Source organism: Flavobacterium jejuense (genome assembly GCF_006491595.2).
GTDB classification, from domain to species: domain Bacteria; phylum Bacteroidota; class Bacteroidia; order Flavobacteriales; family Flavobacteriaceae; genus Flavobacterium; species Flavobacterium jejuense.
This window is the reverse complement of sequence record NZ_VEVQ02000001.1, coordinates 346,027-403,697: the sequence shown is the minus strand read 5'-3', so window position 1 is coordinate 403,697 and position 57,671 is coordinate 346,027. Positions and strand designations below refer to the sequence as shown.

Annotated in this window: 58 protein-coding genes (2 of these 58 only partly in view); 33 read left to right on the top strand and 25 right to left on the bottom strand. The window is 28.5% G+C overall.

The features are described from left to right. Window positions 1-290: the start of a malate:quinone oxidoreductase gene (locus FIA58_RS01890; RefSeq protein WP_140959448.1), read on the bottom strand. The gene continues 1,189 nt to the left of window position 1, outside the view; 290 of the gene's 1,479 nt are visible here — the first part of the coding sequence; its start codon is at window positions 288-290; the stop codon falls past the left edge of the window. 127 nt (window positions 291-417) lie between these two features. Next, complete coding sequence (locus tag FIA58_RS01885; RefSeq protein ID WP_140959446.1) at window positions 418-1,032, bottom strand: PAS domain-containing protein; 615 nt, start codon at window positions 1,030-1,032, stop codon at window positions 418-420. Between the two features lie 241 nt (window positions 1,033-1,273). Here FIA58_RS01885 and FIA58_RS01880 point away from each other — a divergent pair, with 241 nt between their 5' ends. Together FIA58_RS01880 and FIA58_RS01875 are read left to right on the top strand one after the other, a co-directional pair. After that, window positions 1,274-2,089: a 2,3,4,5-tetrahydropyridine-2,6-dicarboxylate N-succinyltransferase gene (locus tag FIA58_RS01880; RefSeq protein WP_140959444.1), complete on the top strand. Its 816-nt coding sequence runs from the start codon at window positions 1,274-1,276 to the stop codon at window positions 2,087-2,089. 218 nt (window positions 2,090-2,307) lie between these two features. After that, on the top strand, window positions 2,308-4,098 hold the full coding sequence (locus FIA58_RS01875; protein WP_243754624.1) for an LTA synthase family protein: 1,791 nt from the start codon (window positions 2,308-2,310) through the stop codon (window positions 4,096-4,098). On the opposite strand, the gene FIA58_RS01870 is transcribed toward FIA58_RS01875, so the two are convergent. Further along, window positions 4,095-4,847, bottom strand: coding sequence for a glycosyltransferase family 2 protein (locus FIA58_RS01870; protein WP_140959440.1), 753 nt, complete (start codon window positions 4,845-4,847; stop codon window positions 4,095-4,097). The two genes, FIA58_RS01875 and FIA58_RS01870, sit on opposite strands and share 4 nt — an antisense overlap. 94 nt (window positions 4,848-4,941) lie before the next feature. Here FIA58_RS01870 and FIA58_RS01865 point away from each other — a divergent pair, with 94 nt between their 5' ends. Next, window positions 4,942-6,006 (top strand): glycosyltransferase family 9 protein, encoded by a 1,065-nt coding sequence (locus FIA58_RS01865; protein ID WP_140959438.1) that lies wholly within the window; start codon window positions 4,942-4,944, stop codon window positions 6,004-6,006. On the opposite strand, the gene FIA58_RS01860 is transcribed toward FIA58_RS01865, so the two are convergent. Together FIA58_RS01860 and FIA58_RS01855 are read right to left on the bottom strand one after the other, a co-directional pair. After that, complete coding sequence (locus tag FIA58_RS01860) at window positions 6,003-6,818, bottom strand: glycosyltransferase family 2 protein (RefSeq protein ID WP_140959436.1); 816 nt, start codon at window positions 6,816-6,818, stop codon at window positions 6,003-6,005. The genes FIA58_RS01865 and FIA58_RS01860 overlap by 4 nt on opposite strands. A 25-nt stretch (window positions 6,819-6,843) precedes the next feature. Beyond that, window positions 6,844-7,602 carry a lipopolysaccharide kinase InaA family protein gene (locus FIA58_RS01855; protein ID WP_243754623.1) on the bottom strand — a complete coding sequence of 253 codons (759 nt, stop codon included), beginning with the start codon at window positions 7,600-7,602 and terminating at the stop codon, window positions 6,844-6,846. 74 nt (window positions 7,603-7,676) lie between these two features. Between FIA58_RS01855 and FIA58_RS01850 the strand changes: the two genes are divergently transcribed. The 10 genes from FIA58_RS01850 (at window position 7,677) to FIA58_RS01805 (ending at window position 19,486) form a co-directional block, all read left to right on the top strand. Beyond that, window positions 7,677-8,474, top strand: coding sequence for a glycosyltransferase family 2 protein (locus FIA58_RS01850; protein ID WP_140959434.1), 798 nt, complete (start codon window positions 7,677-7,679; stop codon window positions 8,472-8,474). Between the two features lie 2 nt (window positions 8,475-8,476). Next, window positions 8,477-9,388 (top strand): glycosyltransferase family 2 protein, encoded by a 912-nt coding sequence (locus tag FIA58_RS01845; RefSeq protein WP_140959432.1) that lies wholly within the window; start codon window positions 8,477-8,479, stop codon window positions 9,386-9,388. Next, window positions 9,389-10,561: a glycosyltransferase gene (locus FIA58_RS01840; RefSeq protein WP_140959430.1), complete on the top strand. Its 1,173-nt coding sequence runs from the start codon at window positions 9,389-9,391 to the stop codon at window positions 10,559-10,561. It abuts the gene before it with no gap. Between the two features lie 4 nt (window positions 10,562-10,565). Next, window positions 10,566-12,605 carry a glycosyltransferase gene (locus FIA58_RS01835; RefSeq protein WP_140959428.1) on the top strand — a complete coding sequence of 680 codons (2,040 nt, stop codon included), beginning with the start codon at window positions 10,566-10,568 and terminating at the stop codon, window positions 12,603-12,605. Between the two features lie 57 nt (window positions 12,606-12,662). Then, window positions 12,663-14,531: an acyltransferase family protein gene (locus tag FIA58_RS01830; RefSeq protein WP_140959425.1), complete on the top strand. Its 1,869-nt coding sequence runs from the start codon at window positions 12,663-12,665 to the stop codon at window positions 14,529-14,531. Window positions 14,532-14,575: 44 nt separating this feature from the next. After that, the gene (locus FIA58_RS01825; protein WP_140959423.1) at window positions 14,576-15,490 is read left to right on the top strand and encodes a hypothetical protein; all 915 of its coding nucleotides are present in this window, start codon (window positions 14,576-14,578) and stop codon (window positions 15,488-15,490) included. Between the two features lie 3 nt (window positions 15,491-15,493). Beyond that, a complete protein-coding gene (locus FIA58_RS01820) occupies window positions 15,494-16,054 on the top strand; it encodes an L-threonylcarbamoyladenylate synthase (protein WP_140959421.1) in 561 nt (186 codons plus the stop codon). A 116-nt stretch (window positions 16,055-16,170) separates the two neighbouring features. Next, on the top strand, window positions 16,171-17,586 hold the full coding sequence (locus FIA58_RS01815) for a CCA tRNA nucleotidyltransferase (protein WP_140959419.1): 1,416 nt from the start codon (window positions 16,171-16,173) through the stop codon (window positions 17,584-17,586). A 47-nt stretch (window positions 17,587-17,633) separates the two neighbouring features. Then, window positions 17,634-18,659 carry a COX15/CtaA family protein gene (locus FIA58_RS01810; RefSeq protein ID WP_140959417.1) on the top strand — a complete coding sequence of 342 codons (1,026 nt, stop codon included), beginning with the start codon at window positions 17,634-17,636 and terminating at the stop codon, window positions 18,657-18,659. 56 nt (window positions 18,660-18,715) lie between these two features. After that, complete coding sequence (locus FIA58_RS01805; RefSeq protein ID WP_140959415.1) at window positions 18,716-19,486, top strand: CDP-alcohol phosphatidyltransferase family protein; 771 nt, start codon at window positions 18,716-18,718, stop codon at window positions 19,484-19,486. On the opposite strand, the gene FIA58_RS01800 is transcribed toward FIA58_RS01805, so the two are convergent. From FIA58_RS01800 to FIA58_RS01760, 9 genes are all read right to left on the bottom strand, one after another. After that, on the bottom strand, window positions 19,483-20,238 hold the full coding sequence (locus tag FIA58_RS01800; RefSeq protein WP_140959412.1) for a LytR/AlgR family response regulator transcription factor: 756 nt from the start codon (window positions 20,236-20,238) through the stop codon (window positions 19,483-19,485). The two genes, FIA58_RS01805 and FIA58_RS01800, sit on opposite strands and share 4 nt — an antisense overlap. Before the next feature lie 15 nt (window positions 20,239-20,253). Further along, complete coding sequence (locus FIA58_RS01795) at window positions 20,254-21,744, bottom strand: ArnT family glycosyltransferase (RefSeq protein ID WP_140959410.1); 1,491 nt, start codon at window positions 21,742-21,744, stop codon at window positions 20,254-20,256. A 23-nt stretch (window positions 21,745-21,767) separates the two neighbouring features. Next, window positions 21,768-22,136, bottom strand: coding sequence for a 2TM domain-containing protein (locus FIA58_RS01790; protein ID WP_140959408.1), 369 nt, complete (start codon window positions 22,134-22,136; stop codon window positions 21,768-21,770). A gap of 1 nt (window position 22,137) precedes the next feature. Beyond that, window positions 22,138-22,443, bottom strand: coding sequence for a 2TM domain-containing protein (locus tag FIA58_RS01785; protein ID WP_140959406.1), 306 nt, complete (start codon window positions 22,441-22,443; stop codon window positions 22,138-22,140). 9 nt (window positions 22,444-22,452) lie between these two features. After that, window positions 22,453-22,758, bottom strand: a complete 306-nt coding sequence (locus FIA58_RS01780; protein WP_140959404.1) for a 2TM domain-containing protein — start codon at window positions 22,756-22,758, stop codon at window positions 22,453-22,455. Between the two features lies 1 nt (window position 22,759). Beyond that, window positions 22,760-23,083, bottom strand: coding sequence for a 2TM domain-containing protein (locus tag FIA58_RS01775; protein ID WP_243754622.1), 324 nt, complete (start codon window positions 23,081-23,083; stop codon window positions 22,760-22,762). 2 nt (window positions 23,084-23,085) lie between these two features. Next, entirely contained in the window at window positions 23,086-24,420 is a 1,335-nt protein-coding gene (locus FIA58_RS01770) for a 2TM domain-containing protein (protein WP_140959400.1), read from the bottom strand. A gap of 12 nt (window positions 24,421-24,432) precedes the next feature. Further along, window positions 24,433-25,059 carry a hypothetical protein gene (locus tag FIA58_RS01765; RefSeq protein ID WP_140959398.1) on the bottom strand — a complete coding sequence of 209 codons (627 nt, stop codon included), beginning with the start codon at window positions 25,057-25,059 and terminating at the stop codon, window positions 24,433-24,435. A 458-nt stretch (window positions 25,060-25,517) separates the two neighbouring features. Next, complete coding sequence (locus FIA58_RS01760; RefSeq protein WP_140959396.1) at window positions 25,518-27,671, bottom strand: TonB-dependent receptor; 2,154 nt, start codon at window positions 27,669-27,671, stop codon at window positions 25,518-25,520. Between the two features lie 139 nt (window positions 27,672-27,810). On the opposite strand from FIA58_RS01760, the gene FIA58_RS01755 reads away from it, so the two are divergent. From FIA58_RS01755 to FIA58_RS01740, 4 genes are all read left to right on the top strand, one after another. Next, window positions 27,811-28,725 (top strand): glutaminase, encoded by a 915-nt coding sequence (locus tag FIA58_RS01755; RefSeq protein WP_140959394.1) that lies wholly within the window; start codon window positions 27,811-27,813, stop codon window positions 28,723-28,725. An 84-nt stretch (window positions 28,726-28,809) separates the two neighbouring features. Then, window positions 28,810-29,340, top strand: coding sequence for a plasmid pRiA4b ORF-3 family protein (locus tag FIA58_RS01750; protein WP_140959392.1), 531 nt, complete (start codon window positions 28,810-28,812; stop codon window positions 29,338-29,340). A 94-nt stretch (window positions 29,341-29,434) separates the two neighbouring features. Further along, window positions 29,435-30,493 carry a nucleoid-associated protein gene (locus tag FIA58_RS01745; RefSeq protein WP_140959390.1) on the top strand — a complete coding sequence of 353 codons (1,059 nt, stop codon included), beginning with the start codon at window positions 29,435-29,437 and terminating at the stop codon, window positions 30,491-30,493. Window positions 30,494-30,635: 142 nt separating this feature from the next. Continuing rightward, window positions 30,636-31,064, top strand: coding sequence for a PH domain-containing protein (locus tag FIA58_RS01740; protein WP_140959388.1), 429 nt, complete (start codon window positions 30,636-30,638; stop codon window positions 31,062-31,064). Between the two features lie 56 nt (window positions 31,065-31,120). Here the strand turns inward: FIA58_RS01740 and glyA are convergent, their stop codons facing one another. Next, the gene (gene glyA, locus FIA58_RS01735) at window positions 31,121-32,395 is read right to left on the bottom strand and encodes a serine hydroxymethyltransferase (protein WP_140959386.1); all 1,275 of its coding nucleotides are present in this window, start codon (window positions 32,393-32,395) and stop codon (window positions 31,121-31,123) included. 110 nt (window positions 32,396-32,505) lie between these two features. Between glyA and fahA the strand changes: the two genes are divergently transcribed. Both fahA and FIA58_RS01725 read left to right on the top strand, forming a co-directional pair. Next, entirely contained in the window at window positions 32,506-33,789 is a 1,284-nt protein-coding gene (gene fahA / locus FIA58_RS01730) for a fumarylacetoacetase (RefSeq protein WP_140959384.1), read from the top strand. Between the two features lie 162 nt (window positions 33,790-33,951). Then, window positions 33,952-35,133, top strand: a complete 1,182-nt coding sequence (locus tag FIA58_RS01725; RefSeq protein ID WP_140959382.1) for a hypothetical protein — start codon at window positions 33,952-33,954, stop codon at window positions 35,131-35,133. 6 nt (window positions 35,134-35,139) lie between these two features. Here the strand turns inward: FIA58_RS01725 and FIA58_RS01720 are convergent, their stop codons facing one another. The 3 genes from FIA58_RS01720 to FIA58_RS01710 form a co-directional block, all read right to left on the bottom strand. Continuing rightward, window positions 35,140-36,294 carry a lactonase family protein gene (locus tag FIA58_RS01720; RefSeq protein WP_140959379.1) on the bottom strand — a complete coding sequence of 385 codons (1,155 nt, stop codon included), beginning with the start codon at window positions 36,292-36,294 and terminating at the stop codon, window positions 35,140-35,142. Then, window positions 36,294-36,692, bottom strand: a complete 399-nt coding sequence (gene ytxJ, locus FIA58_RS01715; protein WP_140959377.1) for a bacillithiol system redox-active protein YtxJ — start codon at window positions 36,690-36,692, stop codon at window positions 36,294-36,296. The genes FIA58_RS01720 and ytxJ overlap by 1 nt, the downstream gene beginning before the upstream one ends. 95 nt (window positions 36,693-36,787) lie before the next feature. Further along, entirely contained in the window at window positions 36,788-37,711 is a 924-nt protein-coding gene (locus tag FIA58_RS01710; protein WP_165928829.1) for an archaemetzincin, read from the bottom strand. Window positions 37,712-37,888: 177 nt separating this feature from the next. On the opposite strand from FIA58_RS01710, the gene clpB reads away from it, so the two are divergent. Beyond that, a complete protein-coding gene (gene clpB, locus FIA58_RS01705; protein WP_140959373.1) occupies window positions 37,889-40,477 on the top strand; it encodes an ATP-dependent chaperone ClpB in 2,589 nt (862 codons plus the stop codon). A gap of 329 nt (window positions 40,478-40,806) precedes the next feature. After that, window positions 40,807-41,265: a helix-turn-helix domain-containing protein gene (locus FIA58_RS01700; RefSeq protein WP_140959371.1), complete on the top strand. Its 459-nt coding sequence runs from the start codon at window positions 40,807-40,809 to the stop codon at window positions 41,263-41,265. A 150-nt stretch (window positions 41,266-41,415) separates the two neighbouring features. Here FIA58_RS01700 and FIA58_RS01695 read toward each other — a convergent pair whose 3' ends face one another. Further along, window positions 41,416-41,730, bottom strand: coding sequence for an HPF/RaiA family ribosome-associated protein (locus tag FIA58_RS01695; protein WP_140959369.1), 315 nt, complete (start codon window positions 41,728-41,730; stop codon window positions 41,416-41,418). Between the two features lie 203 nt (window positions 41,731-41,933). On the opposite strand from FIA58_RS01695, the gene FIA58_RS01690 reads away from it, so the two are divergent. The 4 genes from FIA58_RS01690 to FIA58_RS01675 all read left to right on the top strand — a co-directional run bounded on the left by FIA58_RS01690 (window position 41,934) and on the right by FIA58_RS01675 (window position 45,632). Then, the gene (locus FIA58_RS01690; protein ID WP_140959367.1) at window positions 41,934-42,521 is read left to right on the top strand and encodes an alpha-ketoglutarate-dependent dioxygenase AlkB; all 588 of its coding nucleotides are present in this window, start codon (window positions 41,934-41,936) and stop codon (window positions 42,519-42,521) included. Window positions 42,522-42,813: 292 nt separating this feature from the next. Then, complete coding sequence (locus FIA58_RS01685; RefSeq protein ID WP_140959365.1) at window positions 42,814-43,302, top strand: T9SS type A sorting domain-containing protein; 489 nt, start codon at window positions 42,814-42,816, stop codon at window positions 43,300-43,302. Between the two features lie 5 nt (window positions 43,303-43,307). Then, window positions 43,308-44,675: a hypothetical protein gene (locus FIA58_RS21280; protein ID WP_208022737.1), complete on the top strand. Its 1,368-nt coding sequence runs from the start codon at window positions 43,308-43,310 to the stop codon at window positions 44,673-44,675. Window positions 44,676-44,870: 195 nt separating this feature from the next. Continuing rightward, window positions 44,871-45,632 carry a hypothetical protein gene (locus FIA58_RS01675; RefSeq protein WP_140959363.1) on the top strand — a complete coding sequence of 254 codons (762 nt, stop codon included), beginning with the start codon at window positions 44,871-44,873 and terminating at the stop codon, window positions 45,630-45,632. Between the two features lie 65 nt (window positions 45,633-45,697). Here the strand turns inward: FIA58_RS01675 and rho are convergent, their stop codons facing one another. Further along, window positions 45,698-47,416, bottom strand: coding sequence for a transcription termination factor Rho (rho, locus tag FIA58_RS01670; RefSeq protein ID WP_140959361.1), 1,719 nt, complete (start codon window positions 47,414-47,416; stop codon window positions 45,698-45,700). A gap of 185 nt (window positions 47,417-47,601) precedes the next feature. Here rho and FIA58_RS01665 point away from each other — a divergent pair, with 185 nt between their 5' ends. Further along, a complete protein-coding gene (locus tag FIA58_RS01665) occupies window positions 47,602-48,015 on the top strand; it encodes a DUF4293 domain-containing protein (protein ID WP_140959359.1) in 414 nt (137 codons plus the stop codon). 81 nt (window positions 48,016-48,096) lie between these two features. On the opposite strand, the gene FIA58_RS01660 is transcribed toward FIA58_RS01665, so the two are convergent. Then, complete coding sequence (locus tag FIA58_RS01660) at window positions 48,097-48,561, bottom strand: hypothetical protein (RefSeq protein WP_140959357.1); 465 nt, start codon at window positions 48,559-48,561, stop codon at window positions 48,097-48,099. 119 nt (window positions 48,562-48,680) lie between these two features. Then, window positions 48,681-49,175, bottom strand: coding sequence for a metallophosphoesterase family protein (locus FIA58_RS01655; protein WP_140959355.1), 495 nt, complete (start codon window positions 49,173-49,175; stop codon window positions 48,681-48,683). Between the two features lie 131 nt (window positions 49,176-49,306). Here FIA58_RS01655 and truA point away from each other — a divergent pair, with 131 nt between their 5' ends. The 3 genes from truA to lpdA all read left to right on the top strand — a co-directional run bounded on the left by truA (window position 49,307) and on the right by lpdA (window position 53,308). Beyond that, entirely contained in the window at window positions 49,307-50,044 is a 738-nt protein-coding gene (truA, locus tag FIA58_RS01650) for a tRNA pseudouridine(38-40) synthase TruA (RefSeq protein WP_140959354.1), read from the top strand. Between the two features lie 54 nt (window positions 50,045-50,098). Then, entirely contained in the window at window positions 50,099-51,847 is a 1,749-nt protein-coding gene (locus FIA58_RS01645; protein WP_140959352.1) for an ABC transporter ATP-binding protein, read from the top strand. Window positions 51,848-51,919: 72 nt separating this feature from the next. Beyond that, the gene (gene lpdA, locus FIA58_RS01640; RefSeq protein WP_140959350.1) at window positions 51,920-53,308 is read left to right on the top strand and encodes a dihydrolipoyl dehydrogenase; all 1,389 of its coding nucleotides are present in this window, start codon (window positions 51,920-51,922) and stop codon (window positions 53,306-53,308) included. Between the two features lie 328 nt (window positions 53,309-53,636). Here lpdA and FIA58_RS01635 read toward each other — a convergent pair whose 3' ends face one another. After that, the gene (locus tag FIA58_RS01635) at window positions 53,637-55,076 is read right to left on the bottom strand and encodes an MFS transporter (RefSeq protein WP_140959348.1); all 1,440 of its coding nucleotides are present in this window, start codon (window positions 55,074-55,076) and stop codon (window positions 53,637-53,639) included. A 361-nt stretch (window positions 55,077-55,437) separates the two neighbouring features. Between FIA58_RS01635 and FIA58_RS01630 the strand changes: the two genes are divergently transcribed. Continuing rightward, a complete protein-coding gene (locus tag FIA58_RS01630) occupies window positions 55,438-55,953 on the top strand; it encodes a hypothetical protein (protein ID WP_140959346.1) in 516 nt (171 codons plus the stop codon). Here FIA58_RS01630 and FIA58_RS01625 read toward each other — a convergent pair. Both FIA58_RS01625 and FIA58_RS01620 read right to left on the bottom strand, forming a co-directional pair. After that, a complete protein-coding gene (locus tag FIA58_RS01625; RefSeq protein ID WP_140959344.1) occupies window positions 55,950-56,507 on the bottom strand; it encodes a Smr/MutS family protein in 558 nt (185 codons plus the stop codon). The two genes, FIA58_RS01630 and FIA58_RS01625, sit on opposite strands and share 4 nt — an antisense overlap. Next, window positions 56,497-56,685: a hypothetical protein gene (locus tag FIA58_RS01620; RefSeq protein WP_140959342.1), complete on the bottom strand. Its 189-nt coding sequence runs from the start codon at window positions 56,683-56,685 to the stop codon at window positions 56,497-56,499. Before FIA58_RS01620 ends, FIA58_RS01625 begins: the two co-directional genes overlap by 11 nt. 96 nt (window positions 56,686-56,781) lie before the next feature. On the opposite strand from FIA58_RS01620, the gene FIA58_RS01615 reads away from it, so the two are divergent. From FIA58_RS01615 to FIA58_RS01605, 3 genes are all read left to right on the top strand, one after another. Then, window positions 56,782-57,057: a DUF2752 domain-containing protein gene (locus tag FIA58_RS01615; RefSeq protein WP_140959340.1), complete on the top strand. Its 276-nt coding sequence runs from the start codon at window positions 56,782-56,784 to the stop codon at window positions 57,055-57,057. Between the two features lie 24 nt (window positions 57,058-57,081). Then, window positions 57,082-57,405 carry a CCC motif membrane protein gene (locus FIA58_RS01610; protein WP_140959338.1) on the top strand — a complete coding sequence of 108 codons (324 nt, stop codon included), beginning with the start codon at window positions 57,082-57,084 and terminating at the stop codon, window positions 57,403-57,405. A 196-nt stretch (window positions 57,406-57,601) separates the two neighbouring features. After that, window positions 57,602-57,671 carry the start of a hypothetical protein gene (locus FIA58_RS01605; RefSeq protein WP_140959336.1) on the top strand. 623 nt of this gene lie beyond the right edge of the window, so 70 of the gene's 693 nt are visible here — the first part of the coding sequence; its start codon is at window positions 57,602-57,604; its stop codon lies beyond the right edge, outside the window.

Here is a 57,671-nt window from a genome sequence, read left to right as displayed (position 1 = left end):
TTTTGAATCAAATAACTCCAAAACTGCCTTGAAACCTCATAAGCTTCAGAAATCTTTAATGCTTTTGATATATCAATTGAACCATCTTCCTTTTCAGGTGTATAATTCAATTCACAAAAGGCAGCATGACCTGTTCCTGCATTATTCCAAGCATCACTACTTTCCGAGGCTGCTTCTGATAAACGTTCAAAAATTTCAATTTTACAATCAGGATTTAATTCTTTTAATAAAATCCCTAAAGTTGCACTCATTATTCCAGCTCCTATTAGAACCACATCTGGATTTTCCATTCTTTTACTTCTTTATATACTCTAAACTTATACCTAAAATGTAGTACAAAGATAAACAAAGAACAAACAGAAAATTATAATAAATCCATAAAAATACGAGCTTAAAATATTAAATTAATAATAATTTTTATCTACTAAAAAATCTGCTAAAAAAACCTTTTTCTTCCTCAACTTTATTATTTTCATTGTCTAATTTTTCTTGGTTGTAAATTAGCTCCAAAATATATTGCACATAAGTTTTATTCTTTTCTTCTAAAAATCCATTTAAATACTTTTCACTATACTCAATTCCACTTGCTCCTTCTATTTGAAGTAATTTTTTATACAACGGTTCTATATGATTTGTAATTACTTCTTGAGGTACAGCTCTTCTTCTTGCAAAATAATTAACAATTTCCCCTTCTTTATTTTTTGAAATTTCAAAATCAGTTATTACCCAATAATATCTTCCTGATTTTGCTAAGTTTTTTACTATTGCATGAAAGTTTTCACTATTCTTTAATTTTTCCCATAACACTTTAAAAATTACTTTTGGCATATCTGGATGTCTGATAATATTGTGAGGTTGCCCCATTAATTCATAGTCTTCATAACCACATACATCAACAAAAACTTCATTAGCATACTCAATTATTCCTCTTGAATTTGTTTTACTCATAATTACTTGTGTTTTATCCCAAGCAACTTCTTTATCTATTATATCCATTTTATTATTTGACTTATTATTTATTTCTAAATCCATCTTGTTTTATTATGTTGCAAAACTATTTAATCATCCTCTTTTAAAACCTGATAAAAATCAGTTTTCATTTTATAAAAAAGTCTATTTAGAATTTAATAAATAAAATCAATCTATTATTTCAATTATATTATTTAAACAATTAAAACTCACATTTATATAGACAAACTAAAAATATGTAACTAAAAACAAGTTATGATTTAAAAAAAATCGAATTATCTTTGTGCTAAATTCATAAAAAGAAATGACACAATTACAATCAACAATAGAACAAGCTTGGGAAAATAGAGCTTTATTACAAGATGAAAACACACAAAAAGCCATTAGAGAAGTTATTGAATTATTAGATTCTGGTCAATTAAGAGTTGCAGAGCCAATTGATAGTGGCTGGAAAGTGAACGAATGGGTAAAAAAAGCAGTGATTATGTATTTTCCTATTCAAAAAATGGAAACTTTAGAAGCTGGTATTTTTGAATATCATGATAAAATGCCTTTAAAAAGAGGGTATGCTGAAAAAGGAATTCGGGTTGTTCCCAATGCTGTAGCTCGTCATGGAGCATATATTTCTAAAGGTGTTATTTTAATGCCAAGTTATGTAAATATAGGTGCTTATGTAGATGAAGGAACTATGGTTGATACTTGGGCAACAGTAGGAAGTTGCGCTCAAATTGGTAAAAATGTACATTTATCTGGTGGTGTAGGAATAGGTGGTGTTTTAGAACCATTGCAAGCCGCTCCAGTAATTATTGAAGATGGAGCTTTTATAGGATCTCGTTGTATAGTAGTCGAAGGTGTTCGTGTAGAAAAAGAAGCTGTTTTAGGTGCAAATGTGGTACTAACTGGTTCTACAAAAATAATTGATGTTACAGGTACAGAACCTATTGAATATAAAGGAATTGTTCCTGCACGATCAGTTGTAATTCCTGGAAGTTATACAAAGAAATTCCCAGCTGGTGACTATCAAGTTCCTTGTGCCATAATTATTGGAAAAAGAAAGCCTTCAACCGATTTAAAAACATCGTTAAATGATGCTTTACGCGAATATAATGTAGCTGTGTAATTCATTGTAAAATAATATAAATTCTAATAATCCAAGTTTTATAAGCTTGGATTATTTATTGAAAACTTTATGTAAATAAATACTTAATTAATTGTAAATATTTTTTCATTTTATAAATTTGCTGAAATATTTTACAAATGAAAAATTACTTTCAAAGTATATTCCTTTTTTTTAAACGCTTTTTACTTATTGTCATTATTTATCAACTGTGTAGACTTTTGTTCTTATTTTTCAATAAAAGTGCCTTTGATGGAGTAACGCTTAAAGCTTTTTTAGGAGGATTACACTTTGATTTATCAGCTATAGCATACATCAATATTCTTTTTGCTATTTTACATTTTATTCCTGGAAAGTTTAAATATAAATCCGGTTATCAAAAAGGGTTAAAAATAGCTTTTTTTGTAGTCAATTTAATATTTATTTTAACCAATTTTGTTGATTTTGAATATTATAAATTCACTGGAAGAAGAAGTTCTTTTGGAATGATAACTGCTACAGGAATGGAAAATGAAATTGGTGGTTTAATTTTTGTATTTTTAGCTGAATTTTGGTATTTACCAATAATTGCATTGATATTAGCTTTTGTTTTTTGGAAGACCATACCAAACATAAGACTGATCTTTTCTGATGAAAAAACTAATTCAATTACAAATTTAAAACAAATTGGTCTTTTTATATTTTTATTAGGCATTGTATTCTTACTAGGTCGTGGTGGGTTTCAACAAAAACCTCTAAAAGTAGTTGATGCTGTGAACTATGGTTCTATTAGTCACTCTGCTTTAGTATTAAATACTCCTTTTTGCATCTTAAAAACTATTGGTAAAAAAGAGACTCTTGAATCTCCAAAATTTTATTCTGATGAAGAATTGAATGCTATATTTAATCCTGTTCTAACATTAAATCCAAAAGAAGAAAAACTGAATAAAAATGTTGTAATACTTATTTTAGAAAGTTTTGGAAGAGAGAATTTACAAATAGGACAAACTCCTTTCTTAGATTCCTTACTTACAAAATCATTATTCTTTGAAAATGGTTTTGCTAATGGTAAGTTATCTATCGACGCTGTTCCATCTACTTTATCAAGTATTCCCAGTTTAATGAATAACTCGTTAATCACTTCAAGTTATTCTATAAACGAAATTTATGGTTTACCTAAAATTTTAAAAGACAACGGATACTACACTGCTTTTTTTCATGGAGCCTTTAATGGTAGTCAAAATTTTGATCAATATTGTAAAGTTGCTGGTTTTGATGCTTATTATGGCAAAAATGAATATGTTGGTCCAGAAGCTTTTGATGGAAATTGGGGAATTTTTGACGAAGAATTCTTTCAATATTATTGCCATAAAATGACTGAATTCAAACAACCTTTTTTTACTTCAATTTTTAGTATTTCTTCACATAATCCTTATACCATTCCTGAAAAATATAAAGGAAAATTTCCAAAAGGAAACTCAAAAATACAAGAAAGTATAGCCTACTCAGATTTTGCACTAAGAAAATTCTTTGATTCAGCTCAACAACAAGAATGGTATAAAAATACTCTTTTTGTTATTACAGCGGATCATACTTCAGCAGAACCCACAGCAGAAAAATTTAAAACTAATGTAGGGAAATTTAGAATTCCTATCTTATTTTTTAATCCAGGAGAACCTACTTTTGGTGGAATAAGTTATAGAAATACTCAACAAATAGATATAATGCCTTCTATTTTAAAATATTTAAATATTAATACCAAGATGATATCGTTTGGTAAACCTTATCAATCTGAAAAAGATTTTGTAGTCTATTATTTAGATAATATTTACCATTATTTAGAAGGTGATTATTACATGGCATTTGACGGTAAAAAAGCAATAGGTTTATATAATTTTAAAGAAGATGAACTTCTCAAAAAAAATGAATTAGAAACCAATAAGGAAATAAAAGATAAAATGGAACGATTTATAAAAGCCTATGTTCAATCTTTTAACGAACGTATCATTAACAATAAATTAACTGTTCACTAATTCTTTACTTCTTGTTGTAACTTTAGTAATTTAGCATATTTCATGTAAGAAAAAAAAGCTTGAATCATTGCAATGGTCAATCCATCTATACCATTAATGATTCCTTTTTTGAAGAAATAACAACGAACAAAAGAAACAGTTCCATTTAAAATGGGTTTTAAAGCATTAATTCGTTTTCCTTGATCGAAGAGTTGTTGTGCATGCCAAGTAGAATATTGATTTTTTTTAGCTAAAATTTGCTCAAAAGAACTCCATCCGTAATGTAAAATATGAACGGCTACTTTTTTTTCATTAGTCGTTACTATCTTTTGATGTACTTTATCTTCTGATGGTTTAGCTGTCTTTTGATTAAAAAAACGAACTTTACTATCTGGATACCAACCAGAGAAATCAATTAATTCATCAGCCAAGAAATTTTTAACACGAAAAGAAAATGCATCATAATTACCTTCTAAATACTTTTGCTTTAAAACAAAATCTTTAGCATCATTGTCTAAAAACTCATCCGCATCAAGATTTAAAATCCAATCATTTTTACAATAAGGAAGTCCATGTGAACGTTGTGGCCCATCACCTAAAAAATTTTGTAAAATAACCTTCGCTCCTTTCTCTTCAGCTATTTTAACAGTGTTATCAGAACTTAAAGAATCAACAACAATTACTTCATCACACACCTCAAAAAGTGCATCAATACATTTTCCAATGTTTTTTTCTTCATTAAAAGTGATAACCAAACCGCTAATTGCCATATTGAAATGATTTTTTGCAAAAGTAACTAAATTATTTTGTTCTCACAGTTTCAAAATCTTGCTTAGTTGTGTATTTTAGCACAAAATATAAGAAATGAAAATTCTAATTATACAGCAAAAAAGAATTGGTGATGTTTTAACTTCAACTATTTTATCGAATAACCTAAAAAAAGCTTATCCGAATGCTGAAATTGACTACATGTGTTATGCAAATTGTGTAGCAGTTTTGGAAAACAATCCAAACATAGCTAATATCATTGTTCTAGAAGAAAAAGTAAGAAAAAATTACTTTTCTTTATTTAGGTTTATTTTCAGCATTAGAAATAAAAAATATGATATTATAATTGATGCTTACAGTAAATTAGAGACTAATTTAATTACATTTTTTTCTGGATCTAAGTATAAAATATCCTATAAAAAAGGGTATTCTCGTTTGTTTTACAACTACAATATTGAACGTTTAAATAACGGAACACAGTCTGATATAGGTCTAGCCATAATTAATCGTTTGAGACTTTTAAAACCGCTAATTTCTGAAGAAATTACTGACTATAAACCTAAGATTTTCCTTACAGTAAGTGAGATTAATGACGCTAAACAATTATTAGCATCATTTCCATTACAAAAAGACAAACCAACCTTTATGATTGGTATTTTAGGAAGTGAATGGTACAAAACTTATCCTTTTGAAAAAATGGCTGAATTACTAGATTATACTGTTGCTACAACTAATGCTAATTTATTATTCAATTACATTCCAAAACAAAAAGAAGATGCTCAAAAAATTTATAATTTATGTCAACCAAATACGCAAAAACGTATTTATTTTGATTTATATGCCAATGACTTACGCTCTTTTTTAGGATTATTATCTCAATGCAATGCCTTAATTGGTAATGAGGGTGGTTCAGTAAATATGGCTAAAGCTTTGTTTGTTCCTACATTTTCATTGTTTTCTCCTAGTGTAGATAAGGAAACTTGGCAAATTTTTGAAGATGAGAGAAATATTTCAATTCATTTGAAAGACTTAAAACCTGAAATTTATAAAGAGCACGATGAAAAATTTATTAAAGAGCATACGTTCAAATACTTTGAAGAATATCCTATTGATGTAATTAAAGAAAAATTAGCTTCTTTTTTTGATATAATACAATCTTAAAGATATTGACTTAACCCTTTTTTAATTTTAATTATGTTATGCTTTTTATTATAAGTCCTAATAGCATAATTTTTTTGCCAAGTTTCAGTTGTTGCATAACCTCTTTTATGGTCTAAATGCAAACAAATAGCACTATAGCGAATTTGCTTACCTAAAATTCCGTAATTAAACAATCTTTCCCCTAATTCTCTATCTAAACCACCATATTGCATTTCTTCATTAAACCCATTTATAGCTATTAAATCTTCTTTAAAACAAGATGTATTATGACCATTAAATGTCTTTTTTGTAGGTGTTAGCCAATTCATGAATGCTGCAAACCATCTATTTTGTGTCAATTTTGATAATTTAAATGATTTTTTTACTCCGTTTTTAATTAACCAATTAGTTAAAAATGTTTTTTGATTAATAATCTCATCCATTGAAATTAAATGTGAAGTAGTCATTGGTAATTTGAAATAACCACCAGAAAGAAAATAACCTTTTTCTTTATGCTTTAAATGTTGGAAAACAAAATCCTTTCTCGGAATACAATCTCCATCTGTAAAAATTAGATATTCAGAATTTGTTTTCAAAATAGCTTTATTTAAAATTTTACACTTTTGAAAACCATCATCAGCTTGCCAAACATGAACTATCGGAAATTTAAATTTTGATTGAAATTCTTTAATAATATTTTTAGTAGCTTCAGTAGAACCATCATCAGCAACAACAACTTCAAAATTTTCCTCCGTTTGGACACTGTAGCCAAGAAGTACTTTTTTGAGCCATTCTTCAGAATTGTAAGTTGTAATTATTACCGAAACTTTCATGCAAAGGTTTAAAAAATTGAAAGTACTACTTTTTCCAGAATTTTAGTTTCTTTTTAATCCTTTTTTTACGGTAAAAACGATGTTGAAAATCTTTTGTCAATTGCCACATTAATCCAAATACTTTTTCTTCAACTTCACCAGAAATCTTGGCATATTCATTACTCATAATAGCAACCATATCTTCTTTAGGAGTTATTTTGGAAAGGTTTTTCATTCGAGTTTCAAAACTTAAAAAATCATGAAATTTCATTCTGTTCAAATCTACTAAATAAAAAGAATACTTTCCATTGGCTTCTTTCTTTATCAATGTATTTCCTGGAGAATGATCTAAAAATTCAATTCCCTTTTCATGCATATCAAAAGTAAATTGAGTAAACTGACGTAATATATTTTCCGCATCGGGATAGTCTGTTTCAACTAATTCTCTATAAGTTAAATCGCATTCTAGATGTTCACACGCATAATAACTTTGATTTAAACCTATAAAGTCAAAATCTTCGTAAAAAGCTATTGGTTCAGGTGTTCCAATTCCTTTTTCTTTTAAAATAGATGCATATTCAAAAGAACGTTTTGCTTTAGATTTACGGAAATATTTGTAAGCAATTTTATTTATTAAATTAGGCTTTTTAAAAGATTTAATATTTACAATTTGTCCATCTATTTCAAAAAGCTTTATAGAATTACGCGAGCCTTGAACAAACATTTTACCTTGCTGTTCAAATTTTTCTATACAAATACTAATTTGTGATGATTTATCTTGGTATGGAGATGCTATTTTTATCAAGCTATTTTTTTATCAAAAGTAGATATTGTGTTTAATAATTCCAATTAATTCAATATTTTTACCAAAAATTAAGCATGAATAGTTTTCCAAAGTGTACATTAGTAACTCCAACTTACAATTGGCCAGAAGCTTTAGAACTTTTACTTTTAAGTATTAAAAATCAAACTTACTTACCAAATGAAGTTATAATTGCTGATGATGGTTCAAAAGAAGAAACTATCAAACTCATAAAAAAATTTCAAGTTGAATTTCCAATTCCTTTGATTCATGTATGGCATGAGGATAATGGCAATCAGAAGCCAAAAATAATGAATAAAGCAATTGCTAAAGCAAAGTATGATTATATTATTGAAATTGATGGCGATATTATAATGCATAAAAATTTTATAAAAGATCATTTGACTTATTCTGAAAAAGGATTCTATCTATTTGGTTCAAGAGTTAACATTCAACAAAAAATCCTAAAAACAATTTTTAATAAAAAAACAATCACCTTTGGTTTTTTTGCTGAAGGAATCAAGAAAAGAACAAGGACAGTTCGTTTTCCTTTATTTATGAAATTTGCTAAAACTCACGACGAACGTTCTAGAAAATTGAGAGGTTGTAACATGTCTTTTTGGAAACAAGATTTCATTAAAGTAAATGGTTTTAATGAAGGATTAGTGGGTTGGGGAATTGATGATTCTGAAATGATTCAGCGTTTACATAATATTGGCATTAAAGGGAAGAGGTTAAAACAAACTGCAATAGCATATCATATTTATCATAAAGAGCAAAATAAGAACAATTTAGAAATCAATAACGCAATTGAAAGAGAAACTACAGAAAAAAAGATTTCTTTTATTGAAAAAGGTGTTAATCAATATTTATAGGTATGAAAGATATAGCTGTAATATTAATAAATTACAATTCAATTGATTACACAATCAATTGTGTAAAAAGTATACAAAAAAAAACATGTAGTGGAATTTCTTTTGAAATAATTATAGTTGACAATGATTCTAAAAATAATGAGTTTGAAAGATTAGTTGAATTCTCTAAAAATTTAGATTTTAAAGATATAGTAATAATAAAAAGCAATATAAATTTAGGTTTTGGAGGTGGAAATCTTTTAGGTGTTCAACATTCAAATGCGACCTATTATGCCTTTGTTAATAATGATTCTATATTTAAAAATGATTGCTTATTCCTATTAAAAAAAGCAATGGATAATAATCCTGAATATGGTATTTGTGGTCCAAAAGCTTATAAAGAGGATGGAACTATTTTACCTACTTTGGATTATTTTGCTTCACCAATAAAAGAATTGTTTGGGCGTTCACTTTTACATAGGATTAACCCTAAGAAGTATATTGATAGAACTAAAGATTATGTAGATCATCAAGTAGGCCAATTTGTTTCTGGTAGCTTTATGATGGTCAGAGCTATAGACTTTTGGAAAGTTGGAGGTTTTGACACTAACATATTTTTATATTATGAAGAGACCGATCTATGTAAAAGACTATTAGAACTAGGAAAAAAAGCCTACTTAATACCTGAGGCAGAGTTTATTCATTACCATGGAGCAAGTACTCCAAAGTCAATTTTAATTAAAACTGAATTAAAAATTTCGTTTTTATATGTAATTCGCAAACATTATGGTTATTTTTGGCATGTTTTTTTATTAAACAAATTAAGACTTCAATTTTTAGTTAAAAGTATTTTCAAATTTAAATATTGGTATATATTTAAAATTTTAATAAAAGGAGCTCATATATCTGATTCATTAAAGCAAAGGCAAGAATAAATGATTGTATTTAAATTTTTCAAACAACTTTTTATTAAAAAAGAAGATATTCATATTGATGATTTAGTCAATATAAATTCTTACGATACTAATAAAAAAACAATAATTTTTATTACTGGTGTTATTCCCACTTTTGACAAAGATTCAGGTTCAAATAGATTGAAAGAAATAATTTTGGCCTACAAAAAATTAAATTACAACTGTGTAATTTGCTATGAGGTAAAAGATTATAGCAATAAATATTATTCCTTTTTCAAAGATCAAGGTATAATGTTATTTCAATTTAAAGAATATCATATTGTTCCTTTTTTAAAATCAATTAATACAATTGATTTAATTTGGTTATATGGTCCATATACATTCAAAAAAAATATCTTCAAATTAAATAAACATTTTAGAAAAATCAAAAAAATATATGATATGATTGATATTCATCATTTACGCCTTCAACGTGCAATTGACTTAAATCCTATCAAATATTCATTTAGAAAAAGATTCAAGAAATTTTATAAAATTGAAACAAAATTAGCTAAAAAAGCCAATATTGTTGTAGCTATTTCAGATGAAGAAAATAAATATATATCAGAATATCTTAACCCAAATAGAGTAAAAACAATATCAAATGTTCATTATCCAAAAATTAATAAGGATAGAATATATTCTTTTGAAGACAGAAAAGACATTCTTTTTATTGGTTCAACACACACACCAAATATTGATGCTATATATTATTTATACAATGATATAATGCCGTTAGTTTGGAATAAAAATAGTAATATCAAAGTTAATGTTATTGGAAATTTAAATGAAGAAATTAATAATATTTCACATCCTAATTTTATTTTTCATGGTTATGTAGAAAATATTGAAGATATTTTTATTTCAAATAAGATGATGGTAGCTCCATTAAGATACGGTGCTGGTGTAAAAGGAAAACTAGGACAAGCCTTTGAATATTACTTACCTATAGTTTCATCTAGCATTGGGGTTGAAGGAATGGGGTTATTACATAATAAAAATGTTTTAATAGCTGACAAGGCTGAAGATTTTGCAAATGAGATCTTAAATCTTTATGAAAACAAAGACCTTTGGGAAAAGCTTCAAAACAATTCTGAAGAAAGTTTAAAACCTTTTTCAAGAGAGAAGCTATTAGAAAATTTAAAAAAAATATAGTGTAATGAAATTTAAAAAAAAAATTAGCCTTTTTTTTAGAAGAAGAAGAAAAGTTAAACAACTAGAAGATAAACTAAAAAACATACAACCTAAAGAACTTACTAATATTGATAGAACACCTATTTCATTTAAAAGTTCTGAAAATCCAAAAGTTTCAATAATTATTCCATTTTATAATCAAGAAATTTACACTTGGAATTGTCTTCAGTATTTACATAAGAATTTAACGGATAATTATCCATTTGAAATTATATTAATTGACGATAATAGTTCAGAAAAATATGATTTCACAAATGCTTCTGGAATTAATATTATTAAAAACGAAACCAATTTAGGCTTTTTAAAAAATATTAATAAAGGAATAAACGCTTCAAAAGGTGAGTATATTTATTTATTAAATAATGACACAGAAGTCTATGAAAACTTTCTAGATGAACTTTTTTATGTTTTTGAGAACCATAAGAATGTTGGTGCTGTTGGTTCTATGTTATTAAATCCTGATCAAACATTACAAGAAGCTGGCTCTGTCTTTATGAAAGATTTTACTATTCATCAAATTGTGAGAAACAGAAAACCGTTCTATCCAGAAGTTAATTATATAAGAAAAGTGGATTATTGCTCAGGATGTAGTTTATTATTTAAAAAATATAAAGATAATGGAGATTTAAATCTATTCGATGAACAATTTGCTCCAGCTTATTTTGAAGAAACTGATTTATGTTTTGATTTAAAGTACAATCAAAATAAAAGTGTTTATTATACCCCTTTTTCAAAGGTTTTACATTTTAATGGAATTACATACAACGATAAATCTAAACAAAATCAAGAAAGTAATAACCGTAAAGAAATTTTATTTAAAACGAATCAAAAGAAGTTTTATGATAAATGGAATCAACAAATAAATAGCATTCAAGCTGAATGCGTTGAAGATAGAATTTTAGAAATCAACAACAATAAATCTATTTTATTTATAAACGATACTGTTCCAGAGTTTGATAGAGATTCAGGCTCAAATAGATTGAAAGAAATTATGAATGTATTTATTGAAAAAGGATACAATGTAACTTTCGTTTCTAAAGATATATTCATTTGGCAAGCCTATTTAGAAGTTTATCAAAGAATGGGAATTAATATTTTTTATGAACATTTGCAGTACAAAGATTATAAATATTTTATTTCAAAATATTGTGCAAATGCTAACTATGTTTGGATTTATGGCCCTAATAGTTTTAAAAATTATTATGAAAAAATTAAGCCTCTTTTTTCAAATGCAAAATTCATTTATGATATGGTTGACATTCATCATTTAAGATTTAAAAGAGCATCTGAAATCAACAAAGAAGATGAAAGCAATTTAAAAAACTATTCAGCCTACAAAAAAATAGAACTAGAAGCAGCAAAAGTATCTGATTATACAATTACTATTTCTGATGATGAAAAAGAGTTTATGAAAACATATTGCAATAAGGAACAACTACTTACAATATCAAATATTCATTATCCAAAAGTAAAACAAAACGAAATAAATCAGTTTAACTATAGAAATGACATTCTATTCATTGGTTCAACACATCATCCAAACGTAGATGCTATTTATTTTTTATACAATAATATAATGCCAATTGTATGGAAATCACATCCAAAAATGAAAGTAAATATTATTGGTAATATAAATACAGTTGTTAAAGATATTAATGATGAAAGATTCATTTTCCATGGTTTTGTTTCTAATATCGAACCACTCTTTAATACTGCAAAATTGATGGTAGCTCCTTTATTAATAGGTGCAGGTGTTAAAGGGAAAATTGGTCAAGCTTTTGAATATTACTTACCAGTTGTAACAACTACTATTGGAGCAGAAGGAATGTTTTTAAAGGATGAAGAAAATGTTTTAATTGCAGATCAACCTATAGATTTTGCTAACTCAATTATAAAATTATATACTGATGAAGTCATTTGGAATAAACTTTCTCAAAATTCAGAAAAAAGTTTGTATCCTTTTTCTGTTGAAAAAGTAAATGATGTAATTAATGAAAATTTTTAATTTTTCCTCTAATAATAAAGTTTAAAAATTAAAGAAACTAAATATAAATAATTGTAAATGTCGCAGAAAAAATACTTCCCACATATTGATGGATTGCGTGGAATTGCTGTTTTATTAGTTTTACTATTTCACCTTGACAATTCATTTTTTAAAGGAGGATATATAGGTGTTGATGTTTTTTTTGTAATTAGTGGTTACTTAATTAGCACAATACTAATTAATAAAATTGATAGCAATACTTTTTCATTTAAAGACTTTTACCTAAGAAGAATGAAAAGATTAATGCCTGCAATGTTATTTGTGGTACTATTGACTATGATAATGGGATATTTCATTTTTCCATTACATTTATTAGAAAAATCATTAAAATCAGCAACTGCATCAATATTATCTTTTTCTAATATATTCTTTTTCAATGAATCTGGTTATTTTGATTCAGGTGCTCATTTAAAACCATTACTCCATACCTGGTCATTATCTGTTGAAGAACAATTCTATTTAATTTGGCCTTTATTATTATTTTTTACTTTAAAAATCAAGAAAAAAATTTATAGAATTTTAGTATTAACTGTTATAGGTATTATTAGTTTAATTTACTGTGAGTATTATTTAACTATTAATAGTTCTGCCGCATTTTTCTTAACACCCTTTCGCGTTTTTGAATTTCTTATTGGAACCATATTATTTTGGGTAAAGAAAATTGAATTTAAATTATTTATTAAAGAAATACTCTCATTTATTAGTATTGCTGGATTAGTTTTTCTTAGTTATTTTTATGACAACAATGTAGATTTTCCAGGTGTTAATGCTTTATTACCTTGTCTTTTTTCTGCGATTTTAATTCACAACACTGGACAATCAAAATATGTAAGTTTAATTTATAACAACCAACTTATAAGATGGTTTGGTAAAATATCCTATTCATTATATCTAATCCACTGGCCATTTATAGTTTTTTACAAGTTCTTATATACTCCAGAATTAGATTCAATAGACCAAGTTATTTTATTTATTGCTTCAACCTTTATAGGATTCCTTATTTATAAATTTGTTGAAACTCCTTTTAGAGAAACCCAAAAAAGCACAAAACCATCAAAAACAATTATTTATATCATTACAACAATAGCAATGATATTAACAGTCAATTTATTGACACTTAAATTTGGCTCATTAATTTTCAATACAAAAAACACAACTAATTATAGCTTAAAGCAAATTGAAGAAGGAAAACAATTAAGGTTTAAATTTTGTAATGAGCCGTTTTTAAATGATATAGCTTTAGAAAAAACTAATCACAAAGAACATGTTTTAATTCTTGGTGACAGTCATGCACCAGATGCACTTAATTTCTTAAAACTTGCTTATCCAGATTATGATTATAGAATGTTAACAGAAGGAGGTTGTCCACCCATGATCAAATCAGATTTAAAATTAATTGATAACCACCCAGTAGAAATAAAAAACAATTGTTATGCTTTAATGGATAAGGTTATAACATTAAATTTATCAGGTTATGAATATATTGTTATCAATGTTATGTTTGACTGGTATAAACCTGATAACTTAGTTAATTATATAAAGGAATTAAAAAAGAAAACCGATGCTAAAATCATTGTTTTTGGAAATTATATTATTCTAAATAATGATTTAGTTAACCATACCAATTTAGGTAAAAGCTTAACTAATGATGATGTTAAAAGTTTAGCCTTATATGAAAATGAATTGAAACTTAAATCTAAAGGACTGTACAGATATATTAGTAAAAAGGATTTATTATGTAAAAATAATTCAAACGACATTAAAGATTGTGTTATTTTTACAGCTCAAAATGCTCCAATGACTTATGATAGTAATCACTTAAGTTTTGAGTTTGCTGAAATAATTTCAGATAGTTTGTTAACAAACAAAATAAATGTCTTTAATTAGTAATTTTAAAAAAACTATAATTAGTAAACTAATAATGATTTCTGATGAAAGCTAAAATAAAAGTAGGATACCTTATTTCATATGATTACAGTTATTTAATGAATTCCCTTGAAAGTATTTATAAATATGTAGATTTAATAGTTCTTTGTTATGATAAAGATTTTAAAACATGGACTGGAAATTCTTTTAGTATTCCAGAAACATTTTTTGAATCAATAAAAAAATTTGATACTAAAAATAAAATAAAGTTTTATTCTGATAACTTTTATATTCCTGAAAACATTTCAAATCCAATGTTAAGTGAAACTTTCCAAAGAAATAAATTAGGAGAATTCATGGGGAAAGGTGGTTGGCACATTCAACTTGATGTTGATGAATATGTTTATGATTTTAAAAAAATGCTAACATATTTAAAAAAAAGTGCTTTTCTGCTAAAAGATCCTATAAACAAACCTTACTCTTTAATTGCTCAAGTTATAGTTTTATATAAAAAAGATAAAAATGGATTTTATGTAATAAATCCAATAAATGAAGATTTTTACTTTGCAACTAATAATCCAAAATACATAAGAGCAAGACAAACAAATTGGACATGTTTATACACTAATCAAAAAGTATTACATCAATCTTGGGCAAGAGATGAACATGAAATAAAACAAAAATTAGATAATTGGGGGCATAAAAATGATTTTAATGGTGATGAATATTTTAAGACTTGGGCAAATATTAATGTAAATAATTATAAAAATTTAATCGACTTTCACCCAGTGGAACCGAAAGTTTGGCATAATTTAGTATTATTAAAATATAAAGATGTAAAATCATTAATTAAAAATGCAAGTTTATTATTTCCTCAACAACATACCTATTCCTTATTATTAAACTTAAAAAAACAAATGAAGCTTCCTTTTTTATTAAAAGTTGAATTAAAAATAAAAAAGTTTTTATTTGAAAAATAAATTATGAACACAGAAATACATAAAGCTTACGAAGTAATTAAAAATGGAGGAATAATCCTATATCCTACTGACACAGTTTGGGGAATTGGTTGTGATGCAACTAATGAGGAAGCAATTAAGAAAATTTATGCCTTAAAACAACGTGAAGAAAGTAAAAGTATGATTGTTTTAGTTAATGGAGAAAGAATGATGCATCAAGTCTTTAATGAAATACCAGAAGTAGCATGGCAAATTCTAGATTTTTCGGAAAAACCAACTACTTTAATTCTAGATAAACCAAAAAATGTCGCTAAAAACATAATTGCTGAAGATAATTCACTAGCAGTACGCATAGTTTCTGAGCCTTTTTGCTATAAATTAATGGAAAGAATGAAAAAGCCACTAGTTTCCACTTCAGCAAATATTTCAGGTATGTTTACCCCTAAAACTTTTAAAGAAATTTCTCCTGAAATTTTAAAAGGTGTGGACTATGTAGTAAATTTGCATCAGGATAAAATTTGCAAAAATCCTTCAACTATTATAAAATTAGGATTGGATAGTCAGGTCAAAGTTATTAGAAAATAAAAATGACCATAAATTCGCAAATAGATTAATATGCCAATGTAAAATTAGTCAAATGTAACAATCTACCTACTTAAATTGACACATTTTCAAATTGACTAATTGACTAATTAAAATGTATGAATTACAAAAAACATTTAGAGGATAAAATATTTACGATAGTTTCTCAAGCTGCTCAAGAACTTAACTTAGAATGTTATGTGATTGGTGGTTTTGTTAGAGACATCTTATTGAATAGAAATCACAAAAAAGACATTGATATTGTTGCTGTTGGTAGTGGTATTGAATTAGCCTTAAAGGTTTCAGAATTGATTCCTAACAAACCTAAAGTCCAAGTTTTTAAAAACTATGGCACAGCGATGCTACGATACCATGATATGGATATTGAATTTGTAGGAGCAAGAAAAGAATCTTACAATCATGATAGTAGAAATCCTATAGTTGAAAATGGAACATTAGAAGATGATCAAGAGAGAAGAGATTTTACCATAAATGCATTAGCTTTCTCACTTAATAAAACTACATTTGGTGAATTAGTTGATCCTTTTAATGGTGTTAACGATTTAGAAAATAAAATTATAAAAACACCATTAGATTCTGATATCACTTATTCTGATGATCCTTTACGAATGTTACGCGCTATTCGATTTGCTTCCCAATTGCATTTTGAAATTGAGTTAAAGTCATTACAAGCTATTAGCAGAAATAAAGATCGTATTACAATTATTTCTGGAGAACGCATTGTTGAAGAATTGAATAAAATTCTATTGTCTGAAAAACCATCTATTGGATTTTTATTATTGTATGAAACAGGATTATTAGACATAATTTTACCTGAATTAACAGCTTTAAATCAGGTAGAAGAAATTGAAGGTCATACTCATAAAAATAACTTTTATCATTCTTTAGAAGTCGTAGATAATATTTGTCCTAATACAGATGATGTTTGGCTACGTTGGTCAGCTTTATTACATGATATTGGTAAAGCTCCAACAAAAAAATTCAACAAAAAACAAGGTTGGACGTTTCACGGACATGAGTTTTTAGGTGGAAAAATGGTAAAACGTATCTTTGAACGTTTGCACATGCCTTTAAACCAAAAAATGAAATTTGTACAAAAAATGGTAACTATGAGCTCGCGTCCAATAGTATTATCACAAGACATTGTTACAGATTCAGCTGTTAGGAGGTTAGTTTTTGATGCTGGTGAAGATGTAGAAAACCTAATGATTTTGTGCGAAGCTGATATCACTACTAAGAATCCTAAAAAATTCAATAAATACCATCATAATTTTAAGATTGTTCGTCAAAAGATTGTTGAAGTAGAAGAACGCGATCATGTGCGTAATTTTCAACCCCCTATTTCTGGTGAAGAGATTATGGAATTATTTGGATTGAAACCAGGAAGAGAAATTGGCACACTAAAAGAAGCTGTAAAAGAAGCGATTTTAGAAGGAGAAATTCCCAATGAATATAGTGATGCCTTAGCTTTTGTAATTAAAAGAGCTGAAAAAATGGGATTGCAAAAAGTGTAACTTTTGATAAAAAAATGCTACATTTAAAATCATTAATTTAGTTAAAAATGAAAAACTACTTTTTACCCATAACTAAAATTGCTCTTGTACTGGTTTATCTTGTAATTATAGCAGGAGCTTTAGTGCGTATGACTGGTTCAGGTATGGGTTGCCCAGATTGGCCAAAATGCTTTGGTTACTACATTCCTCCTACTCAAGAAAGTGAACTACTTTTCGCACCAAATAAGAGTTATAATAAAGGAATGGTGATTATTAAAGATGAAAGTTTATTAGTTGCCAAAGAAGATTTTACAACTACAAGCTCTTTTTCGGAAGCTAATTGGGAAAAATATACCAAACATGATTATGCCATTTTTAATCCGTTTCATACTTGGGTGGAATATATTAATCGTCTTTGTGGAGCTTTAGCAGGTATAGCTTGTTTTGCTAGTTTTATTTTGGCCTTTTGGCATTGGAAAACCAATAAAAAATTAACTCTTTATGCATTTATAATCTGTGTTTTAATGGGGTTTCAAGCTTGGTTAGGTAAAACAGTAGTAGATTCGGTTTTAAATCCTGTTAAGATTACCACTCATATGCTGGTTGCATTTTTGATAGTAGCTCTTCAATTATATTTGATTTTTTATTTTCAGAAAGGGAAAGAAAAAACATTTGTTTACAATAATAAATTTAAAAATGTATTGCTATTTGCATTAGGTGTAACCTTAATTCAAGTAGTTTTAGGAACATCTGTAAGAGAGTTTATAGATCATATTGCTGAGACAGGTTTACCTAAAGAATTTTGGTTACAAAACCCATCAGTAACTTTTTATATTCATAGAAGCTTCTCTATTTTGGTAACTTTAATAGCTGTTTATTTAGTATATACAAATGCTAAACTTAAATTAGGTTTTTCTAAAGTAAAATTAATTTTGGCTATCGTATTATTGGAGATTTTTTCAGGAATTGTAATGTATTATTTTGATTTTCCATTTGGAACACAAACGGTTCATATTGTTTTAGCTTCTGTTTTATTTGGGATCCAATTTTACTTAGTACTTGAAAACACTATAAAAAGAAAGTCCATTTCATAAAAATGTAGTATTTTTACAATCCGACTATATTGTCACCCGTTTTGTACAACATTACAATGTCAAAATTAAAAAAAGAAGATAAGTTTTTAGATTTATCAGATTATGGCCGTTCTTTTGGAAGAATTTTAGCTTATCAATTAAAAGAAACACGCTTCACTCCTATTCATGTTACATTACTTTTTGGAATTTCTGGTTTAATTGCTGTGTATTGCATCTTGACAAATCACTATTTATTTGCTGCTTTTTTTATTCTTCTAAAATCGGGTATTGATGCTGCTGATGGAGAATTAGCACGATTAAAGAAAACTCCTTCTTATTTTGGAAGGTATTTAGATAGTGTTTTTGATATCCTTTTAAATTTTATCTTTTTGATGACCATTTGCTATGTTTCTCAAACACCACTTTGGCTAACATTAATAGCATTTATATGTCTTCAATTACAAGGAACATTATATAATTATTACTATGTAATTTTAAGAAATAAATCCGTTGGTGGTGATGCTACAAGTAAAATTTTTGAATATAAAAGTCCAAAAGCGTTGCCAGGTGAAAGTCAGCAATCTGTAAATATTTTATTTAAAACCTATTCTATTTTATATGGCAAATTTGACAAAATTATTCATTTCATGGATGCAGAAGCCTATAAAGTAAAATCATTTCCGAGTTGGTTTATGACCTTTCTATCTGTTTATGGTTTAGGATTTCAATTATTAGTCATGTCGATTATGTTACCTTTAGGTTTGATCGAATACATTATCCCGTTTTTTATCTTCTCCAGTATCTTAATCTTTGTATTTATAGGTATCAGAAAAAAATACCTAATTTAATCCAACCAAGTCTTAAAATCATTGACTCTTTCTCTAGCAACAATTACTTCATCTTCTTTGTAAGAGGGCAAAATAATTTTTAAACGAGAATTAGTGTGCACTTGAATTTCTTTAATTCCTTTTAAAGGCAAAATGAATTTTCGATTAATTCTAAAGAACTCTTTTGGGTTCAATTCATTTTCCAATTGTTCCATTGTGAGATCTAATAAGTAATTTCTATTTTCAAATGTGTGCAAGTAGGTACCTTTATTTTCGCTGTAAAAACACTCCACTTCTTGAATGGGAATAACTTTAATTTGTTGACCAATTTTAACAGAAAAACGAGTTTTATATTCTCTTTCCACAGGATTGATCAACATTCGTTTAATTGCTTCAAAATCTAAACTTACAGAAGTATTTGCAGTGGTTCTCGCTTTAAATTTGGCAACAGCCGTTTCCAAATCATCTTCATCAATAGGTTTTAATAAATAATCGATACTATTCAATTTAAAAGCTCTTAAAGCATATTCATCATAAGCAGTAGTAAAAATCACAGCACTTTTAATATCAATTTGTTCAAAAATTTCAAAAGACAAACCATCAGACAATTGAATGTCTAAAAAAATTAAATCAGGATGTATATTATTTTGAAACCAATGCAATGATTCTTCTACAGAATGTAACATTTGATTAACTTGTAGTCCTAGTTTTTCTACTTTTCTTTGTAATAATCTTGCAGCTGGTTTTTCGTCTTCTATAATTATGATGTTCATTTTAAATAGGTAATTTTAATCGAAAACATGACTCTCAAATGAAGGCCAAATCTTCTTTAATTTAATTTTTGTTTTTTTACAAAGATAAATAGGAATGTTATTTTCCTCTTCAATTGCATATTTATGGTGTATAATTTTTATTAACTGATATTCTTCAAACACTTTTTCAATTATTTCTTTTTCAATTCCAAGTGTGATGGTTATTTCTCCAGATGTGGTTCCTGTTCCCCATAACCAAAAACTTCCATGACTACAAACAGGTTTTGGTAAATTGTACTTTTCTCCTAAAACAGTTAAAGCACCTGCTTCACCATAATTTTCAGCTAAAATAATACATTCCTTCTTTTCTTTATCTGATAGTGTTTGATAAACACTGTCAATAATTTTAACCTGTTCTTCCCAACCAAACATGTCTGCATAATCACCAGTTAAAATATACCTTCCTTCACTATTTGGTTTAATTTTTTTAAAATCTACATATTTTTCGATAGGTAAAACAGGAATAGCTTCTGGTATAAAATAAACAGAAATCAAAACTAAAAAACTAACTAAAGAATAAAAAACTACATTTTTAGTTAAAAGCATTTTTTCTACTTTATAAGCTCCAAAAGCAAAAACAACTGGATAAATCGCATAAAAATAGTATGTTTTGGATTTTAAAATCCACATAGCAAAAAACACAACTAAAAAAGTAATTCCTATTGCTTTATACTTCTTAATTTCTACATCAAAGAAGATAGTAATTAAACCTATTATTGCAATTATAAAGGTAAAAGGAGAATGTAATTGATCTAAAATAAAATCAAAAGTTCCAATTTCATCTAATTGCTTTTCATTTAATTTCTGAAAATGTTTTAAAACAGGAAAATGATGTTGCATTTGCCAAATTAAATTGGGTAAAACCATACAAAAAGAAATAAATCCAGTACTATATAGCCATTTATTCTTTATTATTTTTCCTTTTTGTGTTACCAGTAATCCAATCAAAATGGCCACTATTAAAATAACTATGGTATACTTATTTAGAAATCCTATAGCTAAACTGATTCCCAAAAGCAGTAAATATTTATGAGCTTCTGTTTTTAAAAATCGAACTAAATAATAAAAACTTAAGGTCCAGAACAACTGATCAAAAGCAACAGGTTGAAAAAGTAAATGATTTCTATAAAAAGGTATAAAAACTAAAATCAAAACTCCTGATAATAGAACTGCTTTCTTTCTTCCTCCAATTTCAATTGCTATTAAACAAGTTAAAATCAAAATAGTAATACCTGCAAGAGTTGGAAACAAACGCATTCCAAATAAAGAATACCCAAATAAAAAATGGGACAACTTTCCAGCCAAAGCAATAAATGGTGGAAATTCAAAATAACCCCAATCTAAATGTTCGCTAACTGATAGATGCAATAATTCATCTCTATGGAAACCATAATTTTGATTTCCAATAAAATGAATTATTAATTTAACTACAGATAGTGCAAGAATTAGAGATAATATTTTTTTCATTTTAAATTAAAATCGATTACAATTTATTCCCATTTCTCTTTTTTTTCTTTCTCCATTAGCTCTCTAATTTTACGTTCTTCCCAATTACTTCCTAAAATCATTCCTGGCAGAAAAACGGATAAACCATGTGCTAACAAACCAATTCCCCAGAAAAAAAGAGTGAAGAAATTATGAATTTGAAAATAACTTTCGCCTTCTTTTAAACCTTGAACATTAACAATAATTATCATAATATTAATTACAATATAAACCAAGGCATGTGTATAAAAACCTTTAATTCGCTTTACTCTTTTTAAAGCTTCTTGATATTTAATCTCATCTGGATTTGAAGAAGTAAAATCGGCACCTCCTCTTCTATCCATTCTTCTTTGTATTCTATCCTCTATACTCATTTTATTCCATTTTATTATTTTGATATTCTTCTTCTGCCATAAATTGTTTTACCTTTCTTTCTTCCCATTCTTTACCAAAAAAAGGAAGTGAATAAAAAACGACTATCCCATGAAATACTAAACCTACTCCCCAAATTAGAAGTTGCCAGTAAAACCAATAATCAAACCAAAAATCATTAGGGTAAGTAACCAAGTTAACTACGTATAAAACTAAATTGATTACTATAAATGACACTAAATGCCCATAAAACCCTTTAATTCGTTCTACTCTTTTCTTCGCCTTATAATAGTTTAAATCTTCTTTCATATTTTCCTTTTATTTATACTTATTTACTTCATTTTTCTCTTCTTCCATAAACTGTTTAATCTTTTTTTCTTCCCAATTTTTATTTAAAAAAGGAAAAAAATTAAAAACACTCATTGCCTGAAGGAAAACACCCAATCCCCAACCTAACATAGGATAAAAAAACCATAAATGATTAGGTGAATAGCTCAAGTTAATAAAAGCTAAAACGGAAATAACTACTATGTAACTTATTAAGTTTCCATAAAATCCTTTTATTTCTTTTACTTTTTTTTGCGCTTTTTGATAACGCTCATAATCATTACTATACTTTTCCATTTTATTCCCAATTTTGTTTGTTAGTTTTTTCTTTCTCTAAAATCTCTTTAATTTTTTGGTCTTCCCAATTTTTACTAAGTATATTTTGGCTAAGAAACAATCTAATTCCTTGTACTACAATTATAAAAGTCCAACACCACATAAAGAATTCATTAATAAACTTTATAGGCCAAAAGTTTAAAGGAGCTCCCAAATAAGCCTTAGAAACATAAACTATAACTCCAATTACAAAAATGAATAAATGCGTATAAAACTTTTTAATTTTTTGAACTTTCTCTCTTGCTATTTCTTCCATCAATTCTTTTGAATTCGTATCATTTTCCATCCTTACTTCCATTTTGATTGTTCTCTATTTTCCTTTTCTAGTATCTCTTGAATTTTCTTTTCTTCCCAAGATTTACCGTAACCAAACGTTTCCAAAGCATGAAACGTAACTCCTAATCCCCAACCCAACATAGGAAACCAAAACCATTGGAAACTTGACGTATTTAAATTAATAATTATCAAAATAGGAATAACACAACAATAAGAAATAAGATTGCCATAAAAACCTTTTAATTTTTCTACTCTTTCTTTAGCTCGAGCATAAGCCATATTTTCTGAATATATATTTTTTGATTCCATAATTGTAATTTGTTTGGTTAAAATAGGTAAGAAAACTTTAAAATGCTTTTCATTTTCTTCCACTAATACATTTCTTTTTGTTAGTATCGCATAGCGATTTACAATGTTTTGTAAACCCACTCCTTTTCTACTTTGCAATACTTCTTTCTTTTGAAAATTGTTACTTATTGTTAATTGATTTTCTTCAATTGCAATTTTTATATGTAATGGTTTTGATTCACTCACCACATTGTGTTTGATGCAATTCTCTAATAATAATTGAAGTGATAACGGAACTACTTTTGCTTCTTCATTACCAAATTTTTCAGGCAATTCAAATGTAATACTGTTTTCAAATCTCATTTTTAGAAGATTCATATAGGTTTTTGCAAATTGTAATTCTTCATCTACAGAAACTAATTCTTTATCTCTTTGTTCCAACACATATCTGTAAATTTTAGATAATGAAGTCGTGAATTTTTGAGCATTTTCTGGATTTTCTTCAATTAAAGAGCTTAACACATTTAAACTATTGAATAAAAAGTGAGGATCCAATTGATTTTTCAAACTCTCAAACTTAGCTGAAGCTGTTCCTGCAATTATCTTTTGTTCTTTCAGTTTATTTTCTTGATAAGCCTTATAGAAATATACCAAATGAATTAAAAGGGTAACTATAACGGTTATAATCATAGCTACTAAATAGTTTGATGGGCTTTCAGTTTTAAAAAATTGATCTAAAGGTTTACTTTCAAAAACTACATCTTCTAACATTCGCAGTAAAAAAATAACAAAACCAGAGATGGCAAATGAAGCTAAAAAACCAACTACTAATCGCTTTAAATGAAACCTGTTTTTTTCAAAATGTTTATCTAATTGAATAAAAATAATAGCATTAGCCATATACAAAACAACAGCATAAAGCATAGTATATAAAAAATTCCATTTGATGCTTTCAAAATTGGGTAAGCTTTGGTTTAAAACTAAATTAATTACTTGTAAGACAATAAAAATAATTAGTCCTATTAACAATGCTTTTTTAATTTCTCTTAGATAATTCATTCTAAATATTTATTATTTTTTACATTTCTCCAACTCCTGTTGTGCTCTTTCTAAACCCCAAGTTGGATGAAATGGTGTTTCCGGTTTAAAGTTAGCAAAAAGTTCTATAGATTTTTCTATTTGAGCACACATTGGCTTGGTATCTTGACCAAAATAAGAAGCCATTCCAATTTCATAAGAAGCTTTTTGAAACACAACTCTTGGATTCTCTGGAGCAATTTGATACGCTTTATTGTAAATATACATTACATCACCAGATAACTTTTGACCATTAGTCATAGGATCATAAACTATCCAACCTGTATGAATCATAGCTTGCATAACTAATACTTCTGGATTATCTAAAGCAATTTTGTTCATCTTGTCTTGTGCTTTTTGTGCTTCCTCTAAAAGTGTTTTTACTTTTGCTTTATCATTCATATAACGAAAAGATTGTGTGGTGTTGATTAAGGCTATGTAATAATTAGGCAACCAATTTTGTTCGTCTACAGAGGCTATCCTTTCAAATAGAGCAATCGCTTCTGTTGGTTTATCATTTTGCCATAAGGTTAAAGCTTCTTGCATTCCTTTTTCATATTGTGCTTGAGCTGTTACTACTGAAATTACGAAGATTGCGATAAATGTGATAATTCGTGTCATAATGTTTAAATTTTAAATTGTTATTTGTTATATGTTCTAAGTTGTATGTTGTTTCAATTTTCTTTACTCTTTTTTCTTTCTTCTTTACTCTTTCTTCCTTTTTGATAGAACAAATTTCGGTTAGTTAGCTTTCTAATAAAATTGATTATTACCGAACTGTCGTTTTTTGAGGATCAATTGTTTTTAGTACCTAGTATTTAGTCCTTAGTCCTTAGTTATTAGCAACCTTAGAGATTCATTTAACTTCTAATTATTCACTAATAGCTCTTATTTAATACCTTTTTGCAACATTTTATAAGCTTTTAGTATTCATATATTTACTTTAAGTAATACTTTATTTACTTAAAGTAATATATTATATACTTTTAGTTAATTAATAGATGCTTTAAGTTTGTTTATAATAGCTTTTTACTAATCCCTAAGGACTAAATACTAGGAACTAGTTTCTAATCACTCTTCTACAAATTATCTAAATTATTAGTCTTATTATTATCGCTAATGGTCCAAAAGAAACCAACAAAGAAGAATTGATTAGCAGGTTGTGTAATAGCTTGTCTTTGAAACTGACCGTTTATGTTTGCAGTATTAGCATATTGGTAACCAAAAATATTATTGGCATTTAAAACATTGGTAACCGAAAAGAATAAAATCTTTTGTTGCGAAAGTAAATAGGCCCAACTCAAACTTAAATTATTGAATGATTTGGTTTTTTCATTCATAAATTCAGCAATATTTGGATTATTATAAGGTCTTCCAGAATTGAAAGAATATGTAGCACTAATTTGTGATTTTAATTTATCAGACCAATACTTAGTCACTACTGAAAAATTATGATTAGCAATAAAATTTGGAGTAACTTCCTTATTATAATTTTTATAATCTCTTTCCGAATCAATAAAAGAGTAAGAAACCCAATAATCTAAGTTTTTAACCGTTTTATTGTCTCTCCAAAACAAATCGATTCCTTTTGCATAACCATAACCCGTATTCGTATAGTTACTATTGAAATTAGGTTGATTGTCGTCATATTTTACTAAATCATCATAGTTTTTAAAATAAGCTTCAGCTCGCAACATTCTGCCTTCTTTATTGTACATGTAATTAAAAATATAATGTTGGGTTTTCTCATAATCTAAATTGGAATTATATTTCAAATAATCTGCATTAGCGGTTTGATTGAAATTACCATAAGCCAAAGAGAACTGACTGTTTTGAGCAATTTTATAAGCAAAAGAAACTCTAGGCTCTATCGTAAATTGATCAATTATTGAAGCATTTGAAGAACGTAAACCTACATTCATTGCCGTTTTCTTAGAAAAGAATATTTCCGCTTCAGAATAAATAGCCGTCATATTATTTTGATAGCCATAATCAAATCGGTTGGTTTGAAAAGCGGTATAATTTTCATCAAAATTAGTATGAAAAAAATCACCACCTACATTCAACTTAATTCTACTAGTAATCGTTTGACGAAATTTCAATTTATAATGCAACGCTCTTTCATTATTTTGAAGTAAATCGTTTTGAATACCTATTTTATTTTGGCCATAGCCAAATCCGAAACCAGTTTGCAATTGTAAATTATCATTTAAGTACCCTTTGTAGCTTGTATTCAAATAAAAATTCTTGTTTTGAATGTCAATGTTCCTCTTTTCAGCAAAATTCACATCTTTTTGATTGATATCGAAAGTAGTATAATCAAAAGCACCATATACTTTTAAAAGTCCGTTTTTAAATTTTCTTCTGTACACACTTTCCCCTGAATACGATTGAACAGGTTTGTTCCAATCTATTTTTTGAGGAACTAATAACTGATAAGGAGCTAAATTGATATAACTAGCATTAAATGTTAACGAACTTTTCTCCCATTTTTGTGTTTTTCCCAAACCAGCACCAACTGACATTACAGAAATATCGGTCTGACTTTGATCGGGTTCATTGATGGTATTTAATAACAATACACTAGATAAAGCATTTCCGAATTCTGCACTGTAACCACCAGTTGAAAACGTTACTCCATCAAACAAAAAAGGAGAAAACCTACTTCTAGTTGGTAGGTTATTAGCTGTTGCTCCATAAGGTTGTGCTACACGAATTCCATCAACAAAGGTTTGGGTTTCATCACTTTCGCCTCCACGAACAAAAAGCCTTCCACTCTCTCCTACTGTTTGTGTTCCTGGTAATGTTTCTAAAGCTCCAATAATATTTCCCACAGAACCAGCAGTAGTTACAATGTCTAGCGGTTTTAAAGCAGTTGTTTTACTATTATCACCCGCTTTAAAAGTTCCAGCAGAAACCACAACAGCGTCTAACGTATTTATATTTTCTTTTAAAGTATAAGTCTTTTTCTTATAATTTTCAATGCTAATTTTCGAAGTAATCGTTTCATAAGACATAAAACTTATTTGCAAAATTTGTTCCCCTTTTGCAGTAGTTTCAAACTTAAAAACTCCTTTTTCATCAGAAATGGCTCCATCATAAGTGCCTTTGATAAAAATATTAGCTCCATAAATAGGTTGGCCAAATTCATCTTGAATTGTTCCAGTAATTTGAATTTGCGAATAACTTAAAGTGGTTAGTAATGCTATTAAAATTGTAAAAAATACTTTCATGTCTTAACTATTTATTGTTTTTGATGAAGCAAAGTTGCATTAGAAAAAAAAAGAATTCAATTTATGATGACCGAACTGTAATTTTTAGCAACTGAATTGTAGCTTGTAACATTTTAGTACATTTACCAAAATTTACAAAATGGAGTACCAAAGTATCATCAACTCAATATATAAAGAAGTATCTCTTTTAGAGAATAAAGGAACAATAGCAGATTATATTCCTGAATTACAAAAAATTAATACTGATAAATTTGGAATTGCTTTAATTGATAATTTCCAAAACAGGTACTCAATTGGAAATGCAACAGAGCAGTTTTCAATTCAAAGTATTTCAAAAGTCATTACAACTTCTATTATTTTTTCAAAAATGGGAAATGATTTGTGGCAACGAGTAGGCTTTGAACCTTCTGGAAATGCTTTTAATTCATTGGTTCAATTAGAATACGAAAATGGAATTCCTAGAAATCCTTTTATTAATGCTGGAGCTTTAGTAATTGCTGACTTAATGGTTTCTCATTTTGAAAATCCAAAAGAATATTTTCTAAGTTTTATGAAAGAATTATCAGAAAATGAAAACATAGAATATAATGAAACTGTAGCTCAATCTGAAAAAGAAAATGGATATAGAAATGCAGCTTTAGTAAATTATATAAAATCATTTCATAACATACAAAATCATCCAGATGACGTTTTAGATTTTTATTTCCACCAATGTTCCATTGAAATGAGTTGTTTAGATTTAGCCAAAGTATTCCAAGTTTTTTCAAATAATGGCATAGTTCCAAAAACAAAATTTAAATTTCTTACAACTAGTCAATGCAAACGAATGAATGCTTTGATGCAAATGTGTGGTTTTTATGATCAAGCAGGTGAATTTACATTTAAAGTAGGTTTACCTGGAAAAAGTGGAGTTGGTGGTGGTGTTGTAGCCATTTATCCAAATCATTACACCGTAGCAGTTTGGAGTCCGAAACTAAATAAAAAAGGCAACTCCTACTATGGATTAGAAACTTTAGAACGTTTAACTACAATTACCGAAGCTTCAATATTTTAGACAAAATATTATTAACAATCCGAATTTGATAAATCAATAATGGTAAATAATCCTTACTTTTGCCTTTCCTAAAATTTCAAGATTATGATTTATAAATTCCGAGCGATACTCGATGCAGAAGAAGATATTTTTAGAGATATTGCTATAGAAAAAGAAGCAACCTTAGAAGATTTACACAATGCCTTAGTGAATGCATTTGGATTTGATGGTACTGAAATGGCCTCTTTTTATACCTGTGATGAAACCTGGAATCAAGAAGATGAAATTCCTTTATTTGATACTGGTGATATACCTGGAGAAATGAGAATTATGAATAATTTCATATTAGAAGATAATTTAGATAAGTACCAAACTAAAATTATCTATGTATATGATTTCTTTAATATGTGGACTTTTTTAGTTGAACTAGCGGCAATTGAAGAAAAAGTAGAAGGTGAAACTTATCCATCTCTTTTATTCTCTCATGGTCAACTTCCATTGGATGCTCCTGATAAGACTTTTGAAGCAGAAGACTTTGGTGCTGAATTTAATGACGACTATGATGAAGATGATTTAGACGCTTTTGACGGTGATGATAGCTTTGAAGATTTTGGTTTTGAAGAGAATTGGAATTAAATAACTAGTCAATATGAAAATGTGTCAATGTACCTATTGTACATTTCTCATAAACATAAAATTGACACATTAATAATTGACACATTAAAAGAAAATGATAAACTTATTCAACACGCACATAGAAAACCTTTCCATTCATAGAGTGGGAAATAAAAGTAGAAGTGAAAATACGTTTTTATCGGAAAGTCCATATGGGCTGAATGATGAAATAATGCCTTTATTAAAAGAATATTTTTTTAAAGCTTTTCGCGAAAAAGAAGAAAACTACTATCAATTTGCTCACGAAGTAGATTTAGAATACAATGAAATGTATAAATTAGCTTCAGAAGTTTTTGATAATCCAAGTGAAATACATACAGTTTCAAAAAAAATAACCCTACATCTTTTTGAGCAATCTAATCACCCACATATTAAAAATGGTGAAGTATATGTAACTTATTTTACTAATGTTTCGATTGATAATAATGTAGTCGATGCTATTGGCGTTTTCAAAAGTGAAATTCAAACCGATTTCTTGCAATTTGAAGAAAAAGGAAGTAATCTTGAAATGATTTTACAACAAGGTATCAACTTGAATAAATTAGATAAAGGATGTATCATCTTCAATTATAAAAAAGAAGAAGGATACAAAATTCTTACAGTGGATAGTAATCGTTATGATGCCAGATATTGGTTGGAACATTTCTTATCAGTAGATGTATTTCAAGATGAAAATTTCATTACTAAAAAATATTTAAAATTCTGTCAGGATTTTGCCAAAGATGTAGTTTTACCTGCTGAAGACAAACAACAAGAGGTATTGTTTATGAACAGAGCCGTGAATCATTTTGCTAAGAATGATGAGTTTGAAGAAACTGCATTCTTAAACGAAGTAATGCAAAATCCTGAATTTATTCCTGAATTTAAAAATTACAAAGTAGATAAAGGAGCTAAATATAGTATTGAAGACGTTTCTAATTTTCCAATTGCGAATGCTGCGGTTACTGATGCTAGAAAGAAAATGAAAAATACAATTCAATTGGATACTAATATTCAAATAAAATTAGATTTCATTAACCCTGAAAGTGCTGAGAAATTTGTAGAAAAAGGTTGGGACGAAGAAAAACAAATGTACTATTATTTAGTGTATTTCAATAAAGAACAAAAAAGCTAGATTTTAATAATTTATTATATATAGAATCTTCAATTAGTAATAGTTGAAGATTTTTTTATTTTCAAAAAACTAAAAATACCATTTGAATTTTAAATTATAAACTATTAATTTTACTACATATATTCAATAAAAGCTAATTTCAATGCAATTTAAAAGTAAAAAAGATACTTTATTTAGTAGTATTATTTTTGGAACCAATTTATTACTTATTAGTATTATTATTTGGAAATTAATTCAAGGAAAACTTACAATTGATGACTATATTCCTATTTTTATTATTACAGTAGTAGTAAGTTTACTCTTTTGGATATATTTTGGAACTAATTATGAATTAAAAAATAAAACACTGATTTATAAATCTGGACCAATAAAAGGAAAGATAGAGATTGAAAGTATCCATGAAATTATTAAAAATAGAACGTTATGGGTTGGATTCAAAACTGCAACTGCAAGAAATGGATTGATTATAAAGTATAATAAATATGATGAAATGTATATAAGCCCTAAATCTAACAACCAATTTATTGATAGCATAAAAGAGTTAAATCACACCATCAAAATAACTGAATAACAAAAAAGTCCGATAAAATATCGGACTTTTCTATTATTTTAAAGAAGCTATAACTTTTAAAAAACAAACATGGCTCTTTCACCCATTAAATCATTCACTTCTTCTGCTACTTGTTCTAGAATAGTTTCATCAGTATGGTTTGTAATTACTTTATCAATTAAAGCAACTATTGTTTCCATATCTTCTTCTACTAAACCACGAGTAGTAATAGCAGGAGTTCCAACTCTTATTCCAGAAGTAACAAATGGAGATTTGTCATCAAAAGGAACCATATTTTTATTTACCGTTATTTCAGCTTTTACTAATGCGTTTTCAGCCTCTTTACCGGTAATATTTTTATTTCTCAAATCGATCAACATCATATGATTGTCAGTTCCTCCAGAAATTAAATGATACCCTCTTTTTACAAAAGCAACAGCCATAGCTTGTGCATTTTTTTGTACTTGCATCGTATATCTAAAGAATTCATCTGTAAGTGCCTCACCAAATGCCACAGCTTTAGCTGCTATGATATGCATTAAAGGACCACCTTGATTCCCAGGAAAAACAGCCATATCTAAAATATGAGACATCATTCTTACATCTCCTTTTGGAGTTGTTAATCCCCAAGGGTTCTCAAAATCTTTACCCATCATTATCATTCCTCCTCTTGGACCTCTCAATGTTTTGTGAGTGGTTGTAGTTACAATATGACAATGTGGAATTGGATCATTTAATAAACCTTTTGCAATTAAACCTGCAGGATGAGAAATATCTGCTAAAAGTAACGCTCCAACACTATCTGCTATTTTACGAAAACGCTCAAAATCCATGTCTCTTGAATATGCAGATGCACCTGCAATAATCATTTTTGGTTTTTCAGCAGTAGCAATTTCTTGAATTTTATCATAATCTAATCGACCAGTTTCTTTATCAACCCCATAGAAAACAGGATTATATAATCTACCAGAAAAATTAACAGGAGATCCGTGCGTTAAGTGTCCTCCATGAGATAAATCAAAACCTAATATTTTATCACCTGGTTTTAGGCAGGCAAAAAACACAGCTGTATTTGCTTGTGAACCAGAATGCGGTTGTACGTTTACATATTCCGCACCAAATAATTCTTTGGCTCTATCAATAGCAATTTGTTCTACTATATCTACTACTTCACAGCCACCATAATAACGCTTTCCAGGATAACCCTCTGCATATTTATTAGTTAATACAGAACCAGCTGCTTCCATCACTTGATCACTTACAAAGTTTTCAGAAGCAATTAATTCAATTCCGTGAATTTGTCTGTCTTGTTCATCTAGAATAAGATCAAAAATTTGTTCGTCGCGTTGCATTTCTTAGTAATTCGTTAAAATTTATTCAAAATTACAAAAAAGGTTTGTTAAATTAGCAGTAAAGTTTATATTTGGTGTATAATTTTTCAACAAAAAACTAACAAAATATTATGCCAAATATAGCAAACGATCCTACTAGAAAATCTTGGATAAATGTTCCAGAAAATAGTGATTTCCCTATTCAAAATATTCCTTTCGGTGTTTTCATAACAAAAGAAGATGTAATTACAATTGGTACTCGAATTGGAAATTCTGCAATTGATATGGGTGCGTTACAACAATTAGGGTATTTTGAAGGAATAGATCTTACAGATGACATGTTCATGCAAGATACTTTAAATGACTTCATTTCGGACGGAAAAAAAACATGGAGATTAGTTCGCAATAGATTAGTCGAAATTTTTGATTCAGAAAACTCAAAATTAAGGGACAATAAAAAGCATAAAGATGTAGTCATATTTGATGTCAAAGATATTGAAATGTTACTACCTGTTCAAATAGGTGATTATACAGATTTTTATAGCTCTAAAGAGCATGCTACTAATGTAGGAAAAATGTTTCGTGACCCAGAAAATGCTCTGTTACCAAACTGGCTTCATATTCCTGTAGGTTACCATGGAAGAAGCTCTACAATTGTCCCAAGTGGAGTATCTGTTAGACGTCCAAACGGACAAACATTACCAGCGGATGCTAAAGAACCTGTATTTGGGCCTTCTAAATTAGTAGATTTTGAATTAGAAACTGCTTTTATAACTACTGATGCAAATTTAATGGGAGAACCTATTCCAGTTGATCAAGCCGAAGAGTACATTTTCGGAATGGTTTTATTTAACGATTGGAGTGCAAGAGATATTCAAAAATGGGAGTATGTTCCACTTGGACCATTCTTAGCTAAAAACTTTGCCTCATCAATTTCTCCTTGGATCGTTACTATGGATGCTTTAGAAGCTTTTAGAGTTACTGGTCCTGAGCAGTCTCCTACTCCACTACCTTATTTACAACAATCAGGAGAAAATGCATTCGATATTAACCTTCAAGTTGCCATTAAACCTGAAAACAGTGAAGAAACTGTGGTTTCAAATTCAAATTTCAAATACATGTATTGGTCTATGTCTCAACAATTAGCACATCATACTATTAACGGTTGCAGAATAAATTCTGGAGACATGATGGGAAGTGGAACAATATCTGGATCAACACCAGATTCGTTTGGCTCTATGCTAGAATTAACTTGGGGTGGTAAAAATCCTATTATTTTGAGTGATGGAAGCGAACGTAAATTCATTAATGACAATGATACCGTAATAATAAGAGGTTATTGTCAAAATGATGAAATAAGAATAGGTTTTGGTGAATGTGCTAGTAAATTATTACCAGCAATAGAAATTAAGTAGTCAAAAATATATCTTAAAAACTCTAAAAATAATTTTAGAGTTTTTTTTTAGTCCAAAAATAGAAATGGCATCTTTTTTGTCTTATATAAAAAAACAAAAAAGATATAACATATAGCAAGTTTCAACTTCTAAAAATTTTATCTTTGCCTAAATGATTTATTTATGAGAAAAATTACTTTTATTATTTTATCACTTGTAGTTGTTAGTTGTGGTGTTAAACAAACACAATCCATGCTTAGTAATGGCAACTATGACGGTGCTATTGAAAATGCAGTTAATTCACTAAGAACTAATAAAAATGCAAAAGGAAAACAAGATTATGTATATTTATTAGAAGAATCTTTTGCTAAAGCTAAAGCTAGAGATGAATCCAATTTAAATTTATTAATTAAAGAAAATAATCCTGCTAATTACGAAAGAATTTTTAAACTATATACTCAATTAAGAAATCGTCAAGAAAGAATTAGACCATTACTTCCTCTTCCTTTATTAAAAGAAGGAAGAAATGCTATATTTCCAATGGATGATTATTCAGATGAAATTATTAGTAGTAAAAATAATTTATCAGGATACTTGTATGCTAATGCGAAAAAATTAATGACTTCGAAAAATAAAATGGATTTTCGTCAAGCTTTTGATGATTTGAGGTATTTAGATCAATTAAACCCAAATTATAAGGATGTTAGATCCTTAATGGATGAAGCACAATTAAAAGGTACTGACTTTGTTCATGTTTATACAAAAAATGAAACTAATATGGTTATTCCAGCTCGTTTACAGGATGATTTATTAGATTTTAGTACTTATGGAATTAATGACAAATGGACTGTTTACCATAATAATCGTCAGAAAAGCATTAATTATGATTACGGAATGATTGTTAATTTTAGAAATATTGCAATTTCTCCAGAACAAGTAAAAGAAAAGCAATTTATTAAAGAAAAACAGATAAAAGATGGTACAAAAACTCTTTTAGATAACAATGGGAATATAGTAAAAGATAGCCTTGGAAAACCTATCAAAGTAGATAACTTTAAAACAATTTCTGTAAGTGTTTACGAGTTTACTCAATTTAAATCTTGCCAAGTTACTGCAAAAATTGATTATATAGACTTTAAAAGTAATCAACTAATTGATGCCTTTCCTGTAACTAGTGAATTTATATTTGATTATATTTACGCTAATTATAATGGTGACAAACGTGCTTGTGAAGAAAATTACTACCAATATTTCGATAGAAGAGCTGTTCCATTTCCAAGTAATGAACAAATGGTATATGATACAGGTGAAGATTTGAAAGCTAAACTGAAAGCTATTATTAGCAATAATAAGTTTAGAAGATAAACACTTCTAAAACTGGTAAAAATACACAGGTTTATTAATTATAATTTCACTTGACGTTTTAGTTAATAAACCTGTTCTTTTATCTCTTTTATAAACTACTATTGTATTTGATTCTTGATTTGCTACTAAAATAAAATCTTCTTCTTTTGAAAGAGTAAAATTTCTTGGTTTCAAACCTGTTTTAATCGTTTGTATTTTTTCAATAGTAGCCTTACTATTTAATTTAAAAACAACTATTTGATTATCTTCTCCCCTAACTGATACATATAAAAATTTATTATCTTTACTTAATTTTAATTCAGCTGCAGAACCTAGTCTATTTTTTGAATCTGTTAATCCTAAAACTTCTTTCAAAACTAAAGAATTACCTTTGTAATCAAAAACACCAACTTCATTGGTTAATTCAAAAACGACATAAGCTGTTTTTCCGTTTATACTAAAAAGAATATGTCTTGGTCCAGAACCAGCAGGTACTTTTACAGAAATTGTATTTTCAGATAAAAGTTTAAATGAATCATTTTCTTCAGTATATGGAATAATATCAACTGTATCCTTACCTAAATCTGTTACAAATACTGTTGAATCTTTAGGATGAAAAACGACACAATGTACATGTGCTTTTTCTTGTCTTTCTTTGGTTACACTACTCCCTTCATGTTGAATCAATTGAGGAGTATCTAGAATCTCTCCTTTTTCATTAATTGGAAAAACACTCAAATTTCCACCAGAGTAATTTCCCACTAAAATAGCTTTTTCATTTGGACTAAAAGCAAGTGTACATGGGTCATTGCCCAATGTGTTAACTGTACTTACCTTTATAAATGAATCATCTTTTTTTGAATAAAAAAATGATGTTAATAGACCTCCTTTTTCACCCTGAATCTCACCAACAGTTACTACAATTGTTTTTTCCTTATTAGATATGACAAAAGAAGGGTTTTGCAAACTATCAATAACTTGATCCAATTTTAATTCCTGATTAGCAGGTGTAAAAGAAACTAAATTTATTCCTTGAGAAAGTGAATCCGTGTAAGTTCCAACTAAATATCTTTCTTTTAAAGTTTGCACTTCTTCTATTACACTTTCTTCTACTTTCTCTTCTGTTTTTTTGCATGACAGACATGCTACAAAAAGACAAACAAATAGGCTTAAATACTTCATTACACAAACTGTTTTAAATCAGAAAAATCAATACTATCATGAGAAGTATTAAAAACTGCTTTTCCATTTCTAACCACAATAATTTGTGGAGACTGATGTTCTATACTGTAACGTCTAGCTATTTCATTTGATACATCTCTATAATTTAACAAGTCTAATAAATACCAATTCATCTGTTCTTCTGAAAAATCATATTCTGCATCAAAACGTTTTAATACAAAACGACTAATGCTGCATCTTGTACTATGTTTAAAAAGAACAACTGATTTTTCATACGAAATAGCATCAATAGTTTCAAATTCTTCTATACCTGTCAACGTATAAAATTTAGGCTTTACATAAGACTCCTCTGCTTTTTCATTCTCTGAACTACCAAATATTTTGTTTAAAAAACTCATCTTTACTATATTTTTTACAAAGTTACTAAAATAGTAACTGCTACAAATTAACAATTATACATTTTAAAAAAAATAAAACTCTATGAATATTAAACTTATCTTGCAATAATCTCTCTTTGTTTACCCAAAATTATTGCATCGTCTTCTAAATGATGTTCATTCATAAAATGAATTAGACTATCCATTCGTTCCAAATTATCAAAATTAAGGTTCCAAGACAATTTAGTCAAACATTCAGAACAAAGTGAATTAGGACGAGAATCAGCTTCTTCCAAATTATTTGCGCCATTCATTAAACAAACTGCGCTAATACAATGAGACACAGAAAACATATGACTAATCTCATGAGTTGAAGTCCTAATAATGCGTTTCAAACATAAAGAATAGTTTTTTTCGTTTAAATTTTCATTGGAATATCTAAAAATAGATGAAACTCCTGTTCGTCTTTGATAACTAGCCAGTCCAAACACGTAATTCCATTTTGGATGTGGATACAAATCTTTAGCTGTTAAAGCCATGATTACAATTCCATCCTTTGGCATTTTCTTAGGTAAAAGAGAATGAATAATATAAGTTGCATCTAATTGTTCATTACCAAAATGTATTCTTTTCTTTGTTTTTGGTATATTTTTCTCAGAAATAGGTTTCAACTGAACTGTTTTTAGACCAAAAAATAATTGTATATATTTAGTATTCCAATCTATAATTTTCTTTTCCCAAACCGTAAAAGAACCTATTGGTTGGATGTATATTATATTTTTATTTTGTAATGGAGAAACTAATTTTTCATTCTTAAAATATTGATCAAATGATTGTCCATTTTCATCGTGAGTACTTAACCAATCTCCTGGTTTTATATCAGGTAAAGGATCATCTAAAAGAGCTAATTCTAGATAATTTGGTAATTTGAAATCCACTTTTGTTGATTTAACCTTATGCTCTTTCTTTTTATTTCTTTGTGGTTCTTCCTTACAGAAAAACAAGGTAAAAATCATAAGAACAAACAATAATCTCTTCATAAATTTATAATTTAAATTTAATACATTATCAATAAAACAAGTCATTTTGACCGCTTATTCGTTTTAAATTAGTAAAAAACGACAAAAAACAAGTCATTTTGACACAAAAAAAGTATTGGAACATAAATTGAATAGTAACAGTCAAACACTAACAATAAGATAAAACAAAATAAAAATATGAACTTTAATAATTATACAATCAAGTCACAAGAAGCCATACAAAAAGCGCAACAAATAGCGCAAAGCTTTGGACACCAACAAATAGAAAACGAACACATTTTCAAAGGTATTTTAGAAGCAGATGAAAATGTAACTCCTTTCTTATTAAAGAAGTTAAATATAAACGTTGATTTATTTAAAAAAGTATTAGATAGTACTATACAAAGTTTCTCAAAAGTATCTGGTGGAGATATTTTATTATCAAGAGAAGCAAATAGTGCTTTAAATGAAGCATCTATTATTGCCAAAAAGATGAATGATGAATTCGTTTCTATTGAGCATTTAGTCTTGGCCATTTTTAAATCAAAAAGTAAGGTCGCTCAAATTCTCAAAGATCAAGGAGTTACTGAAAAAGGTTTAGAAAGCGCAATTATAGAACTTAGAAAAGGGGAAAGAGTAACTTCTGCTTCAGCAGAGGAAACTTATAATGCCTTAAATAAATATGCAAAAAATCTTTGCGAATTGGCCAAAAATGGAAAATTAGATCCTGTCATTGGACGTGATGAAGAAATTCGTAGAGTCTTGCAAATTTTAACACGTAGAACTAAAAACAATCCAATGCTTATTGGTGAACCAGGTGTTGGTAAAACTGCAATTGCAGAAGGTTTAGCGCATCGAATTATTGATGGTGATGTTCCTGAAAATCTAAAATATAAAATCATCTATTCTTTAGATATGGGAGCACTTATTGCTGGAGCAAAATACAAAGGAGAGTTTGAAGAAAGACTTAAATCTGTGGTGAAAGAGGTAACTTCTGCAGAAGGTGATATTGTTCTTTTTATAGACGAAATTCATACACTCGTTGGTGCTGGAGGTGGTGAAGGTGCAATGGATGCCGCTAATATTTTAAAACCAGCTTTAGCTCGTGGAGAACTGAGAGCTATTGGTGCAACCACTTTAGATGAATACCAAAAATACTTTGAAAAAGACAAAGCGTTGGAAAGACGTTTTCAAAAAGTAAATGTAGATGAACCTGATACAGAAAGTGCTATTTCAATTCTTAGAGGAATTAAAGAAAAATATGAAACACATCACAAAGTACGTATTAAAGACGATGCTATTATTGCTGCTGTAGAACTATCACAACGTTATATTACCAATCGTTTCCTTCCAGATAAAGCCATAGATTTAATGGATGAAGCTGCTTCTAAATTAAGAATGGAAATCAATTCAAAACCAGAAGAATTAGATGTTTTGGATCGAAAAATAATGCAATTAGAAATCGAAATTGAAGCTATTAAACGAGAGAATGATGAAACCAAACTAAAAGGATTAGGTTTAGAGTTAGCTAATGTAAAGGAAGACAGAAATGAAATTTATGCCAAATGGAAATCTGAAAAAGAGGTCGTAGATAACATTCAAAATATAAAACAAGAGATTGAAGATTATAAGGGAGAAGCTGAACGAGCTGAACGAGATGGAGATTATGGAAAAGTAGCCGAAATTAGATATGGAAAAATTAAAGATGCGCATGAAAAACTAGATGCATTACAAATTAAATTAGAAGAAAATCAGTCAGAAACTTCCTTAATTAAAGAAGAAGTTACCAGTGAGGATATCGCTGAAGTTGTTGCTAAATGGACCGGAATTCCAGTAACAAAAATGCTACAAAGTGATCGAGAAAAATTATTAAAATTAGAAGACGAACTACACAAACGTGTTGTAGGACAAGAGGAAGCTATTGAAGCAATTTCTGATGCTGTTCGTAGAAGTCGGGCTGGTTTACAAGATATGAAAAAACCTTTGGGATCTTTCTTATTCCTTGGTACAACTGGTGTAGGTAAAACCGAATTAGCAAAAGCGTTAGCCGAATATCTTTTCGATGATGAAAATGCCATAACTCGTATCGATATGAGTGAATATCAAGAACGTCATAGTGTAAGTCGTTTAGTGGGTGCTCCTCCTGGATATGTTGGATATGATGAAGGTGGACAATTGACAGAGGCAGTGAGAAGAAGACCTTATTCTGTAGTTTTATTAGATGAAATAGAGAAAGCACATCCAGATACTTTTAATATTTTATTACAAGTCTTAGATGAAGGTCGTCTAACTGATAACAAAGGACGCTTAGCTGATTTTAAAAATACGATTATTATTATGACCTCAAATATGGGTAGTCATATTATTCAAGAAAAATTTGACAATCTAAAAGGCAATATTGAAGCTACAACCGAAACAGCCAAAATGGAAGTTTTAGGGTTATTAAAACAGACTGTTCGTCCAGAATTTATAAATCGTATTGATGAAATTGTAATGTTTACACCTTTAACACAAGAAAACATTCGTCAAATTGTGGGATTACAATTAAAAGGAGTATCCAAAATGTTAGCTCATCAAAATATTACTATGGATGCAACTCCAGAAGCTATAGATTATTTAGCAGTAAAAGGATATGATACAGAATTTGGTGCAAGACCTGTAAAAAGAGTCATCCAAAGAGAAGTATTAAACCAATTATCAAAAGAAATACTTTCTGGTGAAATCACAACTGATAGCATTATTTTATTAGATAGTTTTGATGGAAAATTAGTTTTTAGGAATAAATAATAGAGGTAGATACAGAAATTTACTGCTTTAATTACTTTAAAAACAGATAAAAAATTCAACTCCCAAAGTTGAAATTGATTTTTTTTTAGTTGGTTAATTTGGTTGAAAACACCTTGCATTTTTAAGAGAATGTGAGGTGTTTTTATGCTTTTGAAATATCACTAATTAATGTCCAAAAACGATGTGATCTTTTTTTATATATTTGATAAACAACTAAAAGCAATTAGAAAACCCTTATAATTCAACAAATGACCGTTAGGTGACACCTAAATGTCGTTACAAAGTAAACAGACCGTCCATAGCTTTGTATCAATAAATAAAACATCATTATGGAAACACAAACAATATCAAAAAAATTAATTTATCAAAGAAAATTAAAAGGGTATTCACAAGAGGAACTTTCAGAAAAAACACAAGTAACAGTTAGAACTATACAAAGAATTGAAAAAGGAGATGTTACACCACATCTTCAAACTATTAAACTTTTAGCTACCGCTTTACATATTGAAGTTGAAGATTTAATTCCTTTGGAAGATCCAAAAGAAGAAAATATGCAAACAAAATGGCTTCTTTTACTTCATGGCACACCCATTCTAAGACTAGTTTTACCCTTATGCAATATTTTATTTCCATTATTTTTATGGATTCATAAGCGAGAAGACAATAAAATATATAATGCTCATGGAAGAAAAGTAATCAACTTTCAAATAACAATAACACTACTTTATATAACCTCATTTATGGCGCTACTAACTATTGAAAGTTGGGGATTCTCTTCATTATTTTAGTTATTCCCTTTATAGTATAACAATCTTTGGTAACTATGTCCATATGAATGGGAAAATTACATTCCGTATAATGAACAGTAATATACTAAAGTTCAAAACAAAAGCCCGAATTTATAAATAAATTCGGGCTTTTGTTTTAATTTGTAAGCTCTATACTTCTCTCATTTTTTCTAAAGTAGTCATCATTACTTTTTTGGCCTTATTAAGCGCACCGTGAAAAGCTTTTTCAAGAGTTTCTGCATGCTCTGTTACAGCTAATGGCTCTTTTTTTGCAATTCTAACTTCAATAAGGCACCTCTTGTCATTTTTGCCAAATTTCTCACTGTTTTCATCTCCGAAATGAACTTCAACTCTAGTAATTTTATCATCAAAACGAGCCAATTCTTTCTCTATTTCTGAAGTATAAAAATCAACTAATCGTTTATTTCCATCTATGTTTTTGTCTGTATTAATTTGAATTTGCATAAAAATATATTGTTTTAATTGTTTCTTTAAAATTACTATTATTTACTATCGTTTCAAAGAACTTTAATAAAAGTTTAGTAAAAGTTGTCCTTTTAAGATGCAATTAATATTTTTACTTTTTTTACCTAGTAATTTAAATAATTAAACAATCCAATTTTCTTCACTTTCTTTATTAAAAAATACCTAACTAATTCTTTACTAAATTGAAACTACCTTTAAACTGCATTGTTGAATATATAGATGATTTTTTGAATCCAACAGACGCTATAGCACTTTATGATACTTTAATAAACAATTATAATATTGATAAATCTCAGCTTATAATTGAAGCAGGTGGTAAAACAATTGCAACAGATAGCTTTAAAATACTATTCGCTACTGAAAGGCTTATAGATTTAAATAGTCATCCCGAAAATATTCATGGCAAAGTTTACGTTTGGTCAGGAATCATGAAAAAACTTAAAATGCAAGTTGAAGCATTATTAAATAAGGAATTTGAATTAGCAATGTGCATTTATTATCCAAACGGAGAATATTTTGCTCCATATCATTTTGACCAACAAACATCTGGCTATAAAACTATTTTACCTTCAATCAGTCTTGGTGAAGTTCGTGAGTTTTCCTTCAAAGAAAATGAAACAGGAGAGGTTTATTCTTTAGATTTAGCCAATGGTAGTTTGTTAATTATGAAAGATTATACCCAAGAACGCTATATGCATACTTTAACAAAGAATTCTAAGTATCAAAATGGACGAATTAACATTACTTTTCGAGAACCCAATTTTCAATAAACATTATGATTCTATAATTATTCATTTAAAAACAGGTATTTCTACCTATAAATAGTTCAATCTTAATAATTAATTTTGAAAAATAATATATAGAATATGCGTTTTTTAGAAAAATATAGATTAGAAATTATTTTAGCTCTACTTTATACCTTCATAGGTTTTATTGTAATAAACATGTTTTTGTAATATTTTTATTAATTATTTTTTACGTATAATTTATTTTTTTAAGATTTTTTTTATTATATTTATAATAAATTAAGTTAAAAAATTGTAATCAATTAAATTAAACTATATGAAAAAAAACAAACTCTTATTTTTCCTAACAACCATTTCCTTTATAGGAATCACTAGTTGTTTTGCACAAGAATCACCCACGGCTTCTGGTGGTGATTTAATAGGCTCTAACGGATCTGTATCCTATTCTGTCGGACAAGTTGTATACACAACTAATACTGGTTCTAATGGATCTGTTACTCAAGGAGTACAACAACCTTATGAAATCTCTGAAGTCCTATCTACTGATAACTTTTCAGAACTAGTTAAAAATTTAAAAGTATTTCCAAATCCATCTACTGATGTTTTGACATTAAACATGATTAATACTGGTGATCTACAGTTAGATTATCAAATTGTAGATATTAATGGTAAAGTTTTAAAAGCTGAAAAAAATATCCCTAATGTAACCAATATAACTGTTTCTGCTTTCCCATCTGCAATTTATTTCCTAAAAATAACTAATCAAAACAAAGAAGTTAAAACATTTAAAATAATTAAAAAATAAAACATATGAAGAAATTATACACATTATTGGCTACAATTATCTTTTCTCTAAGCACATTTGCACAAGCTCCAGAAAAAATGAGTTATCAAGCCGTGGTAAGAGATGCTAGTGATGCTTTAATAGTATCAACAACAGTAGGAATGCAAATAAGCATACTACAAACTACCTCTACAGGAACTGCTGTTTATGTTGAAACACAAACACCTACAACCAACGCAAATGGATTAGTTAGTATTGAAGTAGGAAACGGATCTGTTGTTTCAGGTGATTTTACTACAATAGATTGGTCATCAGATTCTTATTTTATTAAAACAGAAGTAGACCCACTAGGAGGAACTTCTTACACAATCACTGGTGCAAGCCAATTACTTAGCGTCCCTTATGCTTTATTTGCCAAAAACTCAGGTGGTGTAGCAGGTGCAGAATGGAATACAAATGGTAACAATATAAGAAACACAAATTCAGGTAGTGTTGTTGTTGGTTCAAGTGTACCTAATTCTAATATGAATTTCGTAGTTTCTACTAATGCATCACCTAAAGTTGCAATTGGTAATAATGGAGGGTTTAATAATGTTAATTCTGGAGAGTTACATTTTGTAGAAGATGTGACTTACGCTTCTGAATGTGGTCTTAAAATTCAGCATAATGGTGCTGCGAATAGTTTGTATATTATTGGTGGATGTTCTTCTCCAGACACAATAGCTAGATTTAACAGAAGTGGTTATTCTAACATAAGACAATTAAGACTAGGGTTGAATTATAACACTAATCCAACGACGCAACTTTCTGTAGATGGTGATTCAGATTTTACAGGTAATTCAGATTTTACAGGTAATGTAACTATTACAGGTGACTTAAATGTTACAGGAAACATTTCTAAAGGTGGTGGTACTTTTAAAATCGATCACCCATTAGATCCAAAAAATCAATATTTAGTACATAGTTTTGTTGAATCACCAGAAATGATGAACATCTATTCAGGAAATGCAACTACTGATGCAAATGGTTATGTTACTGTTACACTACCAAAATATTTTGAAGCAGCCAATAAAGATTTTAGATACCAATTAACTTCAATAGGTTCTTTTGCACAAGCTATCATAAAAGAGAAAGTTACTGGTAATAAATTTGTTATTCAAACAAGTACTCCTGGTGTAGAAGTTAGCTGGCAAATAACTGCCGTAAGAGCAGATAAATATGCTAACAAAAATAGAATTGTTCCAGAAAAAGAAAAAGAATTCAAAGGAACTTATTTACACCCTGAATTATATGGTGCAAGTACAGAACAATCAGAAACTTATGCTAGAAACCAAAAATCCATGCAAGAAGCAGCTGTAAAAGTTAAAAAGAAAAAGAACGCAGACGGTCAATAGTTAAAAAAATAAATTATATTAATAAAACACCTAGTAAATAAAATACTAGGTGTTTTTTTATATAAAAAGCGGGTTATTCAACCTATAAATAATAGGCAAAATAGATATAAAACAAGGTTCATTAACTAACACTAGAACATATACTTATCTGTAATTTTGAAGAATAAATGAATTACTAATTTAAATCTTAATTACATGGACACATTAGAAAAATCAAAGACAACAATTGAAAAATATGAAAATGCAATTGTTACATTTGACAAACAAATTACAACTTATGACTTTTTACATTTAGGAAACAACAACCCTTATTCATTTACAGGAGAAATGCATAACAAATGCCTAGACTACCTTATCAAAAAAGTAAAAACACCAAGCACCAAAAATTTTATCAATACCGCAGGAGAGTATTATGTAAACAATGATTCAGGTTTTATTAAAAAACTAGATGATTCATTTATTGAAAAGCTATATATTTTAAGTGATTCAATTTTATTAGAAATTAAAAAAGAAAATAAAGTAACCATGAAACTAATAAATCATTTAAAAGCAAATAATACCATCAAATCAGAACTTTCATGGATATTAGATACACTGCTAAATTTTGATATCATAACCGATTCTTTTATAGACAAAATTGAACAGTTAAATCAATGGGAATTTAGAATTATCAATAGCAAATACGAGCAAAATTCCATTATACCTCTTTTAATAGGAAGTGCAGTTGCAAGATATAGTTTACATTATTGGTATGATAGTTTAGAATTAAGTTCTAACTCAAAAAGTGCTAGAAAAAAGAACTGTCTAAGAGCAGTGTTCACCGTGGCAGCTGATGTAATTGGCGCTACTGGTGGAGCTGTTGCTGGTTTTACTGTTGGAGGTCCAGTTGGTGCAGCAGTTGGCGGAGTTGTTATGGGAGGCGCTATGTCTGGTGCAGCCTATTCAATTTTTAGATAACTAAAAAGTATAAAAAAACTTCAAAATAATTATATCTTGAAGTTTTTTTATGCTTTTTGAAAAATTTATTCATTCATAGAAATCAAAAACTCTTCATTATTTCTAGTAGTTTTAATTCTTTTTTCTAAGAACTCCATTGCTTCAATAGGATTCATATCTGCCAAATATTTTCTTAAAATCCACATTCTATGAATTGTAGTGTCATCTAACAATAAATCATCTCTACGTGTACTTGAAGAAACTAAATCAATAGCAGGAAAAATACGTTTGTTAGAAATTCTTCTATCTAATTGAAGTTCCATATTTCCAGTTCCTTTGAATTCTTCAAAGATAACTTCGTCCATTTTAGAACCTGTCTCTGTAAGAGCTGTTGCTATAATACTTAAAGAACCTCCATTTTCAACATTACGAGCTGCTCCAAAGAAACGTTTGGGTTTTTGTAAAGCATTAGCATCCACACCTCCACTCAAAACCTTTCCTGAGGCTGGTTGAACTGTATTATAAGCTCGCGCTAAACGCGTAATAGAATCCAACAATATAACAACATCATGACCACATTCTACCAAACGTTTTGCTTTTTCTAAAACGATATTAGCAATCTTAACATGCTCTTGTGGTTCACGGTCAAAAGTTGAAGCAACAACCTCACCTTTAACACTACGTTGCATATCAGTTACTTCTTCTGGACGTTCATCAATTAATAAAACGATCATATATACTTCAGGATGGTTTGCTGCGATAGCATTCGCAACATCTTTTAGCAACATCGTTTTACCTGTTTTTGGTTGAGCAACAATCATTCCACGTTGTCCTTTACCAATTGGAGAAAACAAATCTATAATACGAGTAGAAATTGTACTTCCTTTTTCAGCTAGTCTAAACTTTTCAGTTGGAAAAACAGGAGTTAAATGTTCAAAAGACACTCTATCACGAACCACTTGTGGATCATGTCCGTTAATTTTCAATACTTTTACTAACGGAAAGTACTTTTCTCCTTCTTTTGGAGGTCTTACCACACCTTTAACTGTGTCACCAGTTTTTAAACCAAACAAACGAATTTGAGAAGTTGATAAATAAATATCATCCGGAGATGCTAAATAATTATAATCAGATGAACGCAAAAAACCATAGCCATCAGGCATCATTTCTAACACACCTTCACTTTCTATAATCCCATCAAATTCAAAATCTGGTTCTCTGAAATTATTTTTAGTATTTTGATTCTGATTTACATTTCCATTAGCCTTTTTGTAAGCAGGATGATTAGGATTATTCTGATTTGCTTTATGATTTGGGTTAGGATTTGGAGCCTTATTTTGAACAACTTGTTTTGTAGTCGTTTCATCAACTGCAACCTCTTTAGATTCTTGTTTTTGAGAAACATGAACTTCTTTAACCTCATTAACCTTAGCATTTGTCTTCTTTGGCTTTGTCGGCTTTGGTTTCGGTACAGTAGCAATAGGTTCAACTTCTTCTACTTTTGGTTCTAGTTTTACCTCTTTATCTATTTCCGATTTATCTTTAAACGGACTAGGATTAGGTACTTTTTTTTCTATTTTAGAAGTAATTACTCTTGTTCTTTTTGCTTTTGGAGTTGTTTCTTCAGGTTTAGTAGTAGCAGTTTCTTCTACTTTAATAGTTTCAGGATTAGCTGCTTGAACATCTAGAATTTGATATACTAATTCTTCTTTTTTCAATGTTCTGTATTTCTTTACTTTAGCAACTTTAGCAATTTCCTGTAATTCAGAGAGTTTCATCTCTTTTAATACTTCAATATCAAACATGGATATATATGAATAAATTATTTAAGATTTTGGTCAACAAAAAAAGTGAGATTTTTTTTGAGATTATACAAATCGTAGAATGAAGTACTTACGATTATGTCATGCAATAATACGAATAAAATTGAATAAAACAATAGTTTTTTTAAAAAAGAAAATCTATTTTTGCTGTGCTAAGTTAGATAAAAATGATTCAAAGAATTCAAACTTTATACATGGCAATTAGTTGTATTGCAACCGCTGCACTTCCATTTGTTTTTTCTTTATGGAAAGAAATTGGAAGCGAAACACCTGTTTTCTTTACAATTTCTATTCCTTATATGTTATTATTTGGATTTATATCTTTGATAACATTAATTAGCATTTTTAGTTTTAAAAAGAGACAAACACAATTTGTTTTAAATAGATTGTCTATAATATTTAACTTTATTTTACTAGGATTTTTTGTGTATCGAACACTAAGCTTATCCGGAGAAACGGAAGTTTCTGAGAAGGGTATTGGGATGATTCTTCCTGCCATTTCTATCGTTTTCCTTGTTCTAGCCAATAGAGCAATTAAAAAGGACGAAGATCTCGTAAAATCTGTTGATCGATTGCGATAAACCTAACATCTTAGTTTATTAGTGCGTTAGAAATCCGAATCTTTATGGTTCGGATTTTTATTTTTATAAATTTATTAAAAACTAATATCTCTCACCTAAAGAAGTTAAATATAAAAAGTCCCCAACGTCATTAAAAACTAGAACAAAAAAATTATCTGAATCTGCTATTCCTACATTGTAAAATTCTGTTCCATTATCTTTAGTGATTTTTGAAGCTTCGTTTACTTCAAAAGTGGGATATTTTCTCTTTAAGTATTCTAAAATGGGGACTTTTAAAGAACTTATAGCAATACTTTTTTCGATTGCCTTTATCTTGTCTTCTTTATCATAACTCACTAAATATTTTGAATTTCCTTGTAAAAACTCAACCTCAAATCGAAGCTGATCTCTATATTTCCCTCTGTAAAACATTGACCAACTAACATCTTTAGCTCCTTTAAATTCTTTTTCAAAATTTAATTTTAAATGTGGTGGAACACTGATCTTTTCTTGTGCATAACTTATAAAAGAAACACACATGACTAAACTTAAAATTATTTTTCTCATGATTATCTTTTCAAATTAATACTATAAATTTACGATTACTAATTCACAAATAAAGCATGATTAAATAAAAATTAACAATAAAAATAGCCACTTTTCTACAAAATAATAAGAAATAAACATCACTTCTTCCCCACTTCAATCACTTCTAAATTCTGAATTTTATCACCATCAATTTCAAAACGCAACATCGTTCTTACTTGATGAAAACCATGTTTACCAATAGCCCCAGGATTCATATGTATTAATCCTAATTTCTTATCAGGCATTACTTTTAGGATATGTGAATGGCCACAAATAAATATTTTTGGAGGATTTTTATTTATTTCTTCTCTTATTTCCATGTTATATTTACCAGGATAACCTCCGATATGTGTTATCCAAACATCAACACTCTCACACATAAAACGATTGTGCAAAGGAAATTCTTTCCTAGCTTCATGATTATCTATGTTACCAAAAACAGCACGTAAAGTCTTCTCTTTTTTTATAGTATCTGTCACAATTAAATCACCAATATCTCCTGCATGCCATACTTCATCAGCTTGGCGAACATATTTCATTATTTGATCATCTATATAACTATGTGTATCTGAAAGTAAAAGAATCTTTGTCATGTTGCAAAAGTAATATAAAGTACAAAATTTAATTCTCTTTTTTATTCATTATTAGCAAAGTTTGGGATTTAGAAATTGAATAATGGAATTTGAATTTCGTAACTTTGCCACTTTGTAAAAATAAACTTGATTTGAGATATTTTATCAAATTTGCCTATAACGGAAAAAATTACTTTGGTTTTCAAATACAACCTAATGCGATTTCTATTCAAGAAACTCTTGATAAAGCACTTAGTTTATTATTAAAACAAAAAATTGAAATCGTTGGTGCAGGAAGAACAGACAGTGGTGTACATGCAAAAGAAATGTTTGCACATTTTGAATATGACGGAGAGATTGATGCTAAATATTGGACAAAAAAACTAAATTCTTATCTACCAAATGACATCGTTATTTTTGATTTTATTAAGGTAAATAATGATGCTCATGCTCGTTTTGATGCTACTAGTCGTACATATGAGTATTATATTCATACTTTTAAAGATGTTTTCAATCAAGAGGGAAGTTGGTATTTTTTTAAAGATTTAGATATAAACCAAATGAATAAAGCTTGTGAGCTACTTTTTAAGCATATTGATTTCGAATGTTTTTCAAAAGTAAATACAGATGTTCATACTTTTAATTGTAAAATAACAAAAGCTTATTGGGTTCAAAAAGAAAATCAATTAATTTTCACCATAAAAGCAGATCGTTTTCTACGAAATATGGTTAGAGCAATTGTAGGAACTATGATAAATATTGGTTTAGGTAAAATTTCAATTGACGATTTTGAAAAAATAATTAAAAGTAAAAACAGAAGTAAAGCAGGTTTTTCGGTTCCAGCACACGGTTTATACTTAGTTAAAGTTGATTATCCTTATATTAATTAGATAGTAAATAAAGTGATTATTATTAAAGATCACTTCATGAAATACAAAACATAAATGAGCGCTATAAAGCCAAAATCTTTAAAAAAAATAATGCGATATGCTAAACCTTATCAAAAAAGGTTTAACTGGGTAATAATTTGGGCTATTTTATTATCCATTTTTGCAGCTTCTCGCCCCTATTTATTAAAACAAACCGTTGATGATTATTTAAAAAATCATAATAAGGAAGGATTATTAATATATGTAATAATCATGGGAGTTGTTTTACTTTTAGAAGTAGTTTCTCAATTCTTCTTTACTTATTGGGCTAATTGGTTAGGTCAAGATATAATAAAAGATATAAGAGATAAATTATTCAAACATATTACTTCATTTAAAATGAAGTATTTTGACAATGAACCTGTTGGCAAACTAGTAACGAGAACTGTTTCTGACATCGAATCCATAGCAAGTATTTTCAGTCAGGGATTATTTATGATTGTAAGTGATATTCTTAAAATGATTGTTATTATTGGGATAATGTTATACATGAATTGGGAATTAACACTTATCGTTCTTTTAGCAATGCCAATATTAATTTACGCAACTAATATTTTTCAAAAGAAAATGAAAGTTGCTTTTAACGAAGTACGAAACGAAATCTCAAATCTAAATACTTTTGTACAAGAACGATTAACGGGCATGAAGATAGTTCAACTATTTAATCGAGAAAAAATTGAATATGAAAAATTCAAAGAAATCAATCAAAAGCACAATAAAGCTTGGTTAAAAAACATCTTATACAACTCTATCTTCTTCCCTATTGCTGACTTTGTTTCCTCTCTAACACTAGGAGCTATCGTTTGGTACGGTGGAATGCAAATATTAAATGGAGAAACAAGTACTACCTTTGGTGATTTATTTACCTACACTATGTTAATTACCATGCTTTTCAATCCTTTACGACAAATTGCAGATAAGTTTAATGTTATGCAAATGGGAATTGTAGCTGCTGAACGTGTTTTTGAAATTCTAGAAACTAATAGCCAAATTCAAGATATTGGAAACAAGTTAGCAACTCGATTTGAAGGAATTATATCATTTAAAGATGTTCGATTTAGTTATCTAGAAGGAGAAGAAGTTTTAAAAGGTATTAATATGGATATTCCTGCTGGTGCAACTATTGCAATTGTAGGAAGTACAGGAGCAGGAAAATCTACAATAATTAATTTATTAAATCGATTTTACGAAATAGATTCAGGAACTATAACAATAGACAATACAACTATTAAAGAATATACTATAGAGAGTTTACGTAAGCAAATAGCTGTAGTTTTACAAGATGTCTTTTTATTTGCCGATACTATTTATAACAACATAACACTTTATGATAAATCTATCACAAAAGAAGATGTAATCTTAGCTGCTAAAAAAATTGGAGTACATGAATTTATTATAAACCTTCCAAATGGTTATGATTACAATGTCAAAGAAAGAGGAGTCATGCTATCTTCAGGTCAAAGACAACTAATTGCTTTTTTACGAGCTTATGTAAGCAATCCTAGTATATTAATCTTAGACGAAGCTACCTCTTCAATTGATAGTTATTCAGAAGAATTAATACAAAGTGCAACAGAGAAAATCACTAAAGGACGAACTTCAATTGTAATCGCCCATAGATTAGCAACTATCATGAAAGCTGATAGGATTATAGTAATGGATAAGGGTGAAATTGTAGAATCTGGTTCACATTCTGAATTATTAGCTTTAGAAAATGGCTATTACAAAAACCTTTACGATTCCCAATTTTCAATTCAGGTATAATCTTTTAAAATAATTCCTTAAATTCGCAAACGATAATTATTACAATTACTTTTTTAATATAAAAATCAAAAAATGAAATACGACATCATTGTTTTAGGAAGTGGTCCTGGTGGATATGTAACAGCAATTAGAGCATCGCAATTAGGCTTTAAAGTAGCTGTTGTAGAGAAAGAAAATTTAGGAGGAATTTGTTTAAATTGGGGTTGTATTCCTACAAAAGCCTTACTGAAATCTGCTCAAGTATTTGATTATTTAAAACATGCTTCAGACTATGGTTTAACCGTTAAGGAGTTTGATAAAGATTTTAATGCTGTTGTAAAACGTTCTAGAGACGTAGCAGAAGGAATGAGTAAAGGCGTTCAGTTCCTAATGAAAAAAAATAAAATTGATGTAATTGATGGTTTCGGGAAACTAAAATCAGGAAAGAAGGTTGATGTTACAGATAAAGATGGGAAAGTAACTGAATATTCTGCAGACAATATCATTATAGCTACTGGTGCTCGTTCACGTGAGTTACCCAATTTACCTCAAGATGGTAAAAAAGTAATAGGCTACAGACAAGCCATGACTTTACCCGAGCAACCAAAGAAAATGATTGTTGTAGGTTCTGGTGCAATTGGTGTTGAGTTTGCACATTTCTATAATGCAATGGGAACTGATGTTACTATTGTAGAATTTATGCCAAATGTAGTTCCAGTTGAAGACGAAGATATCTCAAAACAATTTGAGCGTTCTATGAAAAAAGCAGGTATCAAAGTGATGACTAATTCTTCTGTAGAAAGAATTGATACCTCTGGAGACGGTGTAAAAGCATTTGTAAAAACAGCAAAAGGAGAAGAAGTTCTAGAAGCCGATATCTTACTTTCAGCAGTTGGAATCAAAACAAATATTGAAAATATTGGTTTAGAAGAAACTGGTATTGCAACTGATAGAGATAAAATTTTAGTAAACGATTTCTACCAAACTAATGTTCCTGGTTACTATGCTATTGGAGATGTAACTCCTGGTCAAGCCTTAGCACATGTTGCTTCTGCTGAAGGAATATTATGTGTAGAAAAAATTGCAGGTTTACATGTAGAACCATTAGATTATGGAAACATTCCAGGTTGTACTTATGCCACTCCAGAAATAGCTTCTGTTGGTATGACAGAAAAACAAGCTAAAGAAAAAGGATACGAGTTAAAAATTGGTAAATTCCCTTTCTCAGCTTCTGGAAAAGCAAAAGCAGCTGGAACACCTGATGGTTTTGTAAAAGTTATCTTCGATGCTAAATACGGAGAGTGGTTAGGTTGTCATATGATTGGTGCAGGTGTTACCGATATGATTGCAGAAGCAGTTGTAGCCCGTAAACTAGAAACTACAGGTCATGAAATCCTAAAAGCAGTTCACCCTCACCCAACCATGAGCGAAGCAGTTATGGAAGCAGTAGCTGATGCTTATGGAGAAGTGATTCATTTGTAAAAAAGAAATATCTAGATATAAAAGAATTCCGTTTAGTTCTCTAAACGGAATTTTTTATTAAAAAAACTTAGTAAATTGAGTTAGATAATTTTTTAGAAGCACCAAAAAAGCATTCATAAGAAAAATACACCTGCTATCCGTTCTATCTTTTCTTTTTCTTATAAAAAGAAAAGGATGCCACTACTATCAGGGCTAAAATAGACATTTATCATTTTAAACACCATTTCAATACTATTTAAAATTCATTAGTAAAAGAAATAATATCTAACAAAAAAATCCGACTTGATGACAAATCGGATTTTTTTGCTATTAAAAAGGTATTCATTTTTTAATGTCCACCACTTACTTTTTTATCAAAATTAATTCCTTGATTCATTAAAATTCCACCTACTTTCCAAGCATAAAATGCTAAGTAAGCAAAGCAAAAAATTCCAACAATGTAGCTAAAGTGAGGTGTTGTTTGATCTGCAACATAACCTTGAATCCAACTAACAATTCCTCCACCCATAATCATCATAATTAAAAAATTACTCCCTTGAGTGGTATGTTTTCCAAGCCCACTAATAGCCAAAGTAAAAATACACGGCCATAAAGTACTACAAAAAAGACCAACACTAGTAAAAGCATAAACACTCACCATTCCAGAAGTAGTCATTCCTATTAAAAGTGCAACAATTCCAAATAAAGAGAAAAGCAATAACATTCTTACTGGATTTGCTTTACTCAAAATATCAGCAATAATTAATACTAAAATAATTAAACCATATACATAAAATGGTTGCAACTCTTTTCCTGACAAATAACTTGCAAAAAGAAACACTCCAAAAGCTAAATAAGGAGCAACAAATTTTAAAATTTTTCTCCATTGAAGATTATCTGTAAAAGCCTCAACTGCACCTGTCCATCTCCCAATCATTAAACTTGCCCAATATAAAGAGACATAAGGAGCAACTTCACTTATACTCATTCCTAAACCTGACTCTAAATAAGCAGGTAAATTACTTGCCGTAGAAACCTCTACTCCAACATAAACAAATATTGCAATCATACCCATAACTAATTGAGGATATTTTAAAGCAGAACTTCTTACAACTATTCCTTTATTATCTTCTACCTCAATTTCTTCTTCAACTTTATTTGGTAAACTCGAAAATTTCAATAAAATAGCTACCAAAGCAAAAGCCAAACCTAAAATTAGATAAGGTACTTTTACAGTAGTAACATCTATTACAGTATCAGCTGTTGAATTAGCTCCAAAAATAGCAAAAGTGACAATTAATGGTCCTATAGTTGTACCAAAATTATTTATTCCTCCCGCTAAAGTTAATCTCTGTGAGCCTGTTGTAATTGAACCTAAAGCAATTGCCAAAGGATTCGCAACAGTCTGTTGTAATGAAAAGCCTAACCCTACAATAAATAATCCTGAAAGCATTAATGGAAAAGAACCTGTATTTGCTGCAGGATAAAACAATAATGTTCCCAATGCTGAAATTAATAACCCTAAGGATAAACTATTTTTATAACCTAGTCTTCTAACAATATCTTTTTTTGATAAATGTGATATTAACATATATAAAATTGCTCCCACAGTATAAGCTACATAAAAAGCAACAGAAACTAATTGACTTTGTCCTTGTGATAAATCAAATGCTTTTTTAAAAACTGGTATTAAGATATCATTACTTGCTGCAACAAATCCCCAAAAGAAGAAAACTGATACTAAAGGAATAAATTGCGCCCAATTGGTTTTGGTTTGGTTTGTACTCATAATTTAATTAAAGATTAGATTTATTTGTTGTCTTAATTTTAACATTTATAACTATTATTCCTTTTAATTATAATAATGATAAAATTAGAGTAAAAATTTTCATAAATATACATTTATAAGATTTTCCTTAGCAACTTTTTTAAAATTAGTTATTAACGAAAACGATTTCTTAACTTATTTTTTATCATTTTGATAAAAAATTATAACGATTCCAATTATTAATAACTCTATTTTTGGAAATCTAATTTATAGTAAAATTCCTAAATAACTTAAAAATTAGCAAAAATTATAGTTTAGAATTAAATATTAAACTTATTTTTGTTTCCATATATAAACAGCATTCTATTTTAAGCTATTTTCTATGAAAAAAATACTTGTTTTATTACTTGCTATAGTTACTATTTCCTCATGCGATGATGGAGACATCACTTTAGAATCCTTTAATTTTGAAGATCAAGAAATACAAGAGTGTACCGATAATAATTTAATTTTTAAAACAAAAAATGAGGAGTTATTATTAATTAGCTTAACTGACGAACAATTCGACATTGCTTTTGAAGCTACTCCTACTGTTGATAGCCCAAGAATTATAACTATAAGTGGTAGTAATGAAGTAATTTATAGAAAGTATACAGGAACCGTTTCAAACCTTACTGTATGCGCAACTGTTCCTGTTTCATCTCCTACTGTTCTTAAAGAGTGGAAAGCTACTGGAGGAACAATCTCAATTGAAACAAATGAAGTTTTAAATTCAAGTAATGAGGTTGTTTCCCACACTCATAATATTACTCTGTTGAATGTAAACTTTGCAAGTACAGATAACTCATTTAGCTTTGTTAGTTACATTTTTGGTGATTATAAAATAGATGTTAATTAACGAACGTTTTGTTTGATATAGACTTCTGTAGCTCCAAAACCATATTTTTGAAAACTAGCTTCTTGAAAACTAACTTGCTCATAACGTCCAAGCATAAATTCTAATTCAGATTTTAGAACTCCTTCTCCTACTCCATGAATAAAAACTAGTTTTTGCATTCTATTTCTTATTGCAAAGTCTAATTGCCCTTTCGCAGTATCCATTTGAATATTAAGAATTTCATAATTAGACAATCCTTTCATAGAAGGAACTAATTTTTCAATATGTAAATCAACTTCTAAAACAAATTCTTCTCTCTTTGATTTTTTTTCTTTTGTAAACGAACGCTTAGTCGGTTCAACTTTTTCAGATAGAACTTGTGAAACACTTTTCGAAGAAAACAAATTAGTTAAAGATCCTTTATTAATCTTAACTAATTCATCTTTTTTAAAAGTCATTACAAAATCATCATCTGTAGAAATCGTAACCTCATTTTGATTTACTTTAGTAACTACTCCATCAATTGCATCATCTAATACTGATACTCTATCACCTATTTCAAAATTATTGCTCATCTTCTGTATTCTCTTTATCTTGTTTACTTGGAATTTTATTACTAATACGATATAATCCTACCATAAAAATTGCTAAAGCACCAAACATAATAAATTTATTCGGTTCTGACTTCGATTGTTCATATATGGCATAAATTCCAACAACAAATAGTAAGACAGTATATAAAAAGTTTTTCATTTAAATTTCTTTTTCCAAATATAAAAAACTAAAATTGACATGCTATTTTTTTTACAATAATATTTTTGTAAACTTGTAAAAAAAACAATTACAACCATGGAAGAATATATGTTGCCTTGCTTTAGCAAATCTCTTTTCGGAGTAGAATGTTTAGGTTGTGGAACCCAAAGATCTCTTCTTTTGTTATTTCAAGGTGATTTCATTGGAGCATTTAAAATGTATCCCGCTATTTACACAACAATACTTTTCTTTATCTTTCTCTTCTTTCACTTAATAGATAAGTCTAGAAATTATACAAAAATTGTTATTATTACTGCTATTCTAAATGCGATTATAATGATAGTTGCCTATTACTTTAAACATTTTTATTAACTAACCAACCAAATAAATTAAATCATGGAAAATCAAAAATTACCAAATGCTACTGTTGTTCTCGTTTTAGGAATTATTTCAATACTTACTTGTTGTTGTTATGGACTAGGTCTAGTACTTGGAGTTGTAGGACTTGTTCTTTCTAAAAAAGATTTACAGTTATATAAGGAAAATCCTTCTGCATATTCAAACTATAGCAATCTGAACATAGGTAGAATTTTATCTATAATTGGTATTGTCTTAGGTGGTATTTATTTAATATATATTATTGTCCTATTTAGCACTTTAGGCTCAGAAGGAGTTATGCAAATGCAACAAGAGATGATGAGAAAATATGGTGCAAAATAAATTTCCATCAAATATAAACTTTGAAATCCAGTATATTGCTGGATTTTTTTATTTCAACAACTAACTAACAATCAAACAAATAAAAATATTTTTTCTTAACTAACTTTTTTTGGCACGCAAATTGGTTATAGTTAATCAAGCAACAAGTTTTTAAATAAAAAACAAAGTTGAGAGTTTAACCTTAAATTGATGTGTTATGAAAAAAATTACTCAAGTATTAGTTATTGTAGTTTTAGCTTTTAGTTTACAAACTGCAAAAGCATCTG

What these genes read in the sequence shown, in the direction of transcription:
- FIA58_RS01800 (WP_140959412.1), bottom strand. Translation starts at nt 20,238, where the DNA reads ATGAACATCATAATTATAGAAGACGAAAAACCAGCTGCAAGATTATTA.
- FIA58_RS01630 (WP_140959346.1), top strand. Translation starts at nt 55,438, where the DNA reads ATGAAAAAAATACTTGTTTTATTACTTGCTATAGTTACTATTTCCTCA.
- FIA58_RS01720 (WP_140959379.1), bottom strand. Translation starts at nt 36,294, where the DNA reads ATGAAGTATTTAAGCCTATTTGTTTGTCTTTTTGTAGCATGTCTGTCA.
- FIA58_RS01665 (WP_140959359.1), top strand. Translation starts at nt 47,602, where the DNA reads ATGATTCAAAGAATTCAAACTTTATACATGGCAATTAGTTGTATTGCA.
- FIA58_RS01810 (WP_140959417.1), top strand. Translation starts at nt 17,634, where the DNA reads ATGAAAAACTACTTTTTACCCATAACTAAAATTGCTCTTGTACTGGTT.
- FIA58_RS01825 (WP_140959423.1), top strand. Translation starts at nt 14,576, where the DNA reads ATGAAAGCTAAAATAAAAGTAGGATACCTTATTTCATATGATTACAGT.
- FIA58_RS01845 (WP_140959432.1), top strand. Translation starts at nt 8,477, where the DNA reads ATGAAAGATATAGCTGTAATATTAATAAATTACAATTCAATTGATTAC.
- FIA58_RS01885 (WP_140959446.1), bottom strand. Translation starts at nt 1,032, where the DNA reads ATGGATTTAGAAATAAATAATAAGTCAAATAATAAAATGGATATAATA.
- FIA58_RS01710 (WP_165928829.1), bottom strand. Translation starts at nt 37,711, where the DNA reads ATGAAGAGATTATTGTTTGTTCTTATGATTTTTACCTTGTTTTTCTGT.
- FIA58_RS01865 (WP_140959438.1), top strand. Translation starts at nt 4,942, where the DNA reads ATGAAAATTCTAATTATACAGCAAAAAAGAATTGGTGATGTTTTAACT.
- glyA (WP_140959386.1), bottom strand. Translation starts at nt 32,395, where the DNA reads ATGCAACGCGACGAACAAATTTTTGATCTTATTCTAGATGAACAAGAC.
- FIA58_RS01610 (WP_140959338.1), top strand. Translation starts at nt 57,082, where the DNA reads ATGGAAAATCAAAAATTACCAAATGCTACTGTTGTTCTCGTTTTAGGA.
- FIA58_RS01805 (WP_140959415.1), top strand. Translation starts at nt 18,716, where the DNA reads ATGTCAAAATTAAAAAAAGAAGATAAGTTTTTAGATTTATCAGATTAT.
- FIA58_RS01840 (WP_140959430.1), top strand. Translation starts at nt 9,389, where the DNA reads ATGATTGTATTTAAATTTTTCAAACAACTTTTTATTAAAAAAGAAGAT.
- FIA58_RS01685 (WP_140959365.1), top strand. Translation starts at nt 42,814, where the DNA reads ATGAAAAAAAACAAACTCTTATTTTTCCTAACAACCATTTCCTTTATA.
- FIA58_RS21280 (WP_208022737.1), top strand. Translation starts at nt 43,308, where the DNA reads ATGAAGAAATTATACACATTATTGGCTACAATTATCTTTTCTCTAAGC.
- FIA58_RS01795 (WP_140959410.1), bottom strand. Translation starts at nt 21,744, where the DNA reads ATGAAAAAAATATTATCTCTAATTCTTGCACTATCTGTAGTTAAATTA.
- FIA58_RS01625 (WP_140959344.1), bottom strand. Translation starts at nt 56,507, where the DNA reads ATGAGCAATAATTTTGAAATAGGTGATAGAGTATCAGTATTAGATGAT.
- FIA58_RS01765 (WP_140959398.1), bottom strand. Translation starts at nt 25,059, where the DNA reads ATGACACGAATTATCACATTTATCGCAATCTTCGTAATTTCAGTAGTA.
- FIA58_RS01870 (WP_140959440.1), bottom strand. Translation starts at nt 4,847, where the DNA reads ATGGCAATTAGCGGTTTGGTTATCACTTTTAATGAAGAAAAAAACATT.
- FIA58_RS01780 (WP_140959404.1), bottom strand. Translation starts at nt 22,758, where the DNA reads ATGGAAAAGTATAGTAATGATTATGAGCGTTATCAAAAAGCGCAAAAA.
- FIA58_RS01745 (WP_140959390.1), top strand. Translation starts at nt 29,435, where the DNA reads ATGATAAACTTATTCAACACGCACATAGAAAACCTTTCCATTCATAGA.
- FIA58_RS01880 (WP_140959444.1), top strand. Translation starts at nt 1,274, where the DNA reads ATGACACAATTACAATCAACAATAGAACAAGCTTGGGAAAATAGAGCT.
- FIA58_RS01675 (WP_140959363.1), top strand. Translation starts at nt 44,871, where the DNA reads ATGGACACATTAGAAAAATCAAAGACAACAATTGAAAAATATGAAAAT.
- clpB (WP_140959373.1), top strand. Translation starts at nt 37,889, where the DNA reads ATGAACTTTAATAATTATACAATCAAGTCACAAGAAGCCATACAAAAA.
- FIA58_RS01830 (WP_140959425.1), top strand. Translation starts at nt 12,663, where the DNA reads ATGTCGCAGAAAAAATACTTCCCACATATTGATGGATTGCGTGGAATT.
- ytxJ (WP_140959377.1), bottom strand. Translation starts at nt 36,692, where the DNA reads ATGAGTTTTTTAAACAAAATATTTGGTAGTTCAGAGAATGAAAAAGCA.
- FIA58_RS01860 (WP_140959436.1), bottom strand. Translation starts at nt 6,818, where the DNA reads ATGAAAGTTTCGGTAATAATTACAACTTACAATTCTGAAGAATGGCTC.
- FIA58_RS01740 (WP_140959388.1), top strand. Translation starts at nt 30,636, where the DNA reads ATGCAATTTAAAAGTAAAAAAGATACTTTATTTAGTAGTATTATTTTT.
- FIA58_RS01695 (WP_140959369.1), bottom strand. Translation starts at nt 41,730, where the DNA reads ATGCAAATTCAAATTAATACAGACAAAAACATAGATGGAAATAAACGA.
- FIA58_RS01775 (WP_243754622.1), bottom strand. Translation starts at nt 23,083, where the DNA reads ATGGAAAATGATACGAATTCAAAAGAATTGATGGAAGAAATAGCAAGA.
- FIA58_RS01655 (WP_140959355.1), bottom strand. Translation starts at nt 49,175, where the DNA reads ATGACAAAGATTCTTTTACTTTCAGATACACATAGTTATATAGATGAT.
- FIA58_RS01850 (WP_140959434.1), top strand. Translation starts at nt 7,677, where the DNA reads ATGAATAGTTTTCCAAAGTGTACATTAGTAACTCCAACTTACAATTGG.
- FIA58_RS01660 (WP_140959357.1), bottom strand. Translation starts at nt 48,561, where the DNA reads ATGAGAAAAATAATTTTAAGTTTAGTCATGTGTGTTTCTTTTATAAGT.
- FIA58_RS01785 (WP_140959406.1), bottom strand. Translation starts at nt 22,443, where the DNA reads ATGAAAGAAGATTTAAACTATTATAAGGCGAAGAAAAGAGTAGAACGA.
- FIA58_RS01725 (WP_140959382.1), top strand. Translation starts at nt 33,952, where the DNA reads ATGAGAAAAATTACTTTTATTATTTTATCACTTGTAGTTGTTAGTTGT.
- FIA58_RS01645 (WP_140959352.1), top strand. Translation starts at nt 50,099, where the DNA reads ATGAGCGCTATAAAGCCAAAATCTTTAAAAAAAATAATGCGATATGCT.
- FIA58_RS01770 (WP_140959400.1), bottom strand. Translation starts at nt 24,420, where the DNA reads ATGAATTATCTAAGAGAAATTAAAAAAGCATTGTTAATAGGACTAATT.
- fahA (WP_140959384.1), top strand. Translation starts at nt 32,506, where the DNA reads ATGCCAAATATAGCAAACGATCCTACTAGAAAATCTTGGATAAATGTT.
- FIA58_RS01815 (WP_140959419.1), top strand. Translation starts at nt 16,171, where the DNA reads ATGAATTACAAAAAACATTTAGAGGATAAAATATTTACGATAGTTTCT.
- rho (WP_140959361.1), bottom strand. Translation starts at nt 47,416, where the DNA reads ATGTTTGATATTGAAGTATTAAAAGAGATGAAACTCTCTGAATTACAG.
- FIA58_RS01750 (WP_140959392.1), top strand. Translation starts at nt 28,810, where the DNA reads ATGATTTATAAATTCCGAGCGATACTCGATGCAGAAGAAGATATTTTT.
- FIA58_RS01620 (WP_140959342.1), bottom strand. Translation starts at nt 56,685, where the DNA reads ATGAAAAACTTTTTATATACTGTCTTACTATTTGTTGTTGGAATTTAT.
- FIA58_RS01790 (WP_140959408.1), bottom strand. Translation starts at nt 22,136, where the DNA reads ATGAGTATAGAGGATAGAATACAAAGAAGAATGGATAGAAGAGGAGGT.
- FIA58_RS01700 (WP_140959371.1), top strand. Translation starts at nt 40,807, where the DNA reads ATGGAAACACAAACAATATCAAAAAAATTAATTTATCAAAGAAAATTA.
- FIA58_RS01835 (WP_140959428.1), top strand. Translation starts at nt 10,566, where the DNA reads ATGAAATTTAAAAAAAAAATTAGCCTTTTTTTTAGAAGAAGAAGAAAA.
- FIA58_RS01615 (WP_140959340.1), top strand. Translation starts at nt 56,782, where the DNA reads ATGGAAGAATATATGTTGCCTTGCTTTAGCAAATCTCTTTTCGGAGTA.
- FIA58_RS01820 (WP_140959421.1), top strand. Translation starts at nt 15,494, where the DNA reads ATGAACACAGAAATACATAAAGCTTACGAAGTAATTAAAAATGGAGGA.
- FIA58_RS01755 (WP_140959394.1), top strand. Translation starts at nt 27,811, where the DNA reads ATGGAGTACCAAAGTATCATCAACTCAATATATAAAGAAGTATCTCTT.
- lpdA (WP_140959350.1), top strand. Translation starts at nt 51,920, where the DNA reads ATGAAATACGACATCATTGTTTTAGGAAGTGGTCCTGGTGGATATGTA.
- FIA58_RS01760 (WP_140959396.1), bottom strand. Translation starts at nt 27,671, where the DNA reads ATGAAAGTATTTTTTACAATTTTAATAGCATTACTAACCACTTTAAGT.
- FIA58_RS01635 (WP_140959348.1), bottom strand. Translation starts at nt 55,076, where the DNA reads ATGAGTACAAACCAAACCAAAACCAATTGGGCGCAATTTATTCCTTTA.